At 71.6% G+C, this 56,350-nt stretch carries 54 protein-coding genes and 1 tRNA gene (2 of these 55 running past the window's edge); 38 read left to right on the forward strand and 17 right to left on the reverse strand.

Annotated features, from left to right (window positions below):
* Positions 1–897 carry the 3' portion of a hypothetical protein gene (locus tag MJ604_RS00595; protein ID WP_243056336.1) on the forward strand. The gene continues 195 nt to the left of window position 1, outside the view, so 897 of the gene's 1,092 nt are visible here — the last part of the coding sequence; its start codon lies beyond the left edge, outside the window; the stop codon is at positions 895–897.
* A gap of 3 nt (positions 898–900) precedes the next feature.
* On the opposite strand, the gene MJ604_RS00600 is transcribed toward MJ604_RS00595, so the two are convergent.
* From MJ604_RS00600 to MJ604_RS00615, 4 genes are all read right to left on the reverse strand, one after another.
* Positions 901–1,347 carry a MarR family winged helix-turn-helix transcriptional regulator gene (locus tag MJ604_RS00600; RefSeq protein WP_243056337.1) on the reverse strand — a complete coding sequence of 149 codons (447 nt, stop codon included), beginning with the start codon at positions 1,345–1,347 and terminating at the stop codon, positions 901–903.
* Between the two features lie 95 nt (positions 1,348–1,442).
* Positions 1,443–2,354: an EamA family transporter RarD gene (gene rarD, locus MJ604_RS00605; RefSeq protein ID WP_243056338.1), complete on the reverse strand. Its 912-nt coding sequence runs from the start codon at positions 2,352–2,354 to the stop codon at positions 1,443–1,445.
* A gap of 269 nt (positions 2,355–2,623) precedes the next feature.
* A complete protein-coding gene (locus MJ604_RS00610; protein WP_374458328.1) occupies positions 2,624–3,709 on the reverse strand; it encodes a 2-oxoacid:ferredoxin oxidoreductase subunit beta in 1,086 nt (361 codons plus the stop codon).
* On the reverse strand, positions 3,706–5,640 hold the full coding sequence (locus MJ604_RS00615; RefSeq protein WP_243056339.1) for a 2-oxoacid:acceptor oxidoreductase subunit alpha: 1,935 nt from the start codon (positions 5,638–5,640) through the stop codon (positions 3,706–3,708). Before MJ604_RS00615 ends, MJ604_RS00610 begins: the two co-directional genes overlap by 4 nt.
* 303 nt (positions 5,641–5,943) lie before the next feature.
* Between MJ604_RS00615 and MJ604_RS00620 the strand changes: the two genes are divergently transcribed.
* From MJ604_RS00620 to MJ604_RS00635, 4 genes are read left to right on the forward strand one after another with little or no spacing between them, the layout of a single operon-like run.
* A complete protein-coding gene (locus MJ604_RS00620) occupies positions 5,944–6,990 on the forward strand; it encodes a sulfate ABC transporter substrate-binding protein (RefSeq protein ID WP_243056340.1) in 1,047 nt (348 codons plus the stop codon).
* A complete protein-coding gene (gene cysT, locus MJ604_RS00625; RefSeq protein WP_243056341.1) occupies positions 6,990–7,871 on the forward strand; it encodes a sulfate ABC transporter permease subunit CysT in 882 nt (293 codons plus the stop codon). The genes MJ604_RS00620 and cysT overlap by 1 nt, the downstream gene beginning before the upstream one ends.
* A complete protein-coding gene (locus tag MJ604_RS00630) occupies positions 7,864–8,673 on the forward strand; it encodes a sulfate ABC transporter permease subunit (RefSeq protein WP_243056342.1) in 810 nt (269 codons plus the stop codon). The genes cysT and MJ604_RS00630 overlap by 8 nt, the downstream gene beginning before the upstream one ends.
* A 20-nt stretch (positions 8,674–8,693) precedes the next feature.
* Positions 8,694–9,674: a sulfate/molybdate ABC transporter ATP-binding protein gene (locus MJ604_RS00635; RefSeq protein ID WP_243056343.1), complete on the forward strand. Its 981-nt coding sequence runs from the start codon at positions 8,694–8,696 to the stop codon at positions 9,672–9,674.
* Position 9,675: 1 nt separating this feature from the next.
* On the opposite strand, the gene MJ604_RS00640 is transcribed toward MJ604_RS00635, so the two are convergent.
* On the reverse strand, positions 9,676–10,668 hold the full coding sequence (locus MJ604_RS00640) for a hypothetical protein (RefSeq protein WP_243056344.1): 993 nt from the start codon (positions 10,666–10,668) through the stop codon (positions 9,676–9,678).
* A gap of 2 nt (positions 10,669–10,670) precedes the next feature.
* Positions 10,671–11,162 carry a YajQ family cyclic di-GMP-binding protein gene (locus MJ604_RS00645; RefSeq protein ID WP_243056345.1) on the reverse strand — a complete coding sequence of 164 codons (492 nt, stop codon included), beginning with the start codon at positions 11,160–11,162 and terminating at the stop codon, positions 10,671–10,673.
* Positions 11,163–11,278: 116 nt separating this feature from the next.
* Here MJ604_RS00645 and MJ604_RS00650 point away from each other — a divergent pair.
* Together MJ604_RS00650 and MJ604_RS00655 are read left to right on the forward strand one after the other, a co-directional pair.
* Positions 11,279–11,360 (forward strand) — tRNA-Tyr (locus tag MJ604_RS00650).
* 369 nt (positions 11,361–11,729) lie between these two features.
* Complete coding sequence (locus tag MJ604_RS00655; RefSeq protein ID WP_243056346.1) at positions 11,730–12,497, forward strand: class I SAM-dependent methyltransferase; 768 nt, start codon at positions 11,730–11,732, stop codon at positions 12,495–12,497.
* A gap of 470 nt (positions 12,498–12,967) precedes the next feature.
* Here the strand turns inward: MJ604_RS00655 and MJ604_RS00660 are convergent, their stop codons facing one another.
* Positions 12,968–13,315: a DUF1330 domain-containing protein gene (locus MJ604_RS00660; RefSeq protein ID WP_243056347.1), complete on the reverse strand. Its 348-nt coding sequence runs from the start codon at positions 13,313–13,315 to the stop codon at positions 12,968–12,970.
* A gap of 52 nt (positions 13,316–13,367) precedes the next feature.
* The gene (locus tag MJ604_RS00665) at positions 13,368–13,766 is read right to left on the reverse strand and encodes a nuclear transport factor 2 family protein (protein WP_243056348.1); all 399 of its coding nucleotides are present in this window, start codon (positions 13,764–13,766) and stop codon (positions 13,368–13,370) included.
* Between the two features lie 111 nt (positions 13,767–13,877).
* On the opposite strand from MJ604_RS00665, the gene MJ604_RS00670 reads away from it, so the two are divergent.
* The 22 genes from MJ604_RS00670 to MJ604_RS00775 all read left to right on the forward strand — a co-directional run bounded on the left by MJ604_RS00670 (position 13,878) and on the right by MJ604_RS00775 (position 35,118).
* Positions 13,878–14,675, forward strand: coding sequence for a helix-turn-helix transcriptional regulator (locus tag MJ604_RS00670; RefSeq protein ID WP_279235280.1), 798 nt, complete (start codon positions 13,878–13,880; stop codon positions 14,673–14,675).
* A gap of 770 nt (positions 14,676–15,445) precedes the next feature.
* Complete coding sequence (locus MJ604_RS00675; protein WP_243056350.1) at positions 15,446–16,006, forward strand: sugar O-acetyltransferase; 561 nt, start codon at positions 15,446–15,448, stop codon at positions 16,004–16,006.
* A complete protein-coding gene (locus tag MJ604_RS24110) occupies positions 15,987–16,625 on the forward strand; it encodes a TetR/AcrR family transcriptional regulator (protein ID WP_243056351.1) in 639 nt (212 codons plus the stop codon). Before MJ604_RS00675 ends, MJ604_RS24110 begins: the two co-directional genes overlap by 20 nt.
* 259 nt (positions 16,626–16,884) lie before the next feature.
* On the forward strand, positions 16,885–17,661 hold the full coding sequence (gene cpaB / locus MJ604_RS00685) for a Flp pilus assembly protein CpaB (RefSeq protein ID WP_243056352.1): 777 nt from the start codon (positions 16,885–16,887) through the stop codon (positions 17,659–17,661).
* Positions 17,658–18,827, forward strand: coding sequence for a P-loop NTPase (locus MJ604_RS00690; RefSeq protein WP_243056353.1), 1,170 nt, complete (start codon positions 17,658–17,660; stop codon positions 18,825–18,827). Before cpaB ends, MJ604_RS00690 begins: the two co-directional genes overlap by 4 nt.
* Position 18,828: 1 nt before the next feature.
* On the forward strand, positions 18,829–20,217 hold the full coding sequence (locus MJ604_RS00695; protein WP_243056354.1) for a CpaF family protein: 1,389 nt from the start codon (positions 18,829–18,831) through the stop codon (positions 20,215–20,217).
* A complete protein-coding gene (locus tag MJ604_RS00700; RefSeq protein ID WP_243056355.1) occupies positions 20,214–21,152 on the forward strand; it encodes a type II secretion system F family protein in 939 nt (312 codons plus the stop codon). Before MJ604_RS00695 ends, MJ604_RS00700 begins: the two co-directional genes overlap by 4 nt.
* Before the next feature lies 1 nt (position 21,153).
* Positions 21,154–22,077 (forward strand): type II secretion system F family protein, encoded by a 924-nt coding sequence (locus tag MJ604_RS00705; protein WP_243056356.1) that lies wholly within the window; start codon positions 21,154–21,156, stop codon positions 22,075–22,077.
* Entirely contained in the window at positions 22,077–22,736 is a 660-nt protein-coding gene (locus MJ604_RS00710) for a sensor histidine kinase (RefSeq protein ID WP_243056357.1), read from the forward strand. The genes MJ604_RS00705 and MJ604_RS00710 overlap by 1 nt, the downstream gene beginning before the upstream one ends.
* The gene (locus tag MJ604_RS00715; RefSeq protein ID WP_243056358.1) at positions 22,708–23,352 is read left to right on the forward strand and encodes a response regulator transcription factor; all 645 of its coding nucleotides are present in this window, start codon (positions 22,708–22,710) and stop codon (positions 23,350–23,352) included. The genes MJ604_RS00710 and MJ604_RS00715 overlap by 29 nt, the downstream gene beginning before the upstream one ends.
* Before the next feature lie 231 nt (positions 23,353–23,583).
* Positions 23,584–23,784 (forward strand): Flp family type IVb pilin, encoded by a 201-nt coding sequence (locus MJ604_RS00720; protein ID WP_243056359.1) that lies wholly within the window; start codon positions 23,584–23,586, stop codon positions 23,782–23,784.
* Between the two features lie 92 nt (positions 23,785–23,876).
* Entirely contained in the window at positions 23,877–24,296 is a 420-nt protein-coding gene (locus MJ604_RS00725) for a TadE/TadG family type IV pilus assembly protein (protein ID WP_243056360.1), read from the forward strand.
* A complete protein-coding gene (locus tag MJ604_RS00730) occupies positions 24,293–25,699 on the forward strand; it encodes a VWA domain-containing protein (RefSeq protein WP_243056361.1) in 1,407 nt (468 codons plus the stop codon). The genes MJ604_RS00725 and MJ604_RS00730 overlap by 4 nt, the downstream gene beginning before the upstream one ends.
* A gap of 111 nt (positions 25,700–25,810) precedes the next feature.
* The gene (locus tag MJ604_RS00735; RefSeq protein ID WP_243056362.1) at positions 25,811–28,258 is read left to right on the forward strand and encodes a TIM-barrel domain-containing protein; all 2,448 of its coding nucleotides are present in this window, start codon (positions 25,811–25,813) and stop codon (positions 28,256–28,258) included.
* A 23-nt stretch (positions 28,259–28,281) separates the two neighbouring features.
* Complete coding sequence (locus tag MJ604_RS00740; RefSeq protein ID WP_243056363.1) at positions 28,282–28,986, forward strand: acyltransferase; 705 nt, start codon at positions 28,282–28,284, stop codon at positions 28,984–28,986.
* A gap of 44 nt (positions 28,987–29,030) precedes the next feature.
* Complete coding sequence (locus MJ604_RS00745) at positions 29,031–29,987, forward strand: acyl-ACP desaturase (protein ID WP_243056364.1); 957 nt, start codon at positions 29,031–29,033, stop codon at positions 29,985–29,987.
* Positions 29,988–30,049: 62 nt separating this feature from the next.
* Entirely contained in the window at positions 30,050–30,982 is a 933-nt protein-coding gene (locus tag MJ604_RS00750) for an RNA polymerase subunit sigma-70 (protein ID WP_243056365.1), read from the forward strand.
* On the forward strand, positions 30,979–31,353 hold the full coding sequence (locus MJ604_RS00755; RefSeq protein ID WP_243056366.1) for a DUF6069 family protein: 375 nt from the start codon (positions 30,979–30,981) through the stop codon (positions 31,351–31,353). Before MJ604_RS00750 ends, MJ604_RS00755 begins: the two co-directional genes overlap by 4 nt.
* 88 nt (positions 31,354–31,441) lie before the next feature.
* Positions 31,442–31,654 carry a heavy-metal-associated domain-containing protein gene (locus tag MJ604_RS00760; protein WP_243056367.1) on the forward strand — a complete coding sequence of 71 codons (213 nt, stop codon included), beginning with the start codon at positions 31,442–31,444 and terminating at the stop codon, positions 31,652–31,654.
* Positions 31,651–32,565: a heavy-metal-associated domain-containing protein gene (locus tag MJ604_RS00765; RefSeq protein WP_243056368.1), complete on the forward strand. Its 915-nt coding sequence runs from the start codon at positions 31,651–31,653 to the stop codon at positions 32,563–32,565. The genes MJ604_RS00760 and MJ604_RS00765 overlap by 4 nt, the downstream gene beginning before the upstream one ends.
* Positions 32,566–32,581: 16 nt before the next feature.
* A complete protein-coding gene (locus MJ604_RS00770) occupies positions 32,582–34,813 on the forward strand; it encodes a cation-translocating P-type ATPase (RefSeq protein WP_243056369.1) in 2,232 nt (743 codons plus the stop codon).
* 5 nt (positions 34,814–34,818) lie between these two features.
* A complete protein-coding gene (locus MJ604_RS00775) occupies positions 34,819–35,118 on the forward strand; it encodes a metal-sensitive transcriptional regulator (protein ID WP_243056370.1) in 300 nt (99 codons plus the stop codon).
* A 170-nt stretch (positions 35,119–35,288) separates the two neighbouring features.
* Here MJ604_RS00775 and MJ604_RS00780 read toward each other — a convergent pair whose 3' ends face one another.
* Both MJ604_RS00780 and MJ604_RS00785 read right to left on the reverse strand, forming a co-directional pair.
* Positions 35,289–35,972 carry a ZIP family metal transporter gene (locus tag MJ604_RS00780; protein WP_243056371.1) on the reverse strand — a complete coding sequence of 228 codons (684 nt, stop codon included), beginning with the start codon at positions 35,970–35,972 and terminating at the stop codon, positions 35,289–35,291.
* Positions 35,969–36,880 carry a metallophosphoesterase gene (locus MJ604_RS00785; protein ID WP_243056372.1) on the reverse strand — a complete coding sequence of 304 codons (912 nt, stop codon included), beginning with the start codon at positions 36,878–36,880 and terminating at the stop codon, positions 35,969–35,971. Before MJ604_RS00785 ends, MJ604_RS00780 begins: the two co-directional genes overlap by 4 nt.
* Before the next feature lie 41 nt (positions 36,881–36,921).
* Between MJ604_RS00785 and MJ604_RS00790 the strand changes: the two genes are divergently transcribed.
* Genes MJ604_RS00790 through MJ604_RS00800 form a run of 3 tightly spaced genes read left to right on the forward strand, consistent with a single transcriptional unit; the run spans position 36,922 to position 40,681 of the window.
* On the forward strand, positions 36,922–38,382 hold the full coding sequence (locus MJ604_RS00790; protein WP_243056373.1) for an FAD-linked oxidase C-terminal domain-containing protein: 1,461 nt from the start codon (positions 36,922–36,924) through the stop codon (positions 38,380–38,382).
* On the forward strand, positions 38,382–39,446 hold the full coding sequence (locus tag MJ604_RS00795) for an FAD-binding oxidoreductase (protein WP_243056374.1): 1,065 nt from the start codon (positions 38,382–38,384) through the stop codon (positions 39,444–39,446). The genes MJ604_RS00790 and MJ604_RS00795 overlap by 1 nt, the downstream gene beginning before the upstream one ends.
* Positions 39,446–40,681 carry a (Fe-S)-binding protein gene (locus tag MJ604_RS00800; RefSeq protein ID WP_243056375.1) on the forward strand — a complete coding sequence of 412 codons (1,236 nt, stop codon included), beginning with the start codon at positions 39,446–39,448 and terminating at the stop codon, positions 40,679–40,681. The genes MJ604_RS00795 and MJ604_RS00800 overlap by 1 nt, the downstream gene beginning before the upstream one ends.
* A gap of 22 nt (positions 40,682–40,703) precedes the next feature.
* Here MJ604_RS00800 and MJ604_RS00805 read toward each other — a convergent pair whose 3' ends face one another.
* Both MJ604_RS00805 and MJ604_RS00810 read right to left on the reverse strand, forming a co-directional pair.
* A complete protein-coding gene (locus tag MJ604_RS00805; protein WP_243056376.1) occupies positions 40,704–41,954 on the reverse strand; it encodes a GNAT family N-acetyltransferase in 1,251 nt (416 codons plus the stop codon).
* Positions 41,947–43,248, reverse strand: coding sequence for an FAD-dependent monooxygenase (locus MJ604_RS00810; protein ID WP_243056377.1), 1,302 nt, complete (start codon positions 43,246–43,248; stop codon positions 41,947–41,949). Before MJ604_RS00810 ends, MJ604_RS00805 begins: the two co-directional genes overlap by 8 nt.
* Before the next feature lie 66 nt (positions 43,249–43,314).
* Here MJ604_RS00810 and mptB point away from each other — a divergent pair, with 66 nt between their 5' ends.
* Both mptB and MJ604_RS00820 read left to right on the forward strand, forming a co-directional pair.
* On the forward strand, positions 43,315–44,733 hold the full coding sequence (mptB, locus tag MJ604_RS00815; protein ID WP_243056378.1) for a polyprenol phosphomannose-dependent alpha 1,6 mannosyltransferase MptB: 1,419 nt from the start codon (positions 43,315–43,317) through the stop codon (positions 44,731–44,733).
* Between the two features lie 60 nt (positions 44,734–44,793).
* Positions 44,794–45,108: a hypothetical protein gene (locus tag MJ604_RS00820; RefSeq protein WP_243056379.1), complete on the forward strand. Its 315-nt coding sequence runs from the start codon at positions 44,794–44,796 to the stop codon at positions 45,106–45,108.
* Here the strand turns inward: MJ604_RS00820 and MJ604_RS00825 are convergent.
* Positions 45,060–47,924 carry an AAA family ATPase gene (locus tag MJ604_RS00825; RefSeq protein ID WP_243056380.1) on the reverse strand — a complete coding sequence of 955 codons (2,865 nt, stop codon included), beginning with the start codon at positions 47,922–47,924 and terminating at the stop codon, positions 45,060–45,062. The two genes, MJ604_RS00820 and MJ604_RS00825, sit on opposite strands and share 49 nt — an antisense overlap.
* A gap of 138 nt (positions 47,925–48,062) precedes the next feature.
* Here MJ604_RS00825 and MJ604_RS00830 point away from each other — a divergent pair, with 138 nt between their 5' ends.
* Positions 48,063–49,997 (forward strand): hypothetical protein, encoded by a 1,935-nt coding sequence (locus MJ604_RS00830; RefSeq protein WP_243056381.1) that lies wholly within the window; start codon positions 48,063–48,065, stop codon positions 49,995–49,997.
* Here the strand turns inward: MJ604_RS00830 and fahA are convergent.
* Entirely contained in the window at positions 49,984–51,156 is a 1,173-nt protein-coding gene (gene fahA / locus MJ604_RS00835; protein WP_243056382.1) for a fumarylacetoacetase, read from the reverse strand. The genes MJ604_RS00830 and fahA overlap by 14 nt on opposite strands.
* Positions 51,153–51,998, reverse strand: a complete 846-nt coding sequence (locus tag MJ604_RS00840; RefSeq protein ID WP_243056383.1) for a hypothetical protein — start codon at positions 51,996–51,998, stop codon at positions 51,153–51,155. The genes fahA and MJ604_RS00840 overlap by 4 nt, the downstream gene beginning before the upstream one ends.
* Positions 51,999–52,073: 75 nt before the next feature.
* Between MJ604_RS00840 and MJ604_RS00845 the strand changes: the two genes are divergently transcribed.
* Positions 52,074–53,261, forward strand: a complete 1,188-nt coding sequence (locus MJ604_RS00845) for a homogentisate 1,2-dioxygenase (RefSeq protein ID WP_243056384.1) — start codon at positions 52,074–52,076, stop codon at positions 53,259–53,261.
* On the opposite strand, the gene MJ604_RS00850 is transcribed toward MJ604_RS00845, so the two are convergent.
* Entirely contained in the window at positions 53,258–54,325 is a 1,068-nt protein-coding gene (locus MJ604_RS00850) for a glycosyltransferase (protein WP_243056851.1), read from the reverse strand. The two genes, MJ604_RS00845 and MJ604_RS00850, sit on opposite strands and share 4 nt — an antisense overlap.
* Positions 54,326–54,473: 148 nt before the next feature.
* On the opposite strand from MJ604_RS00850, the gene MJ604_RS00855 reads away from it, so the two are divergent.
* Entirely contained in the window at positions 54,474–54,770 is a 297-nt protein-coding gene (locus tag MJ604_RS00855; RefSeq protein ID WP_243056385.1) for a DUF1905 domain-containing protein, read from the forward strand.
* 4 nt (positions 54,771–54,774) lie between these two features.
* Here MJ604_RS00855 and MJ604_RS00860 read toward each other — a convergent pair whose 3' ends face one another.
* The gene (locus MJ604_RS00860) at positions 54,775–55,569 is read right to left on the reverse strand and encodes a hypothetical protein (RefSeq protein WP_243056386.1); all 795 of its coding nucleotides are present in this window, start codon (positions 55,567–55,569) and stop codon (positions 54,775–54,777) included.
* Positions 55,570–55,707: 138 nt separating this feature from the next.
* Between MJ604_RS00860 and MJ604_RS00865 the strand changes: the two genes are divergently transcribed.
* On the forward strand, positions 55,708–56,350 hold the start of the coding sequence (locus MJ604_RS00865) for an FdhF/YdeP family oxidoreductase (RefSeq protein ID WP_243056387.1). Its footprint extends 1,715 nt past the window's final position; the window shows 643 of its 2,358 coding nt (coding positions 1–643); the start codon lies at positions 55,708–55,710; its stop codon lies off the right edge, out of view.

Raw genomic sequence — 56,350 nt, forward strand, 5'->3', positions numbered from 1 at the left:
CCCGGCCCCGTCCGCGACACCGTCACGCAGAACACCGACTGGACCCTGACCGTCCGGGGCGACGGGGCCGGCTGGTCGCTCGACGGTCCGGCGGGCTCGACCGGCGGCGGGCGGTCCGGGTGGCGGGTGAGCGACGCGCTGCTGGACCAGGACTGGGCGGTCGTGGTGCTCCAGGAGAAGACCGAGTCCCGGCCGAGCCGCGCCGAGGTGACCGACCTCGCGACCGGTGACACGTTCGAGATCGACGGGTCGTCCGACGTCCCGACCACGAACGGCGGCACCTGGGCGCTCGGCGCCGGGAGGCTGCTGCACGCGACCGTCGGGCCGGGCGGTGCCTACTGCGTGGCGAGCGTCGACCTGGAAGCCCGCGAGTCCACGCTCGGCTGGTGCGCGCCGAAGCGGCAGGGGTTCAACGGCGCTCGGGTCGCTCCTGGGGGCGACTCGGTGATGAGCTTCGACGCCGGCCGGCCCTCCTGCCGGACGCTGATGGCGCTGGACGGCGCCGACGCCGTGCCGTTCGACGGCGTCGAGGAGTGCACGGCGTGGGACGGGCTGCGCACCGAGGACGGCGCGGTCTGGTCGACGATCCCGGACGAGCGCCGGATCGAGACGGCCCACTTCTACGCGACCGCGAGCGGCGAGCAGGCCGATCTGGGCGTCGGTACGGCGGGCAGCCTCGTGTGGTGCGGCGGGGCGGCGTACTTCACCCGGGACCCGGAGAACGACGGCGACCCGGCGACGCTGGTGCGGTGGACGCCCACCGACGGCGCCGACGTGGTCTACGAGTCGCCCGGTGGGCGGGCGTTCCTCTCGCAGCCGCGCTGCGGCGGGGACCACCTGACCATCACCGCCGCCGCCGAGGCGGGCGACGAGCAGGTCACCGCCGCCCTGTCCTGAGGGTCACGGCCACGACGGGAAGCCCGCGAGCCGGCTGAGGAAGGCCAGCACGTGCCTCTCCTCGGACTCCGACGCGAACGGTCCCAGCTCACGCAGGATGCCGACACGGTGCGCCTGCCGTGCCCTGGTGATCAGCTCCAGGCCGGCGTCGGTGAGCTCCACCCACACGACGCGGAGGTCCACCTTGTCGTGGACGCGGCGTACCTGGCCGCGGTCGCTGAGCCGGTCGACGATCTTGGTGGCGGCCCCGCTGCTGTAGAGCATCATGTTCGCGAGCTCGGTCATCTTGAGCCGGTGCCCCTCCGTGAGGGACAGCCGGAGCAGCGCGTCGGACTCGGCGATGCTGATGCCGTAGCCGTCCTTGAGCTCGGCCGCGAGCTCCTTCATCACGCGGTCGTGGGCGGCGACCATGAGGCGCCAGGCGTCGACGATCGCCGTGTCGTCCCTCATGTCGCCAGTGTGACGCCTCCGGGGCGGCGACGTGGGGACGTGACGCTCAGGCGGACATCGGGTCTCGACCCGCTAGACCACCAGCAGCGCGTCCGCTACGCGACCGCGCTGGCCTCGACGGTGAGCCGGAGCTGGCGGCGCCGGTGGTTGACCGCCTCGACGGTGAACATGATCAGCGCGATCCACACGAGCACGAAGCCGACCCAGCGCCCGGCCGGCATGTCCTCGTGGAAGTACAGGACGCCCAGCGCGAACTGGATGATCGGGGCGAGGTACTGCAGCAGTCCCAGCGTCACCATCGAGACCCGGGTCGCGGCGGCGCCGAAGCAGATCAGCGGGATCGCGGTGACGATGCCGGTCGACATGAACAGCAGCGTGTGGTCGAACCCGTGCGCAGCGAAGTTCGACGCGCCTGTGAACGCGAGCCAGGCCAGGTAGGCACCGGCGAACGGCGCGATCACCGCGGTCTCGAACGCCAGGCTCTCGACGGCGCCGACGTTCGCGGTCTTCTTGCACAGCCCGTAGCTGCCGAACGTGAACGCCAGCACCAGCGCCACCCAGGGCAGCCGGCCGTAGTCGAGCGTCAGCACCAGCACGGCGACGGTCGCGAAGCCCATCGCGACCCACTGCAGCGGCCGCAGTCGCTCGCCGAGGATCAGCACGCCCATCAGCACGGTCACGAGCGGGTTGATGAAGTAGCCGAGCGAGGTCTCCACGACGTGGTCGTGGGTGACGCCCCAGATGTAGGTCAGCCAGTTCACCGAGATCACCGCGGCGGCGACCGTCAGCAACAGCCGGACCCGCCGGTCGGCGACGATCGCTCGCAGGTGCGACGTACGACGCATGATCAGCACGAGCAGCCCGATGGTGACCGCGGACCACAGCACCCGGTGAGCGAGGATCTCGAGCGCGCCGGCGGGCTGGAGGAGGGGCCAGTACAGCGGGAAGACGCCCCACATGGCGTAGGCCGCGATCCCGAACGTCAGCCCACGGCGGGAATCCGGCACTCGCCAATCGTAGGGAGCGCACCCCTCGTCCGGTCCACCGGGTTTACCGGACGCCCCGGACGGAAACGGTGGGGCGGAGTGTGTTGGCGCAGATGCCAAGGCCCCCGCTCTCGGGCGGGGGCCTTGGCATGTGTCGGTCGCTTAGCGAGCGCCAGCGAGCGTATCGAGACCGACTGGGTCTCGATACGCCGGACGTAGGCTCGTGCCTCGCCTACGCGGCTACTCGACCTCTTCGCCGAGCGTGGCCCGAGCGAGCTCGGGCCACGGGCTCAGACGACGGTCCAGGTATCGCCGCCGCCGATCAGCGCCGCGAGCCGGTCGGCCGGCTCGCCGGGAGCGGCCTCGCGCGCGGAGGAGATCTGGGCGCGGGCGCCGTCGTCGTACGACGGCCGCTCGACCTGGCGGAAGATGCCGATCGGCGACTGGTTGAGGTAGCCGGAGTCGGTCAGGCGCGAGATCGCGAACGCCGTCGAGGGGTCCGGGTTGTGCGCGTTGTGGACCAGGATCGCGTCCTCGCCGACGTCGGCGACGGTCACGATCTTGACGCCACCGGTCTCGGTGTCGCGGACCAGGCCCTTGGTGCCGTTGCCGAACAGGATCGGCTCGCCGTGCACCAGCGGGATGATCGCGTCGGCCTTGGTGTCGTTGTCCTTGATCGCGTCGAACGCGCCGTCGTTGAAGATCGGGCAGTTCTGGTAGATCTCGACGAACGACGTGCCGCGGTGGGCGGCGGCCGCCGACAGCACCGAGGTGAGGTGCTTGCGGTCGGAGTCGATGGTGCGGGCCACGAACGAGCCCTCGGCGCCCAGCGCCAGCGAGACCGGGTTGAACGGGTGGTCCAGCGAGCCCATCGGGGTCGACTTGGTGATCTTGCCGGCCTCGGACGTGGGGGAGTACTGGCCCTTGGTGAGGCCGTAGATCCGGTTGTTGAACAGCAGGATCGTCATGTTCACGTTGCGGCGCAGCGCGTGGATCAGGTGGTTGCCCCCGATCGAGAGCGCGTCGCCGTCACCGGTGACGACCCAGACCGAGAGGTCCTCGCGGGCGGTGGCGATGCCGGTCGCGATCGACGGCGCGCGGCCGTGGATCGAGTGCATGCCGTAGGTGTCGAGGTAGTACGGGAACCGCGACGAGCAGCCGATGCCGGAGACGAACACGATGTTCTCGCGGCGCAGGCCGAGCTCGGGCAGGAAGCCCTGGACGGCCTTGAGCACGGCGTAGTCACCGCAGCCGGGGCACCAGCGGACCTCCTGGTCGGAGGTGTACTCCTTGCCGGTCTGCGGCTGGTCGTTCGTCGGGACGAGCTCGACGCCGGAGCGCAGGCCGGGGAAGGGGAGCTCGGTGCTGGTGGTCACTGTGCAGCCTCCTGAGGAGCGGTGAGGTCGACGGTGACGCCCTCGGCCTCGGCAACGAGGTTGCCGATGGCCTCCGCGAGCGCGGCGGCCTTGATGGGCATGCCGTTGACCTGGTTGTAGCCGATGGCGTCGACGAGGTACTTGCCGCGCAGCAGCAGGGACAGCTGGCCGAGGTTCATCTCGGGGCACAGCACCTTGTCGTAGCGCTTGAGGATCTCGCCGAGGTCGTTGGGGAACGGGTTGAGGTGGCGCAGGTGCACCTGGGCGACGTTGAAGCCGGCCTTGCGGACGCGGCGGCAGCCGGCGCCGATCGGGCCGTACGTCGAGCCCCAGCCGATCACGAGCACCTTGGCCTCGCCCGACGGGTCGTCGACCTCGAGCGGCGGCAGCGAGTTGGCGATCCCGTCCACCTTGGCCTGGCGGATCCGGACCATGTAGTCGTGGTTGGCCGGGTCGTAGGAGATGTTGCCGGTGTTCTTGGCCTTCTCGATGCCACCGATCCGGTGCTCGAGGCCGGGGGTGCCCGGGATCGCCCACGGGCGCGCGAGGGTCTCCTCGTCGCGCAGGTAGGGCCAGTACTCCTCGGACTCGGTGCCGTCCTTGGCAACCACGGTCTGGTTGCGCTCGGTCGCGAAGTTCGGCTCGATGGCCGGCAGGTCGTCGATCTCGGGGATCCGCCACGGCTCGGAGCCGTTGGCGAGGTAGCCGTCGGACAGCAGCATCACCGGCGTGCGGTAGGTGATCGCGATCCGGCAGGCCTCGACGGCGGCACTGAAGCAGTCGCCGGGCGACTGCGGCGCGACGATCGGCACCGGGGCCTCGCCGTTGCGGCCGAACATCGCCTGCAGCAGGTCGGCCTGCTCGGTCTTGGTCGGCAGGCCGGTGGACGGGCCGCCGCGCTGCACGTCGACGACGACGAGCGGCAGCTCGGTCATCACGGCGAGGCCGATCGCCTCGGACTTCAGCGCGATGCCGGGGCCGGAGGTCGTGGTCACGCCGAGCGAGCCCGCGAACGACGCGCCGATCGCCGAGCCGATGCCCGCGATCTCGTCCTCGGCCTGCAGCGTGGTGACGCCGAACGCCTTGTGCTTGCTGAGCTCGTGGAGGATGTCGGACGCCGGGGTGATCGGGTAGGAGCCCAGGAACACCGGGAGGCCGGACTGCACGCCGCCGGCGATCAGGCCGTAGGACAGCGCCAGGTTGCCGGTGATGTTCCGGTAGGTGCCCGGAGCCATCGGGGCCGGCTTGATCTCGTACTGGACGACGAAGGCCTCGGTGGTCTCGCCGAAGTTCCAGCCGGCCTTGAACGCGGTGATGTTCGCGTCGCGGATGTCGGCGACCTTGGCGAAGCGCTTCTCGAGGAACGTGACGGTCGGGTCGGTCGGGCGGCCGTACATCCACGACAGCAGGCCGAGCGCGAACATGTTCTTCGCGCGGGCGGCGTCCTTGCGGGACAGGCCGAACTCCTTGACCGCCTCGACGGTCATCCCGGTCAGGTCGACCGGCTGCACCTGGAACTCGCCGAGCGGGTCGTTCGCGTCGCCGAGGAGATCGAGCGGGTTGGCGTCGTACCCGGCCTTGGTCAGGTTGCGGCCGGTGAAGTCGTGGGTGTCGACGATGATCGTCGCGCCCTTGGGGAGGTCACCCAGGTTGGCCTTGAGCGCCGCCGGGTTCATCGCGACCAGCACGTCCGGGGCGTCGCCCGCGGTCAGGATGTCGTGGTCGGCGAAGTGCACCTGGAACGACGAGACCCCGGGGAGCGTGCCCTGAGGGGCCCGGATCTCCGCCGGGAAGTTCGGCAGCGTGACCAGGTCGTTGCCGAAGACGGCCGACTCCTGGGTGAACCGGTCTCCGGTCAGCTGCATGCCGTCGCCTGAGTCGCCCGCGAACCGGATGATCACCCGGTCGAGCTGCTTGACCTGCTTGGACACTTCGCGCCCACTCCCTCGCGTGTCACTCGTCGCGGGCCGCCTGGCCCGGGCCGAGTCCGATCGTACTCGCGGTACGTCGAAAACTGGAACCTGTTCCAGTTTTCCCGAATCGGGGCCCTGGTACGGCTCCTCACGATAGTCCGGCCGCGGCTTCTACCGGAGCCATCCCGGCCAGCGGATGTGTGACGCGCGACACGAATCGTATATTTTCCGCGTTCATTGCTGGGTATTCGTCTTAAGTCGCGTAGTCTGCTCGTCATTCGACAGAAACCCCACTTAGCGGTGGGCACTGAAAGGGTGACGATGAAGAAGACGATCAAGGTTGCGGCAGCCTTCACGGCTGCCGGGGTGCTGGCCTTGACCGGATGCTCCTCCAGCGAGGGCGGTTCGGGCGACAGCAGCGAGACGATCCATCTCAGTGCGTTCTCGGTCATGGAGGCGGCGAACGAGCCGGTCTTCGAGGACTTCGAGGGCACCGACGCCGGTGACGGCGTCGAGTTCGAGCCGTCGTACGGCGCGTCCGGCGACCAGAGCCGGGCCGTGGTCGCCGGCTCGCCCGCGGACGTCGTCCACTACTCGCTCGAGACCGACGTGACCCGCCTGGTGGGCGAGGGCCTCGTCGCCGAGGACTGGAAGGACAACGCCACCAACGGCATCGCGACGTCCTCGGTCGTCGTCTTCGTGGTCCGTGCGGGCAACCCCGACGGCATCGAGACCTGGGACGACCTGGTGGAGCCGGGCGTCGACATCATCACGCCGAACCCGGGCTCGTCCGGCTCGGCCCGCTGGAACATCCTCGCGGCCTGGGCGCACGCGACCGGTGGCACCGACGACGAGGCCGCCGGCAAGGCGTTCCTGACCAAGCTGCTCAACAACACGATCGCGCTCCCGTCGAGCGGCCGTGAGGCGACCACCGCGTTCACCGACGGCAGCGGCGACGTCCTGCTGTCCTACGAGAACGAGGCGATCCTCGCCAAGCAGAGCGGCGCGGACATCGACTACGTCGTCCCGCCGGACACCCTGCTGATCCAGAACCCGGCCGCGGTCACCACCGAGGCCGGCGACGCCGCCCAGGCGTTCCTCGAGTTCATGACCAGCCCCGAGGCCCAGGCCGACTACGCCGCGTCCGGCTTCCGCCCGGTCGTCGACGGCGTCGACATCCCCGAGGTCGAGGGCGCGAACGACCCGTCCGACCCCTTCCCGACCCCGGACACGCTCTACACGATCGACGACAACTTCGCCGGTTGGGGCACTGCCGCGGACCTGTTCTTCGGTGACGGCCAGGAGGGCAACCCCCTCGGCATCATCACCAAGCTGCAGCAGGACCTCGGCAAGGAGGGCGAGGAGTAATGACCGGCGCCCTCTCCGGGGCGACGATCGACGTAGCCAGGCCGGCCCCCGAATCGGGGGGCCGGCCCGGCCGCGTACGTCGGCAGAAGCCTCGCAACACCCTGACTCCCGGGGCCGGTCTCGGCCTCGGCATCGCCATGCTGTGGTTCAGCCTGCTCGTCCTGGTCCCGCTGTCGGCGATCGTCGCCACCGCGGCGGCCGGCGGCTGGGAGAACTACGTCAACGTGCTCCAGGACCCGCAGACCTGGAACGCCCTCAAGCTCACCGTCAGCCAGGCCGCGCTCGTGACGGTGATCAACGTCTTCATGGGCACCGTCATCGCCTGGGTGCTGGTCCGGGACAAGTTCCCGGGCAAGGCGGTCATGAACGTGATCATCGACATCCCGTTCGCGCTGCCCACCGTCGTCGCCGGCCTCGTGCTGCTTGCGCTCTACGGGCCGAACAGCCCGATCGGCGTGCACTGGGCGTTCACGTCGAAGTCGGTGGCGCTCGCCCTGGCGTTCGTCACGCTGCCGTTCGTCGTGCGGGCGGTGCAGCCCGTGCTCGAGGAGCTCGAGGCGGACGTCGAGGAGGCCGCGGCCTCCCTCGGCGCCAACCGGTGGACGATCTTCCGCCGCATCCTGCTGCCGAGCCTGTTCCCAGCGATCGCCGCGGGCGCGGCGCTGAGCTTCGCCCGGGCGATCTCGGAGTACGGCTCGCTGGTCCTGCTCAGCGGCAACCGTCCTAACGAGACCGAGGTCGCCTCGGTGCGCATGCTGTCGTTCATCGAGAACGGCTCGTACGCGTCCGCTGCGGCCATCGCCTCCGTGATGCTCGCGGTCGCGCTGTTCGTGATCGTCGTGCTCGACATCGTGCAGAGGCGGGTGTCGCGCCGTGGTTAAGGTCTCCGCCCCCGTCCGCTGGACGCTGCGCCTGTTGGCGATCAGCTACGTGTTCTTCCTCGTCGCCTGGCCGGTCGGCATGCTGTTCCGCCGCACCTTCGAGGGTGGCCTGGAGAACCTCGCCGACGCCCTCGGCGACGAGGACGTCGTCTCCGCGCTCGTCCTCACCGCCCAGGTGGCCGGCATCGCCGTCCTCATCAACCTGGTGTTCGGTCTGACCATCTCGATCCTGCTCGTGCGCTACGAGTTCCCCGGCAAGCGGCTGCTGTCGGCGATGATCGACGTACCGCTCTCCGTGTCGCCCGTGGTCGTCGGCCTGGCGCTCGTGCTCGTCTACAACGGCCGCGACGGCTGGTTCGGGAAGGGACTCGAGGAGGGTGGCTTCCAGGTCATCTTCGCGACGCCCGGCCTGATCATGGCCACCTGCTTCGTGGCCCTGCCCCTGGTCATCCGCGAGGTCGTCCCGACCCTCACGGAGATCGGGGACGAGCAGGAGCAGGCAGCGCGCAGTCTCGGGGCCAACGCGCCGCAGACGTTCTGGCGGATCACGCTGCCCAGCATCAAGTGGGCACTCGTGTACGGCGTGGTGCTCAGCCTCGCCCGGTCCATCGGTGAGTTCGGCGCGGTCAAGGTCGTGTCGAACAACGTCAGCGGCAAGACCCAGACGGCCACGCTGATGGTCGAGGAGAAGTACCAGAACTTCGCTCAGGGCTCGGCCTACGCGATCGCCTTCCTGCTGGTGATGGTCTGCATCGCCTGTCTGGTCGTGGTCGCCGTACTCCGCCCCAACGACGAGCACTGAGACGAGAAGAGGACACAGACATGAGCATCGACATCACAGGTGTACGCAAGACGTACGGCGACTTCGTCGCCCTCGACGACATCAACCTGACCATCCCCAAGGGTCAGCTCACCGCGCTGCTCGGCCCGTCGGGTGGCGGCAAGTCCACGCTGCTGCGCGTCATCGCCGGCCTCGAGACCGCCGACACCGGAACGGTCACCATCGAGGGCACGGACGCCACCAAGCTGCCGCCGCAGAAGCGCAACGTCGGCTTCGTGTTCCAGCACTACGCCGTCTTCAAGCACATGACGGTCGCCAAGAACGTCGCCTTCGGCATGGAGATCCGCAAGAAGCCCAAGGCCGAGATCGTGGCGCGGGTCGACGAGCTGCTCAGGCTCGTCCACCTCTCGCAGTTCTCGCACCGGCTGCCCTCGCAGCTCTCGGGTGGCCAGCGCCAGCGCATGGCGCTGGCGCGGGCGCTCGCGGTCGAGCCGACCGTGCTGCTGCTCGACGAGCCGTTCGGCGCGCTCGACGCGAAGGTCCGCAAGGAGCTGCGCGACTGGCTGCGCCGACTGCACGACGAGGTGCACGTGACGACGGTCTTCGTCACGCACGACCAGGAGGAGGCCATGGAGGTCGCCGACGAGATCGTCGTGATCAACGAGGGTCGCGTCGAGCAGGTCGGCACCCCCGACCAGCTCTACGACGAGCCGGCGAACGACTTCGTGATGGGCTTCCTCGGCGAGACCACCCGTCTCAACGGTGCCCTGGTGCGCCCGCACGACATCCACATCTCGCTCAGCCCGCAGCTCGCGGGCGCGTCCGAGGGCGTGGTCTCGCGGGTGCTGCGGGTCGGCTTCGAGGTGCGGATCACCGTGCTCACCGACGACGGCGAGGAGGTCGGCGTGATCCTCACCCGGACGCACGCCCGCCAGCTCGGCGTCGAGGAGGGCGTCCGCGTCTGGGTCACCCCGGTCAGCGGCGCCACGACCGTCCCGACGATGGCGGCCAACGCCGGATGAGTCACTGCGGCAGGAGGCGGACGGAGCTCACGAAGGCTCGGTACACGTCCGCCTCCTGCCGCCACAACCGCGGCGTCGCGCTCCAGGTGACCTGCACGCCGTCGCGCTCGACGGTGACGCCGCGCCACGTCGTACCGCGCTCGACGTACCGCCAGGTGAGCCGGTCGCCGGAGACCTCGGCCCCGGCGACGTGGCGGTTGCGACGCAGCGCGGCGGCGAGCTGCTCGAGCGTCCGCCGTGGCTCGGGCACGACCTCGGCGTACCGCTGGAGGGAGTTGCGGCCCGGCTGGAGGTAGAGGTGGCAGCCGTCGCCCGCGTTGTCGATCGACTCCGTCTGCGGGATCGGTGGGTCGTACGCCGCCGAGCGGTCGAGCCCGCGCGCCGAGCAGGTGCTGGTACCGCTGCGCAGCAACGCCAGGGTGTCGGTGACCGCGCGGTAGTCGTCCTCGTCCTTCGACCGCCCGTGCGGCGTCGTCCACTGGACCCGGACGCCATCGGCCTGCACGACCCGGACGTCGAGGTCCTGGCCGTCGCAGTAGCAGTAGTACTCGAGGTGCTCGCCGCGCCGGTCGCCGTACACCGGCACGTCGGCGGCGTACGACACGTCCTCCAGGTGGTCGTCACCGGCCGTGCCGACGAACGGGTCGACGTCGGTCTCCTTCACGTGCCGCAGCGAGTGCATCGGCCCCACGGAGACGGCGAGCTCGCGAGCGAAGCTGGCGCCGAACGAGCAGGTCCCGTCGTCGCGGTAGGACCAGGAGAACGTCGGGGGTACGGCGAACCGGGTCGCCATCCCGGTGTTCCGCCGCGACCGGAGGTCAGCGCACTGCGTGGTCGTCCAGCCAGCGGGCGCCTGCGCGCCGGCAGCGAACGGCGCCGGCTGCTGGAGCGGGTCCGGCGTGCGGGTGGGCCGGGCGCCGGGGTCGGACGGGTCGCTGGTGCAGCCCGCCGCCAGCACGGCGACGAGCGCGACCAGCAGGACCCGCGACCGCACGGTCAGCGGTAGTTCGTGAACTGCACCGCGAAGTCGTAGTCCTGCGCCTTCACCAGCTGCTGCACGGCCTGCAGGTCGTCCCGCTTCTTCGACGAGACCCGCAGCTCGTCACCCTGGATCTGCGCCTTGACGCCCTTCGGGCCCTCGTCGCGGATCAGCTTGGAGACCTTCTTGGCGTCCTCGGAGGAGATGCCCTCCTTGAGCGCGATCGAGATCTTGCTCAGCTGGCCGGACTGGCGCGGCTCCGAGGCGTCGAGGATCTTCAGGCTCTGCTGGCGCTTGATCAGCTTGTCCTTGAAGACGTCGAGGACCGCGGTGGCGCGGTCGTCGGCGGACGCCGAGATCTCGATGGCGTGCTCTCCCTGCCACTCGATGGTGGCCCCGGTGCCCTTGAAGTCGAACCGGGTGGCGATCTCACGCGCGGCCTGGCCGAGCGCGTTGTCCACCTCCTGGCGGTCGATCTTGCTGACGATGTCGAACGACGAGTCGGCCATGAGGTGCTCCTTCGCGTGACCGGAGATACCCCCCGGCTATTTTTTGATGCGGATGTGCCTGCGCTATTGTTTCGTCTTGCTGCCACCGAGCCAAACGGCCCGGCTGGAGCACCCCCGGCAGATTGCCCGAGCGGCCAATGGGAGCGGACTGTAAATCCGTCGGCGTAGCCTTCGAAGGTTCGAATCCTTCATCTGCCACATGGGTTGGAGGCCCCGCACAGTTCACTGTGCGGGGCCTCTGTCATTGCGCAGCCTGCGAAGTCCGGTCCGGGTCTCCGAGTCAGCAGGCGGGAGCTCCAGGCGAGACACACGACTCGAGCTCGGGCCGCTGTCCCGGCCTCCTCGTCGTGGCCGGAGTCCTCCTCGCCCTGACGATGCTGGGTCGGCGCGCGGCGCTGCTGCTCGCCCTGCGACGCCGCGCCGCACGCGGGTCGCAGCCCCGGTCGCAGGGGTGAGCTCGCGGACGAGCCTTCGGTCGGCGGCTTCTCGGTAGCGACCTCGAGTCCCGCACGCTGGACGGACCGGCCGCCGCGAGGATCGCGCTCCGGCGCCCCCTAGCATGAGCAGGTGACCGAGGCCGTGAGCGCCGACAAGGCCTTGAACCGCGCGCTGTGGGCGGTGATGAACGAGCGGTTCACTGACGCTGCGGCCGAGGACATGTGGTCCCGACCGGAGCCGGCCTGGGGCCTGTTCGCAGTCCCGGAGCAGGACCTGGGGGTCCTCGGCGACGTCGACGGTCTCGACGTGCTCGAGCTGGCCTGCGGGACCGCCTACTTCTCGGCCTGGCTGTCCCGGCTCGGCGCCCGCGCCGTGGCCGTTGACCTCTCGCACGAGCAGCTGGTCACGGCCCGCAGGATGCAGGCGCAGGTCGGGCCGGTCTTCCCGCTCCTCCAGGCCGACGGGGAGCAGGTCCCGCTGCCGAGCGGGCGGTTCGACCTCGTGGTCAGCGAGCACGGCGCCGCACAGTGGTGCGATCCCGAGCGCTGGCTGCCCGAGGCCGCTCGGCTGCTCCGGCCCGGTGGGCGGCTGGTCTTCCTGACCAACAGCCTCGTGTCGGCCCTGTGCGTCCCGGCCGAGGAAGGGGTGGCGGGCGACCGCCTGCTGCGCGGCCAGCGCGAGGCTTACCGGGTCCGCTGGCCCGGCGGCGGGGTCGAGTTCCACCCATCGCACGGCGACTGGGTGCGGCTGCTCACCGCGGCCGGCTTCGTGATCACAGCGATGCACGAGGTCTACGCGCCGCCGGACGCCGACGACCACGCCTTCTACGAGATCGTCTCGAAGAGCTGGTCGACGCAGTGGCCCGCCGAGGAGCTCTGGGTCGCCTCGCGTCCCTGACGGCGTCGACCGCGTGAGCCGGTTCCGCGCCGGTTCTAGCGCCGTTCGATGTCGAGGCTCTCGATGGCGACAGCTGATGCCGAGCATCGACCAGACCTTCCCGTGGCCGAAGTCCCGGCTGCCCTCGGCTTGCTGGCGGTGGACGGGTCCGCGGGCGACCGTCGTACGGATGATGCTCGTCCCCGCGGCCATGGCTCTCCTCGGCAAGGCCATCTGGTGGCTTCCGGTGCCGACGATCTGCGGTACGACCTGGAGTGAAACCTGGGGAGCTGAGCGTGGAAAGTGAAGATCCGTCGCAGACCTTGTACCGGGTCAGGCAGACCATCTGCCACGGGATCGAGGACCCCGCACAGCTCACTGGGCGGGGTCCTCTGCCTTGTGCAAACCACCTCCGCGACGGGCCTGCAGGTGACGAGCGCAGACGGTGCCGTACGCATCCGCAACGTCGGCTCCTTCCTGGGCCGTCGACCTCAGTGCGACGCCGAGGCGGTGCGAAGGGCCTGTGCGGTGACGCTCGGGTCGTAGTCCTCCGGAACGCCGGCGACGATGACGATGTCGCCTCGGATGTGCCGCGACCGGAGGTGTGCGATCTCCCGGTAGGCCGGCGAGTCCCACCAGTCCCGGGCGTCGTCGATCCCGGGAAAGCCGATGACCACGATGTGCCCGGGCCAAGTGCCCTCCTTCACCTCCGGTGGCGCGCCGTGCACGAGGAAGCGCCCCCCGAACGGCTCGAACGTGCTGGTGATCCGCTCCATGTACTCGGCGACGTCGGGGTGCGGATCGGCGTCCTGCAGGTGAGCGATGGCGTAGGCGGTCATAGGAGGCTCCGGTCTGTTGAGGGATTCGGTGAGGTGGGCATCAGCCGGGTGGTCACTGCGGGATCCGGTCGAGGAAGCCGCGCACGTCGACGATGCGTCCGTCCTCGTCGAGAACCATGACGTCGAAGCCGATCACGACGGGCTCGGCTCCGAGAGGACCGAGACCCCACTGGAACCTGACCTGGTCGTGGTGCGAGTCGATGTCGCCGACGAGTGAGAACACGAAGTCCGGGAACTGCTGGTGGACGCCGGCCAGGACTGTGCGGAGTTCGTCGTGGCCCTCCACGGCCGCAAGGGGATCCACATAGGTCGCCTTGGGGGACCAGTGCTGTGCGAGCAACCGCATTTGCTCCTGCTCCTCGGTTGCGTTCCAGGTGGCCAGATAGGCCCGCACGACCTCCTGCGCCTCGCTGGGGGTGATGGCTGTGCCGGTGGTGGTGTCGGTCGTCATGGTCTCCCTCTCGTGTGTGATTTCCGGGAGCAGCCTGACGGGACTGCGGGCATGGAGGCGATTACCTCCGAGGTCAAGGTCGAGGCGAGATCGTCGTTAGGGTGCATGTCCATGCCTCCAGTGACGGCGCGCGAGCACACGGTCGGTGAGCTTCTCCGGGAGTGGCGAAGGCGGCGCCGGATGAGCCAGCTGGAGCTCTCGAACCTGGCGTCGGTCAGCACCCGTCACCTCAGCTTCGTGGAGAACGGGCGGTCCGCACCGACGCGGGGCATGGTGGCCACGCTCGCCGACCACCTCGAGGTTCCGTTGCGCGCCAAGAACCAGCTCTTCCTCGCGGCCGGCTACGCACCGCTCGACGAGCGGGAGGTCGACGACCTGGACCTCGCCCCGGTGATGGACGGGCTGCGCCGGCTCCTCGACGCGCACCTGCCCTGGCCAGCACTGCTGCTCGACGATCACTGGGACGTGGTGGACAGCAATGCGGCGCTGCACGCCCTGCTGGACGGTTGCGCCCCCGAGCTCCTGGAGCCGCCTGTCAACGCCATCCGCATCACCCTGGATCCACGCGGTCTCGCTCCTCGGATCCGCAATCTCCCCGAATGGGGCGGCCACCTGGTGGGCCAGCTCCGTCACCGCGCAGACGAGACGCAGGATCCGCGGCTCGGGGTCCTGCTGGACGAGGCTGAGTCGCTGCTCGGCGTCGTCCGACCCGTGCCGGCCAGTCCTGGTCCGGTCGTCACGATGGAGCTCGATCGTGACGAGCACCTGCTGCGATTCTTCAGCGTCTCAGCGCGGTTGGAGATGGCCACGGATCTCACGCTCGACGGTCTTCACCTCGAGACCTTCGTCCCCGCCGACGCCGCTACGGCTGACTGCTTCTCTTCCACGGCCGCGGTTCCTCATGGCTGACGGCCAGGGAGCCGCACCTATTCGTACTCCTGCCTGAGCGCGAGATTCGGTCGGGCCGGCTGGGTGACGTGTCGCTCTTCGAGCCTCGGGGCTCCGTCGCGTAGGGCTCTGTGAGGAGAGACCGCCACGGTGGCCCAAATGATCGGACCGGGCGCGTGACCGACAGATCGGACCGCAGAGCGTCTGCCGAGGTGCTCCGTTGACGTGTGGAGACGTGACGGGTTTCAACGCGTGCCGACGTTGCTGCCCCCGGCAAACCCGGTCTCTAGATGTCGTAGCGGACTCTCATGCCGCGCTTTGCCCGCTAGTGCGTATTCGCCTGGGCGAGTCAGGTCCCGGTTGCCTGGATCCTGGTGCACATCGCCTCGGCGAGGTCTCCGTCTGGGGTGGTTCGATCCTGCCGTCGGTCCGGCCGATTGTCGTGTTGACTGGGTTGGAGAAGGTGGTTTGTGGTGGCGAGGACCTGGGGCACAACCCGAGTTGGAACCTGGGGACCTGAGCGTGAAAGGTGAAGATCCGTCGCTGACCTTGCTCTGGGTCAGGGAGACCACCCGTCACTGAACGAGATCTGTTCAGGTGCCTGGCCCCACCGATCGGTGGGGAGGACGTACCCCAGGTCTCGGTCTGATGACCCGAGGTCGCGCGATTGCGCCCTGCCGAGGCGTTCACACGCGGGACAACACAGCCTCCCGACCTTGCTGGACTCGCTGACGAGGTGGGCGCGGTGTCGGACTTGGGGCCGGGGGTGACCGATATGTACGCTTGTACGCATGGCCGAGAAGACGATGCGCGACCGGATGCTCGCTGGTGACCTGTACATCGCGGACGACCCCGAGCTCGCTGCGGAGTCGGCCCGTGCGCAGGGTCTGGCGCACCGCATCAACACCAGTGACCCGACCGACGGCGACACGATCCGTGCACTCTTCACCGAGCTGCTGGGCGAGTACGGCCCTGGGGCCGAGATCCGCCCGCCGTTCCGCTGTGACTACGGCTACCAGACCCGGTTCGGGGCGCGCTCGTTCGCCAACTTCGGGTTGGTCGTCCTCGACGTGGCCACGGTCGTCGTCGGGGAGGACGTCCAGATCGGGCCGAACGTCCAGCTGTTGACCGCGACTCACCCTCTGGAGCCCGGACCGCGGCGGGACAAGTGGGAGGCCGCGCAGCCCATCACCATCGGCAACAACGTATGGCTCGGTGGAGGCGTGATCGTCTGCCCTGGTGTCGCGATCGGTGACGACACCGTGGTGGGTGCAGGATCGGTCGTCACCCGTGACCTGCCGGCCGGGGTGATCGCAGTCGGCAGCCCGGCCCGTGTCGTCCGCGAGCTCTGAACGGCCGCCGCCTCGGGCGCGGCGACACGATCCCGACCGCAGGCAGCGGATCCTCGACGCGGCCCTGCGCGTCATCGCTGAGCGCGGGCTGACCGGTACGACCCACCGCGTCATCGCTGCGGCCGCCGACGTACCCCTCGGCTCGCTGACGTACCACTTCAGCGGCTTGGACGAGCTGTGCCAGCACGCGTTCGCCCAGCATGCGGTCCGGATGTCAGGTGTCTACCGCACGCACTTCGAGGCGGTCGTCGACGGACCGGGCCTCGTCGAGGCGATCACGTCCCTCGTCAGCGGCAACGCCGGCGCGGACCCCGACGACTGGGCGATCGCCTTCGAGCTCTACCTGGCGGCCCTGCGCGATCCCGCCCTGCGGCTGCTCACCCAGGGATGGATGGACGCGAGCCGAGCCACGCTCGAGCAGTTCGTCGACCCGGCCACGGCTCGTGGTCTCGACGCCATGATCGAGGGCCTCGTCATCCACCGGATGCTCGCCACGGACCCCATGCCCGACGCCGAGGTCCGACAGCTGGTGGCGAAGCTGGTCACGCCGGAAGGGCACGGCTCGGTCGACGCCGCCACCCCGGACTCGGTGGCCGGCACGGAGCGCCGTCCTTCCTGAGTGTGAATGCGCCGGCGCTCGGACGTGATCGCCGGTCGTCGACGTTCGCTGTGACGGAGCCGGGCCGGCGGCATCACGCACCGGGCGCTCCGTCGCTGACCCGAGGTGGTCTAGAGATGGTGGTCTAGCGCCACGTCTAGGGGGTGACAGGCCGTTTCCCCACTTTTGGGGACGTGATCGGAGGGGTTCGGTTCGTGCCGAATCGGCGGCGCCAACCTTCCCATGCACCTCCATCGACCCGAGAGAAGGAGACACCATCATGGCCAGACGATCCCTCCTCCTGCTCGTCGCCATCGTCACTGCGGCTCTCGGGGCCACGATGCTGGTGGTCTACGTCCAGGGCGCCGATGCCCGGGCGGCCGACGGGCAGGAACGCGTCACCGTCCTCGTCGCGACCGAGTCCGTCGAGCCGGGCGAGACGGTCCAGCACGCGATCGACGCCGGCAAGTTCGACGAGCGCGAGGTCGCACAGGACGACCTGTCCGCCCAGGCGTTGACGTCGACCGACGGGCTCGACGGCCTGGTGGCCATCGGCCGCATCTACCCCGGGCAGCAGCTCATCGCCGCCCAGTTCGGCGACCCCGGGTCCGAGGAGGTGCTCGGCATCCCGGACGAGCTGATGGCGATCAGCGTCGAGCTCACCGACCCGGAGCGGGTCGCCGGCTTCGTGCAACCGGGTTCGTGGGTCGCGATCTTCATGTCCGGTGACCCGGAGCTGTACCTGAAGGACGGCACCACCCGGAAGCTCGCACCGCTGACCCGGTTGATGCTGCCCAAGGTCCAGGTCCTCGGCGTCGGTACGACGTCGGTCACCTCGCGCACCACGACCGAGGACGACGGGACCGAGACCACGCAGGAGGTCCCCCGCACGATCCTCACGATCGCCGTGAACCAGGCCCAGGCCGAGGAGGTCATCTACGCCTCCCGCAACGGCGACCTCACCTTCGCCCTCCGCACGGACAAGACCCGGGTCGTCGACCGACCGGGCGTCACGGCGGGGGACATCGCTCCCGAGATCCTCCGAGGTGTGTCATGACCACGATCATCGAGCCCGACCAGGACGTCGCCGAGAAGATCCGGCAGGCCGTGCCCGGCGCCGTGTCGCTCCTGGGCTCCGCCGACCGGCTCGCCGGGCATCTCGACAAGGACCCCGCCGAGCAGACCCTGGTGGTCGGCCCGTCGATGTCGGTCGAGGATGCCGTGGGCATCGCCGAGAGGCTCCGGGTCGAGCGCCCGGCACTCGGCGTGGTCCTGGTCCGCACGGTGGTCGACCGCGACATCCTGCCGCGCGCCATGCGCGCCGGTGTCCGAGAGGTCGTCTCCATCGACGACCCGGCCGCCCTGAGCCACGCCGTCCGGCGGGCGCAGGCGGTGGCCCGTGCGATGATCGCTGCCGACGAGTCCGCGGAGCGGGTGCCCGGCGGTCTGCTGACCGTGTTCTCCGCCAAGGGCGGCGTCGGCAAGAGCTTCCTCTCCACGAACCTCAGCGCCGCCCTCGCCGACCTCGGGCACCGGGTCTGCCTGGTCGACCTCGACATCGAGGGCGGGTCGGACTCGCTGATGCTGTCGCTCACGCCCCAGCACACGCTGGCCGACCTGCACCGGTTCCGGGGCAACCTGGACACCAGCGCCCTCGAGTCGCTCACGACCGTGCACTCGCCCGGGCTGTCGGTCCTCCCCGCCCCGATCCACCTCGGCGCCACGGTCGAGGTCGCCGCGATCGGCCCGGTCCTCGACCAGCTCAAGGGCATGTACGACGCGGTCGTGGTCGACACCTCCGGTTCGTTCGACGACTACGCGCTCCAGGCGTTCGACCGCAGCGACCTGCTGGTGCTGATCGGCACGCTCGACATGCCGTCGTTGAAGAACCTCAAGCTCGCGGTCGGCACCCTGGACCTCCTCAACTACCCGCGCGACCTCTGGCGGCTCGCCGTCAACCGGGCCGACCCCCGCGTGGGGCTGTCGGTCGAGGAGGTGGAGCAGACCCTCGGCATCGCGGCGACGGTGACCATCCCGTCCAGCCGCGACGTCCTGGTCTCGGTCAACCGCGGCGTACCGCTCGTCCGGTCGAACGGCGGGCACCCGGCCAGCAAGGCGATCGTCTCGCTCGCGAACCAGCTGTCGCTGGACGTCGCGCTTCCCGGCCGTACGCCGGAGCGCGGTCGCCTCCGCCGCGTCGGGCGCGGGCGGAAGGCGGCGTGAGATGGCACTGTCGAACCGGCTGATCGAGGCCCACCAGCAGCGTGACCGCGGCGAGCCGTCGACGTCCGACGACCGGTCGGCGCCGGCGGCCAACGGCGGCCGGCACCTCCAGCGCGACCCGTTCGGCGACCTCAAGCGCCTCGTCCACGCCCAGCTCGTCAGCGACCTGGGGCCGCAGCTGTACGACGCGACCAAGACGCAGGCCGAGCTGGAACAGCTCGTGCGGACCGCCCTGCAGTCGGCCATGGCCGGGTCCGACCAGCCGATGTCGGCGTCCGACCGCACCCGGATCAGCCAGGAGATCGCCGACGACATCCTCGGCTACGGACCGCTCGAGCCCTACCTGCGCGACCCGGAGCTCTCCGAGGTGATGGTGAACGGCGCGAAGGACATCTTCGTCGAGCGCGCCGGCCGGCTGCTGCGGGTCGACGCGGCGTTCAACGACGAGGCCCACCTGCGCCGCACCATCGACAAGATCGTCGCCCGGGTCGGGCGCCGCGTCGACGAGACCAGCCCGATGGTCGACGCTCGCCTCCCCGACGGGAGCCGGGTGAACGCCGTCATCCCGCCGCTGGCGCTGGACGGCTCGATGCTGACCATCCGCAAGTTCGCCGCGGAGGCCCTGACGGCGCAGTCGCTGGTGGAGACCGGCACGCTCACGCCCGAGGCCGTCGACCTGCTGTCCGCCTGCGTGCGCGGCCGGATGAACATCCTGGTCTCCGGCGGCACCGGGGCGGGGAAGACGACGACGCTCAACGTGCTGTCGTCCTTCATCGACGCCGACGAGCGGATCGTGACCGTCGAGGACGCCGCCGAGCTCCGGCTCGGCCAGGAGCACGTCCTGCGGCTGGAGTCCCGGCCGGCGAACATCGAGGGGCGCGGCGCCGTCACGATCCGCGACCTCGTGCGCAACACGCTGCGGATGCGACCCGACCGCATCGTCGTCGGCGAGATCCGCGACGCCGCTGCGCTGGACATGCTGCAGGCGATGAACACCGGGCACGACGGCTCGCTGTCCACGGTGCACGCCAACTCTCCGCGCGACGCCCTCTCCCGGGTCGAGACCATGGTGATGATGGCCGGGATGGAGCTGCCGGTGCGCGCCATCCGGGAGCAGTCCGCCAGCGCCATCGACCTGGTCGTCCAGCAGGTCCGTCTCAAGGACGGCAGCCGCAAGGTCGTCGCGATCACCGAGGTCGTCGGGATGGAGGGCGACGTCATCACCCTCCAGGACGTCTTCCTCTTCGACTTCGCGGCCGGGTACGACGACCGCGGCGCGGCCCGCGGGCGGCTCCGCCCGACCGGCCTGCGCCCTCGCCTCCTGGACCGGCTGGCGGACCGCAACGTCCACGTCGATCCCGCCGTCTTCCGCGACGAGGTGGCGGCATGACCACCCCGCTGCCGGTGCTCCTCGGCGCGCTCGCGGTCGGCGTCGGCATCGCCGTCGCGATGGTCGTCCTGCTCCTCGGCCGGCCGGCCCCGGCAGCCGACCGCAGGCTCGCGACGTACTTCGGCGAAGCCGTCCAGCGACCGGGGGTCCGTGGCACCGCGACGACCATCGCGGGCACCGTCGTACCCCGGGACCTCGAGGCCCGGCTCGCCCGCCGGCTCGTCGGTGCCGGCCTCAGCCTGCGGCCGGCCGAGTTCATCCTGCTGCAGGCCGGCATCACTGTGGCACTCACCGTGCTCGGCGCGGTGTTCGGTGGTCCCCTGCTGGCCGTGATGCTCCTGGCCGGTGGAGTCGTCGGCCCTCTCGTCTTCCTGCGGGTGAAGCACCACCGGCGGCTCGCGGCGTTCGCCAGCCAGCTGCCCGACACCCTCACGATGATCGCGAACAGCCTCTCGGCCGGTCTCACGGTCGGGCAGGCGGTCGACACCGTGGTCCGTGACGGGCAGGAGCCGATCGCCGGCGAGCTGCGCCGGGCCCTGGTCGAGCAGCGGCTCGGCGTCAACCTCGACGACGCGCTCGACGGGATCGCCGCCCGGATGGGCAGCGTCGACTTCGCCTGGGTCGTGATGGCGATCCGCATCCAGCGCGAGGTCGGTGGCAACCTGTCCGAGGTCCTGATGACCGTCGCCGACACGCTGCGCGAGCGCGAGTACGTCCGCCGCCAGGTCCGCACCCTCAGCGCCGAGGGGCGACTCTCGGCGTACATCCTCGGCGCCCTGCCGGTCGGGATGTTCCTGTACCTGCTGGTCGCCAACCGCGAGTTCGTCCGCCCGCTCTACACCGAGCTCGTGGGTGGTCTGATGCTCACGACCGCCGCGATCCTCCTGGCGGGTGGCTCCTTCCTCATGTCTCGGATCGTCAAGGTGGAGGTCTGAGATGTCTCCCACGTTCCTGCTCCTCGTCGGCGGGCTGCTGGTCTTCGCCGGTGCCGCGCTGGCCCTGTCCGCGATCGGGGTCCTCACCCCGGAGCGCCGGGGCGCCGCCTCGTCGCTCGCCGCCATCCAGGCCCTGGGCACCGTGAGCGACGACGTCGTCGTGGACGAGTCGTTCGTACGCCGCGTGCTCGTGCCGTACGCCGTCCGCTACGCGAGCCTCGGTCGCAGGCTCTCGCGCTCCGGCGCCGAGGCGCGCCTGCAGCGCCGGCTCGACATCGCGGGCAACCCCGCCGGCTGGGACGCCGAGCGGCTCCTCGGCCTCAAGGTCGTCGGCCTCGGGTGCCTCGGCGGGCTGACCCTGCTCCTCGGCCTGGCCGAGGGCTACGGGCCCGTCCGGGTGCTCAGCGTCGCAGCGGGGATCGGTGCTCTCGGCTTCGTGCTGCCCGACCTGCTGCTCTACAACGCCGGTGAGAAGCGGGAGGCCGAGATGCGTCGCGCTCTTCCGGATGCGCTCGACCTGCTGACGATCTCGGTCGAGGCCGGTCTCGGCTTCGATGCGGCGGTCATGAAGGTGGCGCGCAACACCACCGGCCCGCTGGCCCAGGAGTTCGCCCGGGTGCTGCAGGAGATGCAGCTCGGCGTGGGCCGCATGGACGCGATGCGGGCGATGGGGGAGCGCAGCACGATCAAGGAGCTGCGCGCGTTCTGCCAGGCGATGGTGCAGGCCGACCAGCTCGGTGTCCCGATCGGCCGGGTGCTGCGGATCCAGAGCCAGGAGATGCGGGTGCGGCGTCGGCAGGCGGCCGAGGAGAAGGCCCAGCAGGTGCCGGTGAAGATCATGATCCCGCTGGTCCTGTGCATCCTGCCGTGCCTCTTCCTCATCGTGCTCGGCCCCGCTGCCCTCACGATCGTGGAGGTCTTCTGATGAGCGCGATCGACGCCGTCGCCGAGGAGCGCCGCCGGGTCGCCCGCGAGCTCCACGACGGGGTCGGTCAGCACCTCGTGCTGCTCGGCTACCTGGTCGACGAGGTCGCCGCGCTGGTCGGCGAGGGGCCGCTGCGCGAGGGCCTGGTGAGCCTGCGCGACGAGGTCGGCCGGGCCGCGGTGGAACTGCGCGAGGCGCTCACCGATCTGCGTGGTCCTCAGGGGACGCTCTCGGCCTCCCTGTCGGCGTACGCGGACGAGGTACGCCGGCGCTCGGGTCTCCGCATCCACCTCCGGCTCGACGAGCGCGGCCCGCGATGGCCCGCCGAGGTCGAGCGCGAGGTGCTCCGAGTCGCCCAGGAGGCGATCGCCAACGTGCACCAGCACGCCCGCGCGATCAACGTCTGGGTCGGGCTCACCACTGACGTCCACCAGCTCCTGCTGGTGGTCGAGGACGACGGGATCGGGCGCGTCGCTCCGCGCGAGGGCCACTTCGGGCTGTCCGGCATGGGGGAACGTGCCGAACGGATCGGGGCGGACCTCGAGATCGGACCTCGGCGCGATGGGGGGACGCTCGTGCGCCTGCGCGTTCCCGGGGTCCGGACCGCACTCACTCCGGAAGGAGACGGCCATGACCGTCCGTGTGTTGCTCGTCGATGACCATGATCTCGTCCGACAGGGACTCGTCCGCGCGTTCGAGCGCGCCGGCGGGTTCGAGGTGGTCGGCCAGGCCGCCACCGTGAAGGAGGCGCTGTCCCGGTGGACCGTGCTCCGGCCCGACGTCGTCCTCACCGATCTCCAGCTGCCCGACGGCAGCGGCCTCGAGGTCGTCCGCGCCGTGCGCGCGGACAGCGACACCGCCGGCGTCGTGGTCCTCACGCTGCACGCCGGTGACCCTCAGGTCTTCGCGGCGCTGCAGGCGGGGGCCTCGGCGTTCCTCGGCAAGGAGTCCCGTTGCGAGGAGGTCGTGGGTGCCGCGCGCCACGCGATCAGGTCGCCTCGCAGCTTCCTGTGCACCGGCCTGGCCGGCGCTCTGATGCGCCGCGCGGAGACCACCACGACCCGGCTGTCGGACCGCGAGCTGGACGTGCTGAGGCTGGTCGCGGAGGGGCTGCGCACCGCCGAGATCGCGCGCACGCTGTTCCTCGCGGAGTCGACGGTCAAGCTCCACCTGGGCCAGCTGTACCGCAAGCTCGGCGTCACCAGCCGGACCGAGGCCCTCGCGGCCGGCCTGCGCCTCGGCCTGCTCATGGCGCCGGTCCCCATCGCCGGCTGATCGACCTCCCACCGCGAGCCGCGGGTCCCGTCGGGACCCGCGGCTCGTCGGCATTTCCGCCGGGCCGGGACCACCCGTCCGCGCCCACCGGATAGCCCGAAATGACCATGCCGCAGTAGACGGAGGTCGTGACGACAGGCCGGCGAGAAGCCGGAGCATTGATGTCAGGAAGAGCTCCACAGGGGAGCTCGAACGGACCGGTCACCGGTCACCGTGAGAAGGGAAAGTCCGATGATCGAGAAGCTCCAGTTCATGACCCTGATGTTCGTCAACGACCTCAAGGCCAAGCAGGCCGAGCGCGGCGAGCGCGGCGCGACCGCGGTCGAGTACGGCCTGCTGGTCGCCCTCATCGCGGCCGTCATCGTCGCGACGGTCGTGCTGCTCGGCCAGAACATCCACCAGGCCTTCCTGGACGTCAACGCCAAGATCTGACCGATCTCCAGCCGCCGATGGGCCGGTGCCGCCATGGGGGTGCGGCGCCGGCCCGTCGGTCGTTCTGACCATCACCGTGAGGGGAGCACGTCATGAAGGTCCGACTGAACCGCCGACGCGACGAGGGTGGCGCTGCTGCCGTCGAGTTCGCGCTGGTCGTCCTGCCGTTCGTGACGCTGGTGTTCGGAGCGATCGACTTCGGGTGGGCGATCAACAACGACGTGATGGTCAACAACGCAGCCCGGGAGGGTGCCCGCGAGGGCAGCCTCAACGCGAACGCCGCGGCGATCCAGGCCGAGGCCCTGGCGTCGTACTCCGGGAGCGGGACCCCGATCGTGACCGTCAGCTGCCGCAATGCGGCGGGCGGCGCGTGCTCGCTCGCGTCGGCGGCGCCGGGCGACACCGTGATCGTGACGGTGAAGGTCCAGCACGACTGGATCACCCCGATCGGGAGCCTGTTCGACCCGGACGGCAAGACCCTCAGCAAGACCGCGGAGATGAGGATCGAATGAGCAGGCGACGGGTCAAGGACGAGCGGGGCGGCATCGCCGTCCTCTCCGCGATCGTGGCGGTGGCGCTGTTCGGGTTCTCCGCGCTGGCCGTCGACGTGGCCCAGCTCGTCAACGAGAAGCAGGAGCTCCACGACACCCTCGACATGGCGGCCCAGACGGGTGCCGGAAAGCTCCCGACAGACGGAGCCGGTGCCCGCGCGGCCGCGCTCGCCAACGCCGCCCGCAACGACCCGACCGCCACGCCCACGATCGACTTCTTCTGCGTCGTCGGCGCGAAGGCCTCGGGCGCGACGTACGTCGTGGATGCGACGCACATCCCGCTCAGCTGCAACCCGGGCCCGGCGCCGTACACCGCGGGTTCCTACCCCGGCCTGTCCTGCAACAGCAGGATCTGCGCGATCCCGTGCGTGCCGGAGCAGGGCGACCAGTGCAACACGCTCCGCGCCCGCGACGAGAAGGACGTTCCGTACGTGCTCGCGCCCGTGGTCGGCATCAACGAGGGCGACACCGGCACGTTGACCTCCGTCGCCTGCAAGGGCGCCTGCGGCTCGATCCCGGCGAACCCGATCGACATGGTCGTCGTCGGAGACCGCACCGGGAGCATGGGCGGCGCCATCGCCAACCTCGAGGACGCGATGAAGGGCCTGCTCGAGTACCTCACCCCGGCCCAGCACCGGGTCGCACTCGGCACGATCGGCCGCAGCTCCAGCACCGCGCCTGCCTCGTGCATGAGCGACCCCAGCGCATCTGAGACGTCGGGGCCCTGGGTCCCGGTCGGGTTCAGCAGCACGTACGACAACACCGACGTCAGCCCGCCGAGCAACCCGCCGGCCCTGAGCCCGACCGACCCGCTCGCCCGCGCCGTCGACTGCATCGGCAACAGGTCGTCGTCCACGGGCACCTATCTCGCGGCGCCACTGCGAGCCGCCCGTGAGCTGCTGACCGGGGCGACCGTCCGACCGGCGCCGGTGCGGAAGGCGATGATCTTCATGACCGATGGCGAGCCCAACGAGGGCACCAGCCCAGGCGGCGGTTACCCGTGGAGCAGCAACGGCGCCACGGCGTGCAACAACGCGGTCACCGAGGCCACGACTGCGAAGAACGCCGGCATCCTGGTCGTGACCATCGCGTTCCGCCTCCAGGACGTGCGCTGCAACGGCGGCTCCAGCGCCCTGGTCACCGAGCGGCTGGCCGCGATGGCGTCCCCGCTGCCGAACGGCACTCCGAGCAAGGACGACGGCGGCGGAGCAGGGCCGGGTTGCAACACCACGGCGGAGCAGAACGGCGAGAACGCCGACGGGGACTTCTTCTTCTGCACCCCGACGCCGAGCGCCCTCGAGCCGATCTTCCAGACCGCCGCCTCCGCCATCGTGCAGTCCACGCGGCTGATCCGGCTCCCGTGACAGCGTCGGCGGCGTGCGCCACCAGCACGCGACTCCCCGAGCGAAAGTAAAAACGGTCAAATGTCGTCCAAAAGGTGACGACCATCACGCAGCGCGTGCGACCATCCCGCCATGCGCAACCGCCTCCTGCTCGCGAGCCTCGCCGTCGCACCCCTGACCGGCGGCCTCCTCGCGGCCGCTCCGCTCAGCTCCGCCGCCCCCGCGTCCCCGTCGCAGGCCCCGATCGTCAGCACCGCCGGCGACCTGGAGGCGGTCGTCACCGCCCCGGTCGGCGGCGACTGGTCGGTCCGCTTCTCCGACAGGACCGGGACGGTCGTCGCCTCGGTCGCCCACGAGGCGATCGGCCTCGAGACCGCCGCGGGCAGGGTGCTCGCCGACCACGTGGTCTCGGTCGACGGCGGCGTCGTCGAGCTCGGCACGCCCGACCCCGCGTTGACCGCGACCGTCAGCGTCACCCCCGACGGCGACGGCGTCTTCGCGGTGCAGGTGGCCGGTCACGGCGACGGCGTCACCGGCGTCTCGCTCGACCTGAAGGCGCCCGGCGGCGAGCGGTACCTCGGCCTCGGCGAGCGCTCCGACGCCGTCGACCACCGCGGCAAGAGCGTGCTGAACCGGGTCATGGACGGTCCGTACACCGAGACCCAGGCCGAGATCGTGCGCACCTTCGTGCCGGAGCCCGGTCTCGGCAAGCGCCCCGACTCGACGTACTACCCGATCCCGTGGGTGCTCTCCACGGCCGGGTACGGCGTGCTCGTCGACAACGACGAGGACAGCACGTTCGACCTGGCGACCCCCGAGCATCGCACGGTCAACCGCTTCGCGGTCGAGTCCGACGAGCTCGACCTGCGCGTCTTCGGCGGGCCCACCCCGGCTCGCGCGCTCGCCCGGATGACCGCGGCCATCGGCCGCCAGCCGATGCTGGACACCGCCTCCGTGTACGGCGCCTGGTTCCAGCCGCGCGGTGACGCCGTCGCCCAGATCGACGACCAGCGCGACCGCGGTGTCGCCGTCTCGGTGGCCCAGACCTACGTGCACTACCTGCCGTGCGGCTCGCAGGACACCGAGCGCGAGCGCGCGCTCACCGCGGCCCTGCACGAGCGCGGCGTCGCGGTGACGACGTACTTCAACCCGATGGTGTGCCAGAACTACCAGCCGGTCTACGACCAGGGCCTGGAGACGAACGCGTTCACCCGCGCGGCCGACGGCTCGGTGCTGCAGTACCCGTACAACACCGCCAGCCACTTCGAGGTCTCGCAGATCGACTTCTCGGCCGCGTCCGGACAGGCCCTCTTCAAGCAGCTGCTCCAGGAGTCCGTCGACGACGGGTACGACGGCTGGATGGAGGACTTCGGCGAGTACACGCCGGACGACGTCATCTCCGCCGACGGCACGCCCGGCCCGGCGATGCACAACCGCTACGTCGAGCAGTACCACGCGACCGCCCGCGACTTCGAGGAGTCCGCGCCGCGCCCGCTGCTGCGCTTCCAGCGCTCCGGCTGGACCGATGCGGTCAAGGAGTCCTCGATCGTGTGGGGCGGCGACCCGACCACCGGCTGGGGCTTCGACGGCCTCACCTCGTCGGTGACCCAGGGCATCACCATGGGCACGTCCGGCGTGACGACGTGGGGCCCGGACATCGGCGGGTTCATGACGCTGCCCGGCGACCCGTACCTCACGCCCGAGCTGCTCAACCGCTGGATCCAGTACGGCGCGTTCACCGGCGTGATGCGCCTGCAGTCGGGCGGCATCCAGTACGTCGGGCCGACCAAGCCGCTGGTCAGTGACCCCGAGGTCGAGCCCGTCTGGAAGACGTACACCCGCCTGCGCACGATGCTCTACCCCTACATCGCCGGCAGCCAGGACGCCTACGAGCGCTCGGGCCTGCCGCTGATGCGGCACCTCGCGCTGGTGCACCCGGGCGACCGGAAGGCCGCCGCGGCCGACGACGAGTACCTGTTCGGCAGCGACCTGCTGGTCGCGCCGGTGACCACCCAGCTGACCCCGATGCGCAAGGTCTACCTGCCGCGGGGGAAGTGGCTCGAGCTGGCCGGCGCCTGGAACCTCAAGGACACCGGCAGGTTCACGCTCAAGAAGGCGAAGATGATCGGCGGCGAGCGCACGGTCGTCGCGCAGGCGCCGCTCGACACCATCCCGCTGTTCCTCCGCGGCGGCGCCGTCGTCCCGATGCTGCCGCGGACCGTCGACACGCTGAGCGAGTACGGCGACGGCACCGACGTCGAGAGCCTGACCGACGCGGCGGACCGCCGTACCCTCCTGGCCGCCCCGGTGGCCGGGACGTCGCGCGGCACGCTCGGGCCGGACGAGACGCTCAGGTCGCAGGTGAAGCGCGCGGCGTGGACCCTGCGTCTCGACGGCGCGCAGGCCCGGACCTATGACCTCCAGGCGACCCTGACCGGCCTCGCGCCGTCGTGGGAGCCGTGCCGGGTCGAGGCGGACGGGAGGAAGGTGTCGTTCGCGTACGACGCGAGGACGCGGGTGCTGACGCTCAGCGCCGCCCTCGGCGCGGACGGCGTTCTCGAGGTGACCGCCTGTCGCTAGCGGCAACCGCTAGGGTCCGACCCGTGAGGAACCTGTCGAAGCGGCTGGCCAACCGGGCCCTGCTCGCCGGCTGGCGCTGGGCGAGCAGGGCCGGCGAGGTCGTGCCGGGCACGCGTGAGGCCGAGAAGTTCGGCAGCTTCGGCCGGGGCAGCAGCCTCGGCTTCCCGGCCGCCACGCTGATGGGGACGCGCGCCATCCACCTCGGCGAGGACGTGCTGGTCGGGCGGCAGGCGTCGCTGTCGGTGGGCTACGGCCCGACGCAGCAGGACCTGCCCGAGCGTGGCCTGGTGATCGGCGACCGCACGGTGCTCGGCGCGCGGATCACGATCGTCGCCCACGTCTCGATCGAGATCGGCGACGACGTGTGGTTCGGCCAGGACGTGTTCGTCACCGACTCCGGCCACGGCTACCAGGACCCGAACCTGCCGATCGGCGAGCAGTTCGGCGCGCACCTGCCGGTCCGGATCGGCTCGGGCTCCTGGATCGGGCACGGCGCGATCATCCTGCCCGGCGCGAACATCGGGCGGAACGTCGTGGTCGCGGCCGGATCCGTGGTCCGCGGTGACCACGAGGACCACAGTGTCGTCGGGGGCGCGCCCGCCAAGCTGATCCGCCGCTACGAGCCCGGTGTGGGCTGGGTCGGCACCCGCGGCGACGTACGCCCGATCACGTCCGGGCACTTCGGCGGGCTCTTCGACGAGCCCGAGGACACCATCGCCACGGCGTAGCGCGCTAGCCTCCCAGTGGGGGCCACCGACCGAGGGAGCTGACCGTGACCACGACGCCGCCCAACCTGCTGGAGGAGCTCGAGCCCGTCGTGGCCGAGAACCTCGACCGGCACCTCTCGATGGCGCAGGAGTGGCATCCGCACGACTACGTCCCGTGGAGCCAGGGCCGCGACTTCGCGATGCTCGGCGGCGAGGACTGGGACCCCGAGCAGTCCCAGCTCTCGGAGACGGCCAAGGCCGCGATGTTCACCAACCTGCTCACCGAGGACAACCTGCCGTCGTACCACCGCGAGATCGCGACCCGGTTCGGCCGCGACGGCGCCTGGGGCACCTGGGTCGGCCGGTGGACGGCGGAGGAGAACCGGCACGGCATCGCGATGCGCGACTACCTCGTGGTCACCCGCGGCGTCGACCCGGTCGAGCTCGAGCGGGCCCGGATGGACTACATGACCTCGGGCTACGACTCGGGAGACAAGACCGCGCTCGAGGCGGTGACGTACGTGTCGTTCCAGGAGCTCGCGACGCGGGTGTCCCACCGCAACACCGGCAAGGTCACCAACGACCCGATCGCGGACCGGATGCTGGCGCGGATCTCCAAGGACGAGAACCTGCACATGGTCTTCTACCGCAACATCGTCGCGGCGGCGCTCGAGATCGCGCCCGACGCGACGATGCGCGCGATCGCGGACGAGGTGATCGGCTTCGAGATGCCCGGCGCCACGATGGCGGGCTTCCGGCGCAACTCGATGATCATCGCGAAGGCCGGGATCTACGACCTGCGGCTGCACCACGACGACGTGATCATGCCGGTCCTGCGGCACTGGGACGTGTTCGACCGCTCCGGCCTTGGGCCCGAGGGCGAGCGGGCCCGCGAGGAGCTCGGCGCCTTCCTCGAGGCGCTCGACCAGCAGGCCACGAGGTTCGTCGACCGGCGCGCGGAGAACCGCGCCCGCGACGCCGCCCGCGCCGACGGCAGGACGCCGGACATCGTCGCCTCGTGATGAGTTCTCGCGCCGGTACCCGTCACATGGATGACGGGAACGACGACGAGAGGGAAGACGAGATGACGATCGTGGAGATCGACGAGCAGGAGTTCTCGGGGCTGGCCGAGCGGCACCGGCGTGAGCTGCACGTGCACTGCTACCGGATGCTCGGGTCGTTCGACGACGCCGAGGATGCCGTGCAGGAGACCTACCTGCGGGCCTGGCGCCGGCGGGAGACCTTCGAAGGGCGCTCGACGTTCCGCGCCTGGCTCTACCGGATCGCCACGAACGCCTGCCTGGACGCGCTCGCGAAGAAGCGGCCGGAGCCCGCTGCCGGCGGTGAGGTGCGGTGGCTGCAGCCGTACCCCGACCAGCTGCTCGACGACCCGGAGGTCCTCGCGTCGGCGCGCGAGACGATCGAGCTCGCGTACGTCGTCGCCGTCCAGCACCTGGCCCCGCGGCCGCGGGCCGCGCTGCTCCTGCGCGACGTCGTCGGCTGGCCGGCCAAGGACGTCGCCGAGCTGCTCGGCGACTCCGTGAACTCCGTCAACAGCGCGCTCCAGCGCGCCCGCGCCGGGATGCGCGAGCACCTGCCCGCCGAGCGCCAGGACTGGAGCGGTGGTGACGAGGACGCCGGCACCCGCGAGCTGGTGCGCCGCTTCACCGACGCCACCGTGGCCACGGACATCGACACCCTCGCGGCGATGCTGCGCGACGACGTGCGCGCCTCGATGCCGCCGACCCCGGGGGTGCGGCTGGGTCGCGACGCCGTCGTCGCCGACTGGGTGCAGGACGGCTTCCCCGAGATCACCGGGCTGCGCGGCGTACCCACGTCCGTGAACCGGCAGCCGGCCGTCGCCTTCTACCTGTGGCGGGAGGCGGCGGGCGCCTACCTGCCGCTGACGCTCGACGTCCTGCGCATCAGCGGCGGGGAGATCGCCGAGATCACGACCTTCTCCGACGACCAGTTCCCACGGCTCGGCCTCCCGGAGCGACTGCCGGCCACGTCGTGAAGGCGCTCGTGCTGCGTGGCGTGGTCGCCACGCTCGCAGCGGTGCTGTGCACCACGGTCCTCGCCGCGCTCGCCCGCGCCGCCGGTGTCGACCTCGAGGTGGACGGCGGCGAGACGATCCCGGTGTCCGGGATCGCCACCGTCACCGGGTTCTTCTCCCTCGTCGGCGTCGTCCTCGCGGTCGTGCTCCGGCGCTGGAGCGCCCGTCCGGTCGCGCTCTTCGTGTGGCTCTCGGTGACGCTGACCGCGCTGTCGCTGGTCCCGCCACTGCTGTACGGCGCGGACGCTGCCACGACGCTCACGCTGATCGGTCTCCACCTCGTCGCGGCGGGGGTGATGATCCCGAACCTCGCGCGAGGGCTGCGAGCCTGACGTTGTGGAATACCCATGGGGGGTATACGGTGTTGTTACCGGTACCCCCCATGGGTATATTCGGATGACGACAGCGAAGGAGCCCACGATGAGCACGAGCGAGTACCAGGTCACCGGCATGACGTGCGGCCACTGCGAGATGTCGGTCCGCGAGGAGGTCGGCGAGATCCCCGGCGTGCAGTCGATCGAGGTCAGCTTCGAGACCGGCGCGCTCGTCATCACCTCGGCCGAGCCTGTCGACGACGCCGCCGTCCTCGCCGCGGTCGACGAGGCGGGCTACCAGGCGGTGCGAACGCGATGAACACGCCTGCCCGGCTCGGGTTGTACGGCGCGGGGCTGGCCGTGCTCTTCGTCGGCGCCTTCGCGGCAGCCGGCGCCGTCGTACCGCAGAGCACCGTCGACAGCTGGACCCAGGAGGCCGAGGGCCACGACATGGGTGCGGAGGGCGCCGGCGGTCACGGCGACGCGCACGCCCCTGCGGCTCCGACCGCGGTCCGCGGCGTCAGCAGCGCCCAGGACGGCTACCTGCTCACCCCGGTCGCCGCTCCTGACGAGGTCGACGAGAGCGGGACGCTCTCGTTCCGGATCCACGACGCGCACGGCGAGGCGTTGACGAGCTTCGCCACCGAGCACGACAAGGAGCTGCACCTCATCGTCGTCCGCACCGACGGGAGCCGCTTCCGCCACGTGCACCCGACGATGGCGGCGGACGGCACCTGGTCGCTGCCGTGGGAGTGGGCTGCCGCCGGCACCTATCGGGTGTACGCCGACTTCGTCCCGGGCGGCGAGGGCGAGGGCGACCCGGTCACGCTGACCCGCACCGTCGACGTCGCCGGCCCGTTCGCGCCCGTGGTGCCCGTCCCGGCGGACGTCGCGACGGTCGACGGGTTCACCGTCGAGCTCGTCGGCGACCTGGCCGTCGGGGAGAGCTCGCAGCTGACGCTGTCCGTGAGCAGGGGCGGCGAGCCGGTCACCACGCTGCAGCCGTACCTCGGTGCCTTCGGTCACCTGGTGGCGCTGCGCGAGGGCGACCTCGCCTATCTCCACGTCCACCCCGAGGGCGACGAGCCCGCCGCCGGCGAGACCTCCGGCCCGGAGATCTCGTTCCTGGCCGAGGCGCCCACGCCGGGCCGCTACCTGCTCTACCTGGACTTCCAGGTCGACGGCCAGGTGCACAGCGCCCCGTTCGTCGTCGACGCCCACGCCCACTGATCGCGGAGGAGGAACCATGAACACGACCCCGGTCATCGAGCTCGAGATCGGCGGCATGACCTGCGCCTCCTGCGCGATGCGGATCGAGAAGAAGCTGAACAAGCTCGACGGCGTCACCGCGACGGTCAACTACGCGACCGAGAAGGCGCAGGTCCACGCGGACGGTGTCGACGCCGAGGCCCTGATCGCCGAGGTCGCCAAGGCCGGCTACACCGCCACGCTGCCCTCCGCTCCCGACGCCGAGTCCGGTGAGGAGCGCCCGGACGCCGAGCTGGTCGCGCTGCGGCAACGGCTGATCGGCTCCATCGTGCTCGCCGTGCCGGTGATCGCGATGGCGATGGTCCCGGCGCTGCAGTTCGAGTACTGGCAGTGGGCGTCGCTGACGATGGCCGCCCCGGTCGTGCTGTGGGCGGCCTGGCCGTTCCACCGGGCCGCGTGGACCAACCTGCGCCACGGCGCGGCCACCATGGACACGCTGGTGTCCCTCGGCACGCTCTCGGCGTTCGCCTGGTCGCTGTACGCCCTGTTCCTCGGCACCGCCGGCGAGCCCGGCATGACCCACCCGTTCGAGCTGACCGTCAGCCCGACCGACGGCGCCTCGAACATCTACTTCGAGGTCGCCGCCGGCGTGACGATGTTCCTGCTGGCCGGCCGCTACTTCGAGAAGCGGTCCAAGCGGCGGGCCGGCGCGGCGCTGCGGGCGCTGCTCGAGCTCGGCGCCAAGGACGTCGCCGTGCTGCGCGACGGCATCGAGACCCGCATCCCCACGGCGGACCTGAGGGCCGGCGACGAGTTCGTCGTACGTCCCGGCGAGAAGATCGCCACCGACGGCGTCGTGGTGACGGGTACGTCGGCGGTGGACGCCTCGATGCTCACCGGGGAGTCCGTCCCGGTCGAGGTCGGCGTGGGCGACGCCGTCACCGGCGGGACCGTGAACGCCGGCGGCCGGCTGGTCGTCCGCGCGACGCGGGTCGGCTCCGACACCCAGCTCGCCCAGATGGCCCGGCTCGTCGAGGACGCCCAGTCCGGCAAGGCGCAGGTGCAGCGCCTCGCCGACCGGGTCGCGGGCGTGTTCGTCCCGATCGTCATCGCGATCGCGGTCGGCACCCTGGGTGCCTGGCTCGGCGCCGGGTTCCCGGCAGCCGCCGCGTTCACCGCCGCGGTCGCCGTCCTCATCATCGCCTGCCCCTGCGCCCTGGGCCTGGCCACGCCGACCGCGCTGCTGGTCGGCACCGGTCGCGGCGCCCAGCTCGGCGTCCTCATCAAGGGTCCCGAGGTGCTGGAGTCCACCCGCGCGGTCGACACCGTCGTGCTCGACAAGACCGGGACCGTCACGACCGGCACGATGACGCTGGTCGAGGTGGTCACGGCCGCCGGGGTCGACCGGGGTGAGCTGCTCCGGCTGGCGGGTGCGCTCGAGGCGGCGTCGGAGCACCCGATCGCCCGGGCGATCGCGCGCGGCGCCATCGAGGAGGCCGGGCCGCTGCCCACGCCGGAGGACTTCGCCAACGTCGAGGGCAACGGCGTCCAGGGCATCGTCGAGGGGCACGCGGTGCTCGTCGGCCGTGACTCGCTGCTGGCCGAGTGGTCGCAGCACCTGGACGCCGACCTGTCGCGCGCCAAGGCCGCCGCCGAGGCGCAGGGCCGGACCGCCGTCGCGGTCGGCTGGGACGGCGCCGCCCGTGGCGTGCTCGTCGTCGCCGACCGGGTGAAGCCGACCAGCCGTGAGGCGGTCGCCCAGCTGAAGGCGCTGGGCCTGACCCCGGTCCTGCTGACCGGCGACAACCGGGCCGTGGCGGAGCAGATCGCCGCCGAGGTCGGCATCGACCGGGTGATCGCCGAGGTCCTGCCGCAGGACAAGGTCGCCGTCGTACGCGACCTGCAGGCGCAGGGCAAGGTCGTCGCGATGGTCGGCGACGGCGTCAACGACGCCGCCGCGCTCGCGCAGGCCGACCTCGGCCTCGCGATGGGCACCGGCACCGACGTCGCCATCGAGGCCGCGGACATCACGCTGGTGCGCGGGGACCTGCGCAGCGCCGCCGACGCGATCCGCCTGGCCCGCCGGACGCTCGGCACCATCAAGGTCAACCTGTTCTGGGCGTTCGCCTACAACGTGGCCGCGATCCCCCTGGCCGCGCTCGGCCTGCTCAACCCGATGCTGGCCGGCGCCGCGATGGCGTTCTCCAGCGTCTTCGTCGTCGGCAACAGCCTGCGTCTCCGCTCCTTCGCCCCTCAGCAGAAAGACTGAACCCGATGACCGACACCCACAGCCACCACGGCTACATCTCCGACAAGGACCGCTACCTCGCCCGCCTCAAGCGCATCGAGGGCCAGGCCCGCGGCATCCACCGGATGGTGGAGGAGGAGAAGTACTGCATCGACATCCTCACCCAGGTCAGCGCGCTCACGAAGGCGTTGGAGTCGGTGGCCCTCGGCCTCCTCGACGACCACCTGCGCCACTGCGTCATGGACGCCGCCCTCGAGGGCGGCCCGGCCGCCGAGGCCAAGCTGACCGAGGCGTCCGAGGCGATCGCGCGGCTCGTGCGGTCCTGAGGGTCCGTGTCCTTTTGGCGCTGGGTTGCTGGTGTTCGCAGTTTCACCATGTGATGCAGACGAACCTGCACTTCTCACGGTCTGCACGCCATGAGAAGTGCAGGTTCACCTGCATCACATGGTGAAACAGCGCCAGGACGTGCCGGCGGGAGGCCACCACCGAGACCGGCCTACTGGGCCGCGCTGAGGATGCCGGCGACGAGGAACCCGAGCACCGTGAACAGCCCGGCGACCCGGCCGGCCCGTTCGTAGGACTCGGGCACCATCGAGTCGGCCAACATGGTGAGCACGGCTCCGCCGGCGAACGCGCTGGCGATCTCCCCGGTGTGCGAGCCGGTGTCGGCCACGAGGTAGCCGGCCAGCGAGGCGAAGCCACAGACGATCGTCAGCGAGCTCCACATCAGGGTGATCCGTCGCTCGCCGACGCCGGACTCGCGCATGTCGGCGGTCCCCGCGAGCCCTTCCGGGATGTTGGAGAGCAGGACGGCAGCGAGGAAGGCGAGACTGATCGAGCCTCCGAGCGCCAGGCCGAGCCCGAGGATGAAGGACTCGGGGATCCCGTCGAGCAGCGCGCCGAGGAAGAGCGCCGTGCCCGAGTTGCCGCCGCGGTCGACCAGGCGGGCGCCCACGTAGTAGGCGAGCGCGCCGACGAGGAAGGCAGCGCCGACCTCCCAGCCGAGATGGAGGTTGGCCTCCGGGATGAGCTCGTAGCCGACGGCGCTGATCAGCGTGCCGGCGCCGAAGGCCATCATCAGCCCGACGATGCGCCGGGAGCGCCCGAGTGGTGCGGCCAGCGCCTGTCCGACGAGGAGTGAGCCGGAGGCGATCAACCCCCAGAGGAGCGCCTCGGTCATTCGCCGGCGTACAGCGGTGAGGTCTTGCTGGACACCAGCTCGTGCCGCTCCTCCGGGCTGAGCGCCTCGAACTGCGCGCGTACATCGGACGGGTAGCCGCTGACCTCGGGGGCGTCCTCGACCGGCACGACGGTGTGCACGATCCGGTCGTCGTACACGTGCATCATGTTCACCGCCTGGTGGCCGTCGACGCCGGAGACGAAGCGCTCGAGGGGCGCCGGGTCGCCGGTGTAGCAGGTCGCCGACGCGACGGAGACCGGGATGCCGGCGAACATCGAGTGCGACGTGAAGTGGAAGTGGCCGCCGATGATCGCGCGAACGTCGGAGCCGGCGAGCACCTCGGCGAGACGCTGCTGGTCGTGCAGCTCGATGATCGCGGCGACGGGCATCATCGGGATCGGGATCGGCGGGTGGTGCATCGCGAGCACGGTGCCGTGCGGCGCGGGGGTCGCCAGGAGGCCGGCCAGCCACTGCAGCTGCTCGTCGCTCAGCGCGCCGTGGTGGTAGCCCGGCACGGTGGAGTCGATCGCGATCACGCGCAGACCGTCGATGTCGTGGATGCGGTCCTGGGTGCGGTCGCCGTCCTCGCCGAACAGCTCACGGGCGTACGTCGCCCGCTCGTCGTGGTTGCCCATCACCCAGACGACCTCGGCCCCCATCGCCGCGGCCGCCGGCTCGACCATCTCGCGCAGCCGGGCGTAGGCCTTCGGCTCGGCCTTGTCGGCCAGGTCGCCAGTGAACACCAGGGCCTGGGGTGCCGGGTCGAGCCGGGCGAGCCGGGCGAGGGCGAGCTCGAGTCCGGCCTCGGTGTCGACGACGCCGTACTGCTTCGCCCCGTCGGCGAGCAGGTGCGGGTCGCTCAGGTGGGCGATGACGTGACCGGGGATCGAGTACTGGCCGAACTGCACGATGTCACCGTACAAGCCGGAAGTGGGGCTAGGTTCTGGGAATGAGCGGCGTCGAGCAGGTCGCGCGACGAGCCCGGGAGCTGGTCCGGGGCGAGGGCGTCATCTCCGACCGCGCGCGGCTGCGCACCTACGAGTGCGACGGGCTCGCGCACTACCGCGTCGTGCCCGCCCTGGTGGTGATCCCCCAGGACGCCGAGCAGCTCGCGGGCGTCGTCCGCGCGTGTGCCGAGCACCGCGTGCCGTTCGTCGCCCGCGGCTCGGGAACCGGCCTGTCCGGTGGTGCGCTCCCGCATGCCGAGGGCGTGCTGGTGGTGACGTCGAAGCTCCGCGAGGTCGTCGAGGTGCGGCCCGAGGACCAGCGCGCCGTCGTCGAGCCCGGCGTGATCAACCTCGACGTCTCGCGCGCGGCGGCGCCGTACGGCTACTACTACGCGCCGGACCCGTCGAGCCAGCAGATCTGCTCGATCGGCGGCAACCTCGCCGAGAACTCCGGCGGCGCGCACTGCCTGAAGTACGGCTTCACCTCCCACCACGTGATCGGCGCGGACTTCGTGACGCCGCAGGGCGACCTGGTGCGGCTCGGCGGGATGGCGCCGGACAGCCCGGGCTACGACCTGCTCGGGGCGGTCGTCGGCTCGGAGGGCACGCTCGGGATCGCCACGTCGGTGACGGTGCGGCTGGTGCGACTGCCCGAGGAGGTGCGCACGCTGCTCGTCGGCTTCGCGTCCACCGATGCGGCCGGGGCCGCCGTCTCCGCGATCATCGCGGCCGGCATCGTGCCCGCGGCGATCGAGATGATGGACGAGCTGGCGATCGCGGCCGCCGAGGAGGCGGTGCAGTGCAACTACCCCGACGGCGCGGGCGCGGTGCTCGTGATCGAGCTCGACGGGCCGGCGGCCGAGGTGGCGGCGGAGTACGACGCGGTCGAGCGGCTGTGCCGGGAGAACGGCGCCTTCGAGCAGCGGGTCGCCACGGACGCGGCCGACCGCGCGCTGATCTGGAAGGGCCGCAAGTCCGCGTTCGCCGCGGTCGGGCGGGTCAGCCCGGACTACATCGTGCAGGACGGCGTGATCCCGCGGACCGCGCTGCCGGAGGTGCTCGCCGCGATCGCCGCGCTGTCGGAGTCCTCGGGCATCCGGGTCGCGAACGTCTTCCACGCCGGCGACGGGAACCTGCACCCGCTGGTGCTGTTCGACGAGTCGGTGCCCGGCCAGGGGGCCGCGGCCGAGGAGCTCAGCGGCGCGATCCTCGACCTCTGCATCGCGCACGGCGGCTCGATCACCGGCGAGCACGGAGTCGGGGTCGACAAGGCGAAGCACATGCCGCGGATGTACGACGACGCCGACCTCGACACGATGCAGCTGGTGCGCTGCGCGTTCGACCCGGACGGGATCGCCAACCCCGGCAAGGTGTTCCCGACGCCGCGCCTCTGCGGCGAGGTGCCCGGCAAGCACAAGGGCGCACATCCCTTGCAGGACAGCGGTCTGGCGGAGATCTTCTGATGCCGACGGTCGTGACCCCGGCGAGCACCGGAGACGTCGCCGAGGTGCTGCGTGGCGGACACACGGTCGTGCCGACCGGACGCGGCACCAAGCTGACCTGGGGGATGCCGGTCGAGCCCGAGGTGCTGCTCGACCTCTGCGCGATGGACCGGGTGATCGACCACCAGCCCGGCGACCTGATCGTCCACGTCGAGGCGGGCGCGCCGCTCGCGGCGGTGCAGGAGGTGGTCGGGCGCGCGGGCCAGCGGCTCGCCCTCGACGAGACCGTGGCCGGCGGGACGATCGGCGGCGTCCTCGCCACCAACGCGTCCGGCCCGACGCGGATGCACGCCGGTACCGCTCGCGACCTGCTGATCGGCGTGACCGTGGTGCGCGCGGACGGTGTGGTCGCGAAGGCCGGGGGACGGGTCGTGAAGAACGTCGCCGGCTACGACCTCGGCAAGCTCATGGTCGGGTCCTTCGGCACCCTCGCGGTGATCACCGAGGCGGTGTTCCGCCTGCACCCGCTGCCGGACGTGCAGCGCTGGGTGACCGTCGAGACCGACGATCCGCACGCCCTCGTGCAGCGCGTCATCCACTCGCAGGCGGTGCCGTGGGCGGTCGAGGTCGACGGCTCGACGCTGTCGGTGCTCATCGGCGGTCGCCCGGACGGCGTCGCCGCCCGCGTGGCCGTCGTACGGGACCTGATCGGCGGCTCGGTCTCCGACGTGGCACCTGCGTGGTGGGGCAGATATCCCTGGAAGCCCGGGGAGATCGGGCTCAAGGTCACGTGTGCGATCTCGGGGCTCGGCGAGGTGCTGGCCGCGGCCGGTCCGCGGGTGCGCGGCTCGGCGGGCGTCGGTGTCGTGTACGCCGTGGCCGACCGGGCTGAGGACGTCCACCGCCTGCGGGAGGTCGCCGCTCGCCACGGTGGGACGGTCGTCGTGGTCGATGCGCCGGACGAGGTGAAGCAGGTGGTGGACGTCTGGGGGCCGGTGCCCGCACTGGACCTGATGCGCCGGGTGAAGGAGCAGTTCGACCCGGAGCGGCGACTCTCGCCCGGTCGGTTCGTGGGAGGCATCTGATGGACTCCCCGGAATCGAAGGCGGAGCTGGTGGATGCCTGTGTGCACTGCGGATTCTGCCTGCCGACGTGCCCGACCTACGTGCTGTGGGGCGAGGAGATGGACTCGCCGCGCGGCCGCATCCACCTGATGCAGCAGCGCCTCGACGGCGAGCCGCTGACCGACGCGATGGTCGGGCACTGGGACGCGTGCCTGGGCTGCATGGCGTGCGTGACCGCGTGCCCGTCGGGCGTGCAGTACGACAAGCTCATCGAGTCCACCCGCGCCGAGGTCGAGCGCGAGCACCGGCGGTCGCCGGGCGACCGGGCGCTGCGCGGCCTGATCTTCTCGGTGTTCCCCTACCCGAAGCGCCTGCGACTGCTGCGGGGTCCGCTGCGCGGGATCCAGCGCACGGGGCTCGACCGCGCGCTGCGTCGAACCGGCCTGCTGGACCGGTTCGCGCCGTCGCTGGCCGCGATGGAGCGGTTGGCGCCGAGGCTCACCAGGCCGACGCCGCTGCCCGAGAGTGCGGCGGCGACCGGCACCCGGCGAGCGACGGTGGGACTGCTGACGGGATGCGTGCAGGGCGCGCTCTTCCCGGAGGTCAACGCCGCCACGGTCCGGGTGCTCCAGGCCGAGGGCTGCGACGTGGTGGTCCCGCGTGCCCAGGGCTGCTGCGGCGCGCTGTCCGCGCACAGTGGCCGCGAGGACGAGGCGAGGGGCTTCGCCCGCGCGACGGTCGAGACCTTCGCCGCGGCCGACGTCGACTACGTCGTCGTCAACGCGGCTGGTTGTGGCTCGGCGATGAAGGAGTACGACGCGCCGTTGCGCGACAAGGTCCGCGACATCGCCGAGCTCCTCGACGAGCTCGGCCCGGTCGCCGAACGCCATCCGCTCCAGATGTCCGTGGCGTACCACGACGCCTGCCACCTCGGCCACGCCCAGGGGGTGCGCGCGCAGCCCCGCCGGCTGCTCGCGGGGGTCCCCGGGCTCGAGCTGCGCGAGATCGACGAGGCCGAGCTGTGCTGCGGGTCGGCCGGGGTCTACAACGTGCTGAACCCCGAGCCCGCCCGCGAGCTCGGCGACCGCAAGGCCGCGAACATCGTCGCCACCGGCGCCGACGTCCTCGTCACCGCCAACCCCGGTTGCCTGATGCAGGTCGCCGCCGCGATCGAGCGCTCGGGCCACCCCATGCGTCTGGCGCACACCATCGAGATCCTCGACGCGTCCATCCGGGGCAGCGCGCTGGCGGAGTGACGACCGCACTCGCCTGCGGTGGTCAGAACATCATCGACGCGGCGGGGGCCACGTCGCTGCGCATCGCCCGCCACAGCTCGGCTGCGGCACCGGGCCGCGCCTCGGTGACGAGCCCGGCCCGGGCCCGGCCGACCAGGTTCCCTCCTCCGACGTACGCCGCTCCGAGCGCCTCGACCGGCAGCGCCAGGTCGGCGTCGGCGTCGGTGCGCTCGGCGGTCGCGGCGCCCGAGGAGTCGGCGTGGATCCGCCAGCGGCCGGCGTTCCAGGGCGCGTAGGTGTCGGTGACCTCGACGACCACGTCGCAGGGCGCGCTCCAGGAGCGCGCCGCGAGCGCCTCGGGCAGGTCGACCAGGCGGATCCAGAGGCTGTCGTACATCTCGACGGCTGCCGCCGAGCGGGGGCCGCCGACCCAGTCCAGCAACGGGTCCTCGGCGCTGGCCGTGCGCAGCTGGACGCTGCCGATCAGGTCGAAGTCGACCAGCCGGCGCAGCAGCGCCAGCCGCGTCGCGGGCTCACCGACCGCGGCGAACACCTCGAGCCGGCCGGCCGGGCGGGCCGCCTCCCACTTGGCCTCCCGCCGGAACATCGCGAACCCGACGTCCGTGCCGTCGCGCTGGGCGAACAGCACCCGCCACGGCTCCTTGTCGCGCAGCCACTCGGGGAACGACTGCCCCAGCCGCCCGTAGTACTCGGGCGCACCGACGATCGCCCCGGTGTCGACGACGGCGCGGTGGCACGCGTGCATCCGCTGCGTGACGCCGGCGGCACTCACGGTCGTCAGCTGGGTCGTGACCGACGCGGCGGTGTCGTCGAGCGCGGGTGCCTCCAACGTGGCGCCGCGCGACACCGTGATCGGCAGCTCCAGCGACGCGAGCCCGTAGCCGAACCGGCCGTAGATCGCGGGCTCGCTCGCGTGCAGCGCGGAGACGTGGGTCCCCGGGGTGTCGCGCACCTGCTCGAGGTGGTGGCGCAGCATCGCGGACAGCACGCCACGACGCCGATGATCGGGGTGCACGCCGACCCAGGTCAGCCCGGCGCAGGGGACCAGCCGGTCGCCGGGGATCGCGAGCTCGAGCGGGTAGACCCCGTAGACGCCCGGGTACGTCGTCGGGTCGCTCGGGCCGTCGACCTCGGCGGCGAACCGCTGATCGGCCGGCAGGCCAAGCAGCTGCGTCTCGACCGGCGCCGGGAGCACCTCCTGGAACCAGACCACGGTGTCGGTCCGCATGAACCGCTCAGCGGAGGCGGCTACGCCCACTCGGATGTCAGACATGCCCCCAGCCAACAACGTGGCCGTCAGGTCGGACAACCAGATTGTCGTGGGCGAGGAACCCGCCGCGGGCCAGTCGGGCGGACGCGCGGACGACGTGGTCGGGGTGCAGCGCGCCGATGACCGGGTCCGCGTGAGCGCCGTACCGGAACGGCGCGTAGAGCTTGCCCGAGTCGATCTCGGACCGCGCGCCCGGGTCGGTGACGGCCCGCTCGAGCACGTCGCGGCGGCGCGCCCAGCCGGCCTCGCTCTGCGGGACCAGGAAGTCCATCGTGCGGGTGGTGATCGCGAGGTTCTCCTGCGCGGCCGCTCGGCGCTCGGCGTCGTACGCGTCGACGATGCTCGGGTCCGCCCAGCCGTGCAGGGCGTAGGCGATCCGCCACGCGGCGTTCTCCGCGTCGGCCACGCCGGAGTTCATCCCGCGCGCGCCGAACGGCGCCATCAGGTGCGCGACGTCGCCCGCCAGCAGCACGCGTCCGCGGCCCATCACGGTCGCGCACCGCGAGTGGAAGCGGTACACCGTGCACCACACGACCTCGTAGTCCTGCTCGCCCACGATCCGCCGGATCCGGCGGTCGAGGTCGCCGCTCGCCTGCTCGGCGGCGAGGTCGAAGCCGGGTGGCACCTGCCAGTCGATGCGGTACGTCGAGTCCGGGCAGGGGTGCATCAGCACCTGGCGGCCGGGGTTCCACTCCGGGTCGAAGTAGAAGCGCCGCTCGAGCTCGCGGTCCGGCAGGTCGCAGCGGATGTCGCAGATCAGGAACTGGTCGTCGAACGTCCGCCCCTCGAAGGACGCGCCGACCGCCCGGCGCAGGACGTCGCCACGAGCGCCCGCGCACCCCACGACGTACGGCGTCTCGATGTCCCCCTGGTCGGTCTGGACCGTCCCACCGGTGATGCCGGTGACGGTGGTGCCCCAGCGCACCTCGATCGACGGGGTGGCCGCGATCCGCTCGTCGAGGACCTGCTCGACGCGGGCCTGCCCGATGTTCACCCACGGCGGGAACGGCGAGCCGCTGGTGTCGGCGAACGCGACGTGGAACAGCTCGTGCTCGCGGTAGTACGTGCGGGCGGTCCGCCAGGTCACGCCCTCGTCCGCGATCGTGCGCCCCGCACCGAGCGAGTCCCAGATGTCGAGGGTCTCGCGCTGCTGGCAGATCGAGCGCGACCCGACCGGCTCGCGCCGCGGGTGGCTGTCGAGCACCAGCACCGGGAGGTCCCAGCGGGCCAGCAGCAGCGCGGCCGTCTGGCCGACCGGGCCGTTCCCGATGACCACCACCGGCGGGCCGTCGTACATGAAGTCAGGGTAGGACGTTCACCTGGACGTCAGCGCCAGGCCGAGTCCGCTTCCTAGCGTGCGACCGTGCTGACTCGTGGCTTCGTGGGCAGTGTGCTCGTCCTGGTGGGCGGGCTCATCGTGTCCACCCTGCCTCCGTCGACCTGGTTGATGGACCAGGACCTGCTGCTCGACCTCCGCGGCGCGGAGGCCGGCCGGATGCTCGGCCTCGCGATCGTGCTGATCGGGCTGGGGATCCTCGCCGCCGAATGGCTCTCGCTGTGCCGGCACGTCGCGCTCGCCGAGGGCGAGGACCGCGCGGACGCCCTCCACCTGGTGCGGTACGCCGCCGTGGTGTGGTCGGCCCCGCTGGTGCTCGCGCCGCCGCTGTTCTCGCGCGACGGCTGGTCGTACGCCGCCCAGGGGATGCTGGCGCACCTGGGGATCTCGCCGTACGAGCACGGCCCGGGAGTGCTGCGCGGACCCGTCGTCGAGGCGGTCGACCCGCGCTGGATGGACACGATCACGCCGTACGGCCCGGTCCCCCTGATCGCGGGGGACTTCGCCGCCGGCCTGACCGGGAATCCGTGGGTGCTCGTGGTCGGGCACCGGATCGTCGCGCTGGCCGGACTGCTGCTGCTCGCGTGGGCGGTGCCACGCCTGGCGTCGTGGACGGGGGTGAACCCGGCGCTCGCGTCCGCGGTCGTCCTCGCCTCCCCGCTGATGCTCGCCCACGGCGTCGGAGGGCTGCACAACGACCTGCTCATGGTCGGCCTGATGGCCGCCGCGCTGGTGGTCGCCGCCGAGCGCGGCTGGGTGCTCGGCGCCGTCCTCGGCGGCCTGGCCGCCGCGGTGAAGCTCCCGGGAGGCCTGGCCTGCGTGGGCGTCGCGCTGGTGACGCTCCCGCTCGCCGCTCCGCTCCTCCCACGGGTACGCCGGCTCGCGGGCGTCGCGGTCGTGTCCGTGGGGACCCTGCTCGGGCTCGGTGCGGTCACCGGGCTCGGCAGCGGCTGGATCGCCGGGCTCGCCGTGCCCGGCACCGTGACGACGCCGCTGTCGGTGATGGCGATGCTCGGGATCCGGAACGTGGGGACCCTCGTCGCCGGCGCGGTCGTGCTCGCGGTCGCGCTGCGCTGGCGGACCGGTGACCGCTCGCAGGCGCTGCAGGGCGTGGCCATGGTGGTCGGGGTGACCGTGGTCCTCGGGCCCGTCGTGCACCTCTGGTACCTGCTCTGGGTGGTGCCGTTCCTCGCCACGATGCGGCTCCCGCGCGTCGCGATGGCCGGACTGCTCGCGGGCTCCACGGTCTTCGGCCTGGTCGCGCCGATGGACTCCTCGCTCCACGAGGCCTACCTCGCGATCGTGCTGGGCAGCCTGCTGATCGCGCTGCTCGTGCCGCTGCTGCTGCTCACCCGCCGCTCGCGGGCCCGGATCGAGCGGATCGTCTCCGCCGAGTGGATCCCGGTGCAGCTGCCCCAGCCACGACATCCGGCGGGCGCCGCGTAGCGCTTGAATGCGTACCCGTCACGGATGTCCGGTGCCGGGCCGCAGCGAGAGGCTCGGGCCATGGCGACCCTGGTGCTGACGATGGTGCTCGACCCGCGACGCGGCGACTCCGTGCTGCGGACGGTCCGTGACGAGGTGCTCCCGTGGGTGCGGCGGCTGCCGGGGTTCACGGCCGGCCGCTGGCTGCGCAGCGAGGACCAGGGCTGCTGCCTGGTCGTGCTCGACTTCGAGACGCTCGAGGACGCCCGGTCGGTCGCCGGGATCGTGGCCGCCGAGGCCGGGGACCCCGCCCGCGCCTGGAACTTCGAGAAGGTCGTGCTGGCCGATCAGATCGCGGTGACGTCCCGCCCGCCCGCGCTCGGCGCAGCGACGTAGGTGACCAGCTGGCCGCGACCCCCGCTGCCGGTGCGCTGGAGAAGGCGCGCCACGTGCGTCTCGACGGTGCGCGTCGAGAGGAACAGCCGCTCGGCGATCGCCTGGTTGGTGAGCCCCTCGGCGACGAGCTCGAGCACGTCGTACTCCCGCGAGGTCACGCCGAGGTGCTGCAGGTGCTGGGGCACCTGGCGCGCGCCCGCAGCCTTGCGGGGCACCGCGATCCCGGCCTCCCGCATCGCCGCCCGGCAGGCCGAGGCGGCCTCGGTCTGGCCGGCCTCGACCAGGCCGTCCAGGGTCTGGCGGAACCACAGCTCGGGCTCGCCCCAGCCGTCGGCGGCCGCGGCTCGGGCGACCAGGCCGCGCATGTGGACCTCCATCCACGGCTCGGGTCCGGGGTGGGTCCAGGTCGCGTCGGCGAACGTCTGCTCGGCCTCCTCGGCGCGGCCCTCGCGACCGAGCGCGACGGCGTCGGCGTACCGCAGCGCGAACCAGTTGTGCGGGCTGGTGATCTGCGGTCCGTCGCGCACCTCCGCACGAGCCGCAGAACCGTCGCCGAGCACGGTCTCCAGCAGTGCCCACAGGCCGCGCATCGAGAACGCCAGCCCGGGGTGCAGGCGGTAGACCTCCATGCCGGCGGCGAACGCGTCGCGCGCCTCGTCGTACCGCCCGCGCGCCAGCGCCACCGGCCCGCGGACGTGGGCGTCCTTCCCGGCGACCAGCTCGGGATCATCCGGAGCGGTGCGCAGCCCCGCGGCCAGGTCGACCTCCATCTCTTCCGGCCGCCCGGCCAGGCCGTGCGTCATGGCGCGGATCAGGTAGGCGCTGCCGAGCGCGGGGAGCCGCAGCCGCGTCATCAGCGGGATCGCGGCGTCGGCCGCGGCCATCGCGCGCTCCAGGTCCAGGTAGCGGATGCGGAGCAGGTTGAGCTGCAGGTCGACGACCGCCGCCGTCGCGAGCGAACCGGCCTCCAGTGCGGCGGCGCGCGCGGCGAGGAGGCGGTCCTCGGTGGGTCGGCGGCCGACCAGGTCGAGGCTGCCCAGCTGCTGGAGGATCCGGGCGCGCCAGTGGCCGAGGCCGTTCTGCTCGGCGATCCGGTAGGCCTCCTCGAACGCCTCCTCCGCCTGGAGCACGTCGCGTCCGCGGGCGGCCCGGCCGATGACCTCCCAGGCCTCGCACGCGACGTCGGCCCGGTCGCCGGCGGCGTCGAGCGCCACCCGCGCCTCGACCACGGCATCGTCCGGCTGCAGCCGGCCGAGGGCGACCCCGGCGCGCAGCACCGCCGTACCGGCGGGGTCGACCCCGTCGATGGTCGAGAGCAGGTCTGCGGCCTCGTCCCACAGGCCTCCGGCGTACGCCGCTCGCGCGAGCCGCAGCCGTACCGGCGCCAGCCGGTCGGCGGCCGCCCCCGACCGCTCGAGGTCGGCGAGGAGCGACCCGCCGACCCGGAGCGCGGCAGGGGAGTCGCCGGCGAGGGCGTGCACCTCGAGCAGGGTCTGCCGGACGGCGAGGCCGGTCTCGGAGTCCGGAGCGACGAGGTCCCCGGCGCGCCCGACCATCTCCAGGGCGGTGGCCAGCGCGCCCTTGCCCAGCGCGTCGACGGCCGCGGTGTGCCACGCGGCCGCGGACCGCTCGCTGTCGCCGGCCAGGTCGAAGAGCTCGGCCAGGGTCTGCTGGTCGAGGGCGGCGTCCGGACGGGCGCACGCCTCGGCGAGGCGGGACGCGAGCTCGGCCCGCTCCGGAGGCAGCAGGGCGGCCAGCACGGCCTCGCGGGTGAGCGCGTGCCGGAACGCGAAGCTCTGCTCCCGGGCGGCGACGATCTGCTGGTCGACCAGGGTGCGGAGCGCCTCGAGCACGGTCGCGTCGTCCAGGTCGAGGGCGGCCGTCAGCGGCGCCCAGTCGAAGTCGGAGCCCAGCACGGCGGCGGCGCGCGCGACCTGCTGCACGACGGGGGACTGGCTCTGCAGCCGCAGCTGCACGGTCCGCGCGAACGTCTCCGGTACGGCGGCCGTGATCGGCCCGTCCGCCCGCCAGGTCCCGTCCGCCGCGGCGACGAGGGCGCCGGCGGCCTGCATGCCGGTGAGCAGCTCCTCGACCAGCAGGGGCACGCCCTCGGCGTTCGCGGTCACGAACTCGTGCACCTCGGGCGGAGCGCTACCGCCGAGACAGGCCACCACCATCGCGTCGGTGGCGGCGGGGTCGAGGACGCCCAGCTCGACGCACTCGGCCGACCCGCGGGAGACGAGGGCGTCCACCAGCAGCTGGGTGGCGGCCGACTCGCCGGGACGCGTGGTGACGACGACCAGCAGCGGGACGTCGGCGACGTTGTCGGCGACGTACTCGAGGACGGCGAGCGTCTCCGGGTCGGACCAGTGCAGGTCCTCGAGGACGAGGAGGCAGCCGCGCCCGTCGCCGACCGCCGTGGCGAGCCGCAGCAGCGCCTCGCCGAGCAGCACCAGCGACGTGGCCTGCTCGCCCGCGCGGTCGTCCCAGAGCTGCGGCGCGAGCCGGGCCAGCGACGGTCGGAAGGGATCCAGCCGGGCCGAGGCCGGGAGCTCGTTGCGGCGCAGCCAGGCGAGGAGCGCCTCGCTCAGCGGGCGCAGCGGCGTCGGGGTCGACGCCCGCACGGCGCGGCCCGAGAACACGACCAGGCCGCGCTCCTCGGCGTCGGCCTGGAGGGCGGCGACGGTCCGGGACTTGCCCACCCCCGGCTCACCGGTGAGGACGATGGTGGCGCCACGGCCGGCGGCGGCGTGCTCCGTCGCGGCACGCAGGCGGCCTGTCTCGGTGTCCCTGCTGACCAGGACCGGGCACTTCACCTGCCGCACTGTAACTAGATGCGTAGGTGGTCGCACTCGCTTACGTAGTAGTGACGGATGTCCGGGGGGTGGGTCCGCGACGAGGGTTCTGGTACCCGCCGACAACGAGGTCGGCACTCACGAGAGGCACCCACTCCCATGTCACGCCCCCTGTCCCGTACCGCGGTCGCGTCGCTGGCCACCGCCGCGCTCGCCACCACCCTCCTCGCCGGCGCCCTCCCCGCCGAGGCCACGCCCACCTGGGTGAAGAACTCCTCGATCAGCAAGGCGGGCGCACTGCCCACGGACGCGACCGTCGCGGTCGCCGACGACGGCACCGCCGTTGCGGCCTGGGTCCGCGAGGTCGGATCCGACCTGCGGGTGCAGGTGGCCTCCGCCTACAGCGGTGTCTGGGGCAAGGTCTCCACCGTCTCGGACGCCGGCAAGGACGCCGCCGCCCCGTCGGTCGCGATCAACGACGACGGGGACGCCGTGGTCACCTGGCTGCAGCCCGACCTGAACGACGACCTCCGACTGGCCGCCTCCCGCCGGCTCACGAGCAGCACCTGGGACGGCCGCGCGCTGATCTCGCCGCTCGGCGCCACCGTGGACGGCGCCGCCGACCTCGCCCTCAGCGGCGACGGCCGGCTGCACGCGGCGTACGTCGCCGTCGGGGGAGCAGACCTCCGGATGGTCGAGGTCACCACGTGGGACGACGACGGCAGCGAGGCCGAGTCGAAGCTCCTGTCCGGCAGCGACGACGGCTTCGGGCCGGCGATCGACGTCAACGAGTCCGGAGCCGGGCTGGTGTCGTTCCAGGACGACGAGGGCCCGGACGCGGACAACGTCATCCGGGTCAGCCGGCTCGCCGCGGGTGCCACGTCCTGGCAGGACGCAGTCGAGGTGTCGGAGGGCGTGCACGGCCTGGAGACCGACGTCGCCGTCAGCGACTCGGGCTTCGGCCAGGTCGCCTTCACGCGCAGCTGGGAGGGCGACCACCGGCTCGAGGCCGTGAAGGTGCAGCCGAACGGCAACACCGGCAACCCCTCGTTCGTGTCGCCGGCGAACACCGATGCCGGCGACCCGAGCATCGACATGAACGCCGACGGCGACGCCCTCGTGGCCTGGCGGTCGACCATCGACGGCACCAACGGCATCGGCTACGCCAGCAGCAAGCCGGTCGGCGACTGGGTGCCCGGCGCCCTGAAGGTCGGCGTGTTCTCGCCGACGAGCCCGACCGCGATGACCAGCGACACCGGCGTCACGATGATCGCGTACGGCGGCAGCGGTCGCCTGCTGGCGTCGTACCGCACCCGGTCCATCGTCCCGTTCACCCCCTTCGACTCGGGTGACCAGAACTTCGTGTCCGGAAGCGCCGTCGCCGGGATGGACGACCAGGGCAACGCCCTGCTGGCCGGCGTGCTGCCCGACGAGCTCGTCGGGGCCTTCCTCGACATCGCCGGTCCGACGATCGAGACCAAGGCGCCGGCGACCGCGCTCGGGAAGTCCTACGAGCTGACGTGGAGCGGCCTCGACCGGTTCTCGGCGGTGGTGGACTCCGACGTCGTGGTTCGGCAGGCGGCCTGGAACGGCACCTTCGGTGACCCGAAGCAGCTGGCGTCGGACACCGACGAGCACACCCTGGGGCTGGGGATCGCCCCGGGCCGGACGTCGTGCGCGTCGGTGCAGATGCGGGACACGGTCGGGAACCTCTCGATGTGGTCGCAGCGCTGCACCACCGCGCCGGTCGACGACCGGACGCTGAAGGCCACCACCGGGTTCGTCAAGGCGAAGGGCAAGGGGCACTACCGGGGCACCGTCGTCACGACGGTCGACAAGAATGCGCGGCTGACGCTGACGGGCGCGAAGGCCAAGCGGATCGCGCTGGTCGTGGCCAAGTCGCCGAACGCCGGGTCGGTCCGGGTGAGCTTCGCCGGTCAGGACCTCGGCGTGTTCAGCCTCAAGGGCACCGGCAAGAAGAAGGTCGTGCCGGTGAAGACCTTCGGGGCGGTCAAGAGCGGCAAGCTCGTGATCACGGTGGTCAGCCCGGACGGCAGGCCCGTCGTGATCGACGGGGTCGTCATCGCCAAGTAGCGGCCGGCTGCACGGCCCCGGTCACCTCACCGAGCGCGATCGCGCCGCCCGAGGTGCCCGGGGCCTTGTAGCGCAGCGTCACCTCGTCGCCGTCGGCGAGGAACGCGGTCTCGTCGCCCCAGCCGATCTCGAGCAGCGAGCCGCGCTGGTCGGGCGACGGACCGCTGATCGTGCCGGACCCGTACAGGTCGCCGGTGCGCAGCGAGGCGCCGTTGACGGTCAGGTGCGCTAGCATCTGCGCCGGCGACCAGTACATCGTGCGGAACGGCGGGCGGCTGACCACGTCGCCGTTGACCACGACCTCGACGTCGATGTCGAGGCCCTTCGTGGCTCCAGGGCCCAGGTAGGGCAAGGGTTCCGGGTCCTGGCCGGGCAGGTCGACCCACGCCGCGTCGAGCGCCTCGATCGGGGTGACCCAGTGCGAGATCGACGTCGCGAACGACTTGCCGAGGAACGGGCCGAGCGGCACGTACTCCCACGCCTGGATGTCGCGCGCGGACCAGTCGTTGAGGCCGACCACCCCGAACACGTGGTCGGCGAACGCGTCGTACGACACCGGGGTGCCGAGCTCCGACGGGGTTCCGACCACGAAGCCGAGCTCGGCCTCGATGTCCAGCCGGGCCGAGGGGCCGAACCCGCCGCCGGGCTTCTGGCCGCTGGGGCGCACGACGGGGGTGCCGGACGCGACGACGGTGCCGGCGCGGCCGTGGTAGCCGACCGGGAGGTGCTTCCAGTTCGGCAGCAGTGCCTCACCGTCGGGACGGAAGATCCTGCCGACGTTGGTCGCGTGGTGCTCGGAGGCGTAGAAGTCGACGTAGTCGGCGACCTCGACCGGCAGGTGCATCGTGACGTCCGCGAGCGGCACCAGGTGCGGCTCGACCAGGTCGCGCTCGGTCTCGTCGGTCAGCAGCCCGGTGATCCAGGTGCGCACGGACGCGCGGACCCGACGGCCCTCGGCCATCAGCGCGTTCAACGAGCGCTCCTCGAACACGTGGTGCACGTCGAGCATCTCGGCGGCCGCGACCGGTGCCAGGTCGAGGACATGGTCGCCGATGCGCACGCCGACGCGCGGCTCCTCGCCGGCGTGGGAGAACACGCCGTACGGCAGGTTGTCGACGTCGAACAGGGAGCCGGCGGCTCCCTCGACCCAGGTCGTCATGTTCCCTCCAGGAGGCCGTAGGCGAGCAGGTCGTCGAGCGGCTCCTGCACCGAGCAGGAGCCGAACGACGTGAACCAGCGGCGGGCGCGGTCGAGCCCGTCGGCGTTCTCCACGAGCACGGCGGGCTCGCGCTCCTCGAGCGTCGCGACGACCTCGTCGAGCGCGGCCCCGTCGAACGCGTTGCGGGTCGCGGCCAGGACGTTGAGGAACCCGTGGTGCTCGAAGCCGTCCTCGCCCGTGTGCCGCACCGCGCGGTGCAGCCCGGCCGTGCACTTGAACGGCGTCTCGCGGTCGAGTGCCGCGTCGATCCACCCGGCGAGTGCGGGTGCGGCCGGGAACGCCGAGGCATCCAGGCCGCCCGTGCGGAACTTCAGCCGGAACTCGTTCGCGGCGACCTCGTCGGCCGCGGCCAGCCAGGATCCGGTCGACCCGACGTGGGGGAGCTCGACGTACACGGGCACGTGGTCGTCGAGCTTCCCCTCGCCGCGTGCCGCGTCGACCGCGGCGGCGACGCGGCGGGCGTTGCCGACCGGGTCGTCGGGGTCGCGCAGCGCGATCTCGACGCCCTCGACGGCGATGTGCAGCTTGCGGGCCAGCGCGGCCGTCCCGGCGATCTGCCCGGCGCCGCCGGTGATCACCACGGAGAGCGCGAGCGGGGTGGCCTTGAGGGCCGGGAGGTCGAGGTCCTTGACGACGAACGTGCCGACCAGGTCGGCGTACGGATCCGACCGGCGGGTCTGGTGCGCGGCCGCCGCCTCGGCGAGCGGGACGTCTCCCGGGGGGAAGATTGCGGCGTCGTCGACCAGCCCTCTCCACGGGCTCGGCAGGGGTTCCGTTGACACGTTGACTACTCTAACCATGAGACACATAGCGGACGAATGCGTTCGATAGTCGAACAAACCGGGAGGCGGAGCGAGATGGCCCACTACCGACGCATCGGTGCGGTACCCCCGAAGCGGCACACCCAGTTCCGCGACGAGGACGGCCGCCTCTACTACGAGGAGCTGATGGGGGAGGAGGGCTTCTCCTCCGACTCCTCGCTGCTCTACCACCGCGGTGTGCCCTCGGCGATCGTGGCGAGCGAGGTGTGGGAGCTGCCCGACCAGACCCGCACGCCCAACCACCCGCTGAAGCCCCGACACCTCACGCTGCACGACCTGGCGTTCGGGGGCGAGACCGGCGCCGACGCGGTGACCGACCGCCGCCTGGTGCTCGGCAACAACGACGTGCGGATCGCGTACGTCGTCACCGGGACCGACGCGTCGCCGTACTACCGCAACGCCATCGGCGACGAGTGCGTGTACGTCGAGTCCGGCACCGGCGTGGTCGAGACGGTGTTCGGTGTCGTCGGCTACCGGGCGGGTGACTACGTCGTGATCCCGCGCGCGACCACGCACCGGTGGGTGCCGGCCGAGGCGAGCCGGCTGTACGCGATCGAGGCGAACAGCCACGTCGCGCCGCCCAAGCGGTACCTCTCGCGCTACGGCCAGCTGCTCGAGCACGCGCCGTACTGCGAACGCGACCTCTACGGCCCGGAGCAGCCGATCACCCGCGAGGGCAACGACGTCGAGGTGCTGGTGAAGCACCGCACCAGCGCCGGGATCGTCGGGACGCGGATGACGTATGCGACGCACCCGTTCGACGTGGTCGGGTGGGACGGCTGCCTGTACCCGTACACGTTCAACATCGAGGACTACATGCCGATCACCGGCAAGATCCACCAGCCGCCGCCGGTGCACCAGGTCTTCGAGGGCCACAACTTCGTGATCTGCAACTTCCTGCCGCGCAAGGTCGACTACCACCCGCTGGCGATCCCGGTGCCGTACTACCACTCGAACGTCGACAGCGACGAGGTGATGTTCTACGTCGGCGGGGACTACGAGGCCCGCAAGGGCTCGGGCATCGGCATCGGCTCGATCTCGCTGCACCCGGGCGGGTACGCCCACGGCCCGCAGCCCTCGGCGATCGAGGCGTCGCTGGGTGCGGAGTTCTTCGAGGAGTCCGCGGTCATGGTCGACACGTTCGCCCCGCTCGACCTCGGCGAGGGCGGGCTGGCCGTCGAGGACCCGGCGTACGCCTGGACCTGGAGCGGGCGCCGGGCCTAGGCCGGCACCAGCACGTCGTCGGTCACCGCGGCGTGCACCTCGAGCATCCGCTCGACGGTCCGGTGCCACGGGAACTGCTCGGCCCGCAGGCGGGCGGCCCGGCGCCGTTGAGCGGCAGGTCGGGCGGCCACCTCGAGGACCGCGTCCGCGAGCGCGACCGGGTCGGGGTTGGCCCAGGCGCCTGAGGTGGCATCCACCAGCTCACGCGCGCCGCCGCGGTCGGCGGTGACGACCGGGGTGCCGCTGGCCAGTGCCTCCAGCACGGCGAGGCCGAAGGTCTCACCCGGGCAGACCGACAGCGCGACGTCGGCCGCGGAGATCCGGCGGCTCAGGTCCTCGCGACCGTCCACGAACCCGTGGAACACCACGGGCGCAGCGCCGGCGATCGCCACGAGCTCGTCGAGGTGGGGGCCCTCGCCGTACACGTCGAGCCGGACGGGTACGCCGCGGCGGTGCAGCTCGACGGCCGTCTCGACCGCCAGGTGCGGCGACTTCTCGCGCGACAGTCGGCCGACGTGGGTGAGCCGGAGCAGACGCGGGTCGGCGGCCGAGGGGTGCGGCCGGAACGTGTCGAGGTCCACCCCGAGGGGCACACGCACCATCGGGCAGCCCGCCGCCTCCGCGACCGCCTGGAACTCCTGCTGCGCATAGCGCGACGTGACCACGACGGTGTCGAAGCTGCGGACCAGCACGCGGTTCAGCATCGCGATCGAGACCTTCGACGTGGTCTCGCGCCCGCTGCGCAGCGCGAGCATGTCGTCGAGCCGCTCGTGCGAGAACAGCACGGACCCGACCCCGCGGCGGCGCGCCCACCGGGTCACGGGCAGCAGCGTGAGCTTGTCGCTGAGCTCCACCGAGGTGGGCGCGAAGCGCTCCAGCACGTCGGTGACCCGCCACGGCTCGACGATCAGCCGGTAGCCGCCACCGACCCGCGGCGCCCGGATCTGGACGACGTCACCGTGTGCGGTCGCGGTCACCCGGTCGACCGGCCCGGGCACCACCAGCAGCCGCTCGCACCCGGCGGCGACGTACCCGCTCCCGAGCGCGGCGACCGCGGTCTTCATGCCGCCGGAGGCGGGCCCGATGAAGTTGGCGAGCTGGGCGATGCGCACGGGGAGACCGTGTCGTGCCCGCGTGAACGGGTGGGGGTGCCGAGGTGGCTGCTCGATGTCGAGACTCGTGTCGAGACCAGCAGTGGTGCACCATGCCGCCATGGGCTGGACGTGCGAGTTCGACGCGACAGTGTGGGAGTGGGAGTCCTCTCCCGAGAGCACGGCGTGGTTCTTCCTCACCGTGCCCGAGGACGAGAGCGAGGACATCCGGGTGCACGCAGGTCCGCCGCGCGGGTTCGGCTCGGTGCGTGTCGAGGCGACGATCGGCGCCACGACGTGGCGGACGTCGGTGTTCCCCGGCAGGAGCGGCTACTCGCTCCCGCTGAAGAAGGCGGTGCGCCGCGCCGAGTCCCTCGATCCCGGGGACTCGGCGCGGGTCACGCTCGAGCTGATCTAGCTAGCTACGCCGCGACGGGCTCGCCGTTCAGCGCCTTGTACGTGTACGCCGTACCGATCAGGACGACCGGGACCGCCACGATCAGGCCGATGCCGCAGAGCAGCGCGCCGACGAACCACGCGACCACGCTGAGCAGGAACCACAGGATCACGTTGCCGGCGTTGTTCTTCGTGAACTCGAAGCTCGCCTTGATCGCATCGATCGCACCGAGCTCCTCGCGGTCCATCAGGAAGTACAGCGTGTACGACGTGAAGAACATGACCAGCAGGCCCGGGATCACGCAGAGCACGAAGCCGACGAACGTCGCGATGCCGATCAGCAGCGAGGCGACGACGACGTCACCGAGCTTGTGCGGCTTGAGCAGCGTGGCCGGGTCGAGGTCGCGGCCCTCGGTGATCGCCAGCGCGTAGCGGACGATGCCGGCGCCGATGATCATCGAGACGATCCAGCTGATGAGGCTGAATCCCCACTGCAGGAAGAACTGCAGGCTGAAGAACCCGCCGCACTCCTCGACCTCGCCGGTGCGCAGGTTGATGGTCGGGTCGCAGGCGGCCGCGTTGGCCACCACGAAGCCGATGATCTGGAGCACGATCAGCGCGCCGACCAGTACGAGGACGGCGACCAGGATCTGGCCGAGGTTCGCGGTGAACTTGTTCCAGCCGTAGCTGAACGCGTTGCCGACGCTGTAGCCGCCGGCACCACCGGGAGGCGCGGGCTGCGGCGGGGGCGGCGGGGGCGGCGGCGGGGTCGACTCGCCGTAGCTCTCGTACGGCGGCGGCGGTGGCTCGTTCGTGGACACGTTTCCTCCTGGCTCGGGACACTCCCCTGGGAAGGCCAACCGCAACCTAGTGCCTACGCGGGTCCGACCAACAGGTCCCATCGGGGCATTGCCTTGCGAGCCGCGAGAGGATGGAGCCATGAGCGAGCGAGGACGCGCATGAGCCGGAAGCCGCCGCAGGAGGACATCGACGAGCGAGAGCTGGACGTCGACGCTCCCAAGCAGGTGGCGGCCGGGCCGACCGCGGTGGCGATCACCATGAAGCGCGCCCTCGAGCAGATGGGCGTGCGCCGTACGGCGAAGACCCTGACGCGGCTCAACCAGGTCGACGGCTTCGACTGCCAGGGCTGCGCGTGGCCGGACCCGGACCCGAGTCAGCGGCACCACGCGGAGTTCTGCGAGAACGGCGCCAAGGCGGTCACCGAGGAGGCGACCCTGCGCCGGGTCGGCCGGGAGTTCTTCGCCGAGCACCCGCTCGCCGACCTGGAGGAGCGCACCGACTACTGGCTCGGGCAGCAGGGCCGGATCACCGAGCCGATGGTGCTCCGGGCCGGCGGCACCCACTACGAGCCGGTCTCGTGGGACGACGCGTTCGGCCTGATCGCCGGTCACCTCAACGCGCTGGCGTCGCCGGACCAGGCGATCTTCTACACCTCGGGCAAGACGTCGAACGAGGCGGCGTTCGCCTACCAGCTGTTCGTGCGCGCCTTCGGCACCAACAACCTGCCGGACTGCTCGAACATGTGCCACGAGTCCTCGGGTGTCGCGCTCGCCGAGGTGATGGGCATCGGCAAGGGCTCGG

Source organism: Nocardioides sp. SR21 (genome assembly GCF_022761125.1).
GTDB lineage: Bacteria > Actinomycetota > Actinomycetes > Propionibacteriales > Nocardioidaceae > Nocardioides.

Excerpts from the sequence above, each read along its gene's own strand:
- MJ604_RS00600 (WP_243056337.1), bottom strand. The coding sequence starts at position 1,347 with ATGAGGGACGACACGGCGATCGTCGACGCCTGGCGCCTCATGGTCGCC.
- MJ604_RS00620 (WP_243056340.1), top strand. The coding sequence starts at position 5,944 with ATGAAGAAGACGATCAAGGTTGCGGCAGCCTTCACGGCTGCCGGGGTG.
- cysT (WP_243056341.1), top strand. The coding sequence starts at position 6,990 with ATGACCGGCGCCCTCTCCGGGGCGACGATCGACGTAGCCAGGCCGGCC.
- MJ604_RS00635 (WP_243056343.1), top strand. The coding sequence starts at position 8,694 with ATGAGCATCGACATCACAGGTGTACGCAAGACGTACGGCGACTTCGTC.
- MJ604_RS00645 (WP_243056345.1), bottom strand. The coding sequence starts at position 11,162 with ATGGCCGACTCGTCGTTCGACATCGTCAGCAAGATCGACCGCCAGGAG.
- MJ604_RS00660 (WP_243056347.1), bottom strand. The coding sequence starts at position 13,315 with ATGACCGCCTACGCCATCGCTCACCTGCAGGACGCCGATCCGCACCCC.
- MJ604_RS00665 (WP_243056348.1), bottom strand. The coding sequence starts at position 13,766 with ATGACGACCGACACCACCACCGGCACAGCCATCACCCCCAGCGAGGCG.
- MJ604_RS00670 (WP_279235280.1), top strand. The coding sequence starts at position 13,878 with ATGCCTCCAGTGACGGCGCGCGAGCACACGGTCGGTGAGCTTCTCCGG.
- MJ604_RS00675 (WP_243056350.1), top strand. The coding sequence starts at position 15,446 with ATGGCCGAGAAGACGATGCGCGACCGGATGCTCGCTGGTGACCTGTAC.
- cpaB (WP_243056352.1), top strand. The coding sequence starts at position 16,885 with ATGGCCAGACGATCCCTCCTCCTGCTCGTCGCCATCGTCACTGCGGCT.
- MJ604_RS00690 (WP_243056353.1), top strand. The coding sequence starts at position 17,658 with ATGACCACGATCATCGAGCCCGACCAGGACGTCGCCGAGAAGATCCGG.
- MJ604_RS00695 (WP_243056354.1), top strand. The coding sequence starts at position 18,829 with ATGGCACTGTCGAACCGGCTGATCGAGGCCCACCAGCAGCGTGACCGC.
- MJ604_RS00700 (WP_243056355.1), top strand. The coding sequence starts at position 20,214 with ATGACCACCCCGCTGCCGGTGCTCCTCGGCGCGCTCGCGGTCGGCGTC.
- MJ604_RS00705 (WP_243056356.1), top strand. The coding sequence starts at position 21,154 with ATGTCTCCCACGTTCCTGCTCCTCGTCGGCGGGCTGCTGGTCTTCGCC.
- MJ604_RS00710 (WP_243056357.1), top strand. The coding sequence starts at position 22,077 with ATGAGCGCGATCGACGCCGTCGCCGAGGAGCGCCGCCGGGTCGCCCGC.
- MJ604_RS00715 (WP_243056358.1), top strand. The coding sequence starts at position 22,708 with ATGACCGTCCGTGTGTTGCTCGTCGATGACCATGATCTCGTCCGACAG.
- MJ604_RS00720 (WP_243056359.1), top strand. The coding sequence starts at position 23,584 with ATGATCGAGAAGCTCCAGTTCATGACCCTGATGTTCGTCAACGACCTC.
- MJ604_RS00725 (WP_243056360.1), top strand. The coding sequence starts at position 23,877 with ATGAAGGTCCGACTGAACCGCCGACGCGACGAGGGTGGCGCTGCTGCC.
- MJ604_RS00730 (WP_243056361.1), top strand. The coding sequence starts at position 24,293 with ATGAGCAGGCGACGGGTCAAGGACGAGCGGGGCGGCATCGCCGTCCTC.
- MJ604_RS00735 (WP_243056362.1), top strand. The coding sequence starts at position 25,811 with ATGCGCAACCGCCTCCTGCTCGCGAGCCTCGCCGTCGCACCCCTGACC.
- MJ604_RS00750 (WP_243056365.1), top strand. The coding sequence starts at position 30,050 with ATGACGATCGTGGAGATCGACGAGCAGGAGTTCTCGGGGCTGGCCGAG.
- MJ604_RS00760 (WP_243056367.1), top strand. The coding sequence starts at position 31,442 with ATGAGCACGAGCGAGTACCAGGTCACCGGCATGACGTGCGGCCACTGC.
- MJ604_RS00765 (WP_243056368.1), top strand. The coding sequence starts at position 31,651 with ATGAACACGCCTGCCCGGCTCGGGTTGTACGGCGCGGGGCTGGCCGTG.
- MJ604_RS00770 (WP_243056369.1), top strand. The coding sequence starts at position 32,582 with ATGAACACGACCCCGGTCATCGAGCTCGAGATCGGCGGCATGACCTGC.
- MJ604_RS00775 (WP_243056370.1), top strand. The coding sequence starts at position 34,819 with ATGACCGACACCCACAGCCACCACGGCTACATCTCCGACAAGGACCGC.
- MJ604_RS00780 (WP_243056371.1), bottom strand. The coding sequence starts at position 35,972 with ATGACCGAGGCGCTCCTCTGGGGGTTGATCGCCTCCGGCTCACTCCTC.
- MJ604_RS00790 (WP_243056373.1), top strand. The coding sequence starts at position 36,922 with ATGAGCGGCGTCGAGCAGGTCGCGCGACGAGCCCGGGAGCTGGTCCGG.
- MJ604_RS00795 (WP_243056374.1), top strand. The coding sequence starts at position 38,382 with ATGCCGACGGTCGTGACCCCGGCGAGCACCGGAGACGTCGCCGAGGTG.
- MJ604_RS00800 (WP_243056375.1), top strand. The coding sequence starts at position 39,446 with ATGGACTCCCCGGAATCGAAGGCGGAGCTGGTGGATGCCTGTGTGCAC.
- MJ604_RS00805 (WP_243056376.1), bottom strand. The coding sequence starts at position 41,954 with ATGTCTGACATCCGAGTGGGCGTAGCCGCCTCCGCTGAGCGGTTCATG.
- MJ604_RS00810 (WP_243056377.1), bottom strand. The coding sequence starts at position 43,248 with ATGTACGACGGCCCGCCGGTGGTGGTCATCGGGAACGGCCCGGTCGGC.
- MJ604_RS00820 (WP_243056379.1), top strand. The coding sequence starts at position 44,794 with ATGGCGACCCTGGTGCTGACGATGGTGCTCGACCCGCGACGCGGCGAC.
- MJ604_RS00830 (WP_243056381.1), top strand. The coding sequence starts at position 48,063 with ATGTCACGCCCCCTGTCCCGTACCGCGGTCGCGTCGCTGGCCACCGCC.
- fahA (WP_243056382.1), bottom strand. The coding sequence starts at position 51,156 with ATGACGACCTGGGTCGAGGGAGCCGCCGGCTCCCTGTTCGACGTCGAC.
- MJ604_RS00845 (WP_243056384.1), top strand. The coding sequence starts at position 52,074 with ATGGCCCACTACCGACGCATCGGTGCGGTACCCCCGAAGCGGCACACC.
- MJ604_RS00850 (WP_243056851.1), bottom strand. The coding sequence starts at position 54,325 with ATGAAGACCGCGGTCGCCGCGCTCGGGAGCGGGTACGTCGCCGCCGGG.
- MJ604_RS00855 (WP_243056385.1), top strand. The coding sequence starts at position 54,474 with ATGGGCTGGACGTGCGAGTTCGACGCGACAGTGTGGGAGTGGGAGTCC.